The sequence below is a fragment of the Pedobacter jeongneungensis genome (genome assembly GCF_000633455.1).
GTDB lineage: Bacteria > Bacteroidota > Bacteroidia > Sphingobacteriales > Sphingobacteriaceae > Pedobacter > Pedobacter jeongneungensis_A.
In genome coordinates, this window is sequence record NZ_AYMG01000008.1 from 173,015 (window position 1) to 230,685 (window position 57,671).

General features: G+C 38.7%; 55 protein-coding genes, 1 tRNA gene and 1 other RNA gene. 38 read left to right on the plus strand and 19 right to left on the minus strand.

What is annotated here, in order from left to right; translation table 11 throughout:
- Positions 1-27 precede the first annotated feature (27 nt).
- The 11 genes from U859_RS0107260 to U859_RS0107310 all read left to right on the plus strand — a co-directional run bounded on the left by U859_RS0107260 (position 28) and on the right by U859_RS0107310 (position 6,408).
- Entirely contained in the window at positions 28-516 is a 489-nt protein-coding gene (locus tag U859_RS0107260) for a hypothetical protein (protein WP_025142747.1), read from the plus strand.
- Entirely contained in the window at positions 516-674 is a 159-nt protein-coding gene (locus tag U859_RS31955) for a hypothetical protein (RefSeq protein ID WP_162799893.1), read from the plus strand. The genes U859_RS0107260 and U859_RS31955 overlap by 1 nt, the downstream gene beginning before the upstream one ends.
- The gene (locus U859_RS30965; protein WP_025142748.1) at positions 674-1,183 is read left to right on the plus strand and encodes a lysozyme; all 510 of its coding nucleotides are present in this window, start codon (positions 674-676) and stop codon (positions 1,181-1,183) included. Before U859_RS31955 ends, U859_RS30965 begins: the two co-directional genes overlap by 1 nt.
- A 64-nt stretch (positions 1,184-1,247) precedes the next feature.
- Positions 1,248-1,712 (plus strand): glycoside hydrolase family protein, encoded by a 465-nt coding sequence (locus tag U859_RS30970; protein ID WP_025142749.1) that lies wholly within the window; start codon positions 1,248-1,250, stop codon positions 1,710-1,712.
- A gap of 108 nt (positions 1,713-1,820) precedes the next feature.
- Complete coding sequence (locus U859_RS0107280) at positions 1,821-2,246, plus strand: hypothetical protein (protein ID WP_025142750.1); 426 nt, start codon at positions 1,821-1,823, stop codon at positions 2,244-2,246.
- The gene (locus tag U859_RS0107285) at positions 2,246-3,658 is read left to right on the plus strand and encodes a DUF5977 domain-containing protein (protein WP_025142751.1); all 1,413 of its coding nucleotides are present in this window, start codon (positions 2,246-2,248) and stop codon (positions 3,656-3,658) included. The genes U859_RS0107280 and U859_RS0107285 overlap by 1 nt, the downstream gene beginning before the upstream one ends.
- A 2-nt stretch (positions 3,659-3,660) precedes the next feature.
- Positions 3,661-3,954 (plus strand): hypothetical protein, encoded by a 294-nt coding sequence (locus tag U859_RS0107290; protein WP_025142752.1) that lies wholly within the window; start codon positions 3,661-3,663, stop codon positions 3,952-3,954.
- Positions 3,955-3,956: 2 nt separating this feature from the next.
- Positions 3,957-5,657, plus strand: a complete 1,701-nt coding sequence (locus U859_RS0107295; RefSeq protein ID WP_025142753.1) for a hypothetical protein — start codon at positions 3,957-3,959, stop codon at positions 5,655-5,657.
- A 1-nt stretch (position 5,658) separates the two neighbouring features.
- Positions 5,659-5,886 (plus strand): hypothetical protein, encoded by a 228-nt coding sequence (locus tag U859_RS0107300; RefSeq protein ID WP_025142754.1) that lies wholly within the window; start codon positions 5,659-5,661, stop codon positions 5,884-5,886.
- A 17-nt stretch (positions 5,887-5,903) separates the two neighbouring features.
- Positions 5,904-6,161, plus strand: coding sequence for a hypothetical protein (locus U859_RS0107305; RefSeq protein WP_025142755.1), 258 nt, complete (start codon positions 5,904-5,906; stop codon positions 6,159-6,161).
- Positions 6,127-6,408: a hypothetical protein gene (locus U859_RS0107310; RefSeq protein WP_162799894.1), complete on the plus strand. Its 282-nt coding sequence runs from the start codon at positions 6,127-6,129 to the stop codon at positions 6,406-6,408. Before U859_RS0107305 ends, U859_RS0107310 begins: the two co-directional genes overlap by 35 nt.
- A gap of 80 nt (positions 6,409-6,488) precedes the next feature.
- On the opposite strand, the gene U859_RS0107315 is transcribed toward U859_RS0107310, so the two are convergent.
- Positions 6,489-7,835: a tyrosine-type recombinase/integrase gene (locus tag U859_RS0107315; RefSeq protein ID WP_025142757.1), complete on the minus strand. Its 1,347-nt coding sequence runs from the start codon at positions 7,833-7,835 to the stop codon at positions 6,489-6,491.
- 22 nt (positions 7,836-7,857) lie between these two features.
- Positions 7,858-7,931 (minus strand) — tRNA-Ile (locus U859_RS0107320).
- Positions 7,932-8,159: 228 nt separating this feature from the next.
- Here U859_RS0107320 and U859_RS0107325 point away from each other — a divergent pair.
- A complete protein-coding gene (locus tag U859_RS0107325; protein WP_025142758.1) occupies positions 8,160-10,253 on the plus strand; it encodes an HRDC domain-containing protein in 2,094 nt (697 codons plus the stop codon).
- 79 nt (positions 10,254-10,332) lie between these two features.
- A complete protein-coding gene (locus U859_RS0107330) occupies positions 10,333-11,601 on the plus strand; it encodes an Hsp70 family protein (RefSeq protein WP_025142759.1) in 1,269 nt (422 codons plus the stop codon).
- Between the two features lie 296 nt (positions 11,602-11,897).
- Here U859_RS0107330 and U859_RS0107335 read toward each other — a convergent pair whose 3' ends face one another.
- The 5 genes from U859_RS0107335 to U859_RS0107355 all read right to left on the minus strand — a co-directional run bounded on the left by U859_RS0107335 (position 11,898) and on the right by U859_RS0107355 (position 15,563).
- Positions 11,898-12,674: a helix-turn-helix domain-containing protein gene (locus tag U859_RS0107335; RefSeq protein WP_025142760.1), complete on the minus strand. Its 777-nt coding sequence runs from the start codon at positions 12,672-12,674 to the stop codon at positions 11,898-11,900.
- Positions 12,675-12,960: 286 nt separating this feature from the next.
- Positions 12,961-13,158, minus strand: coding sequence for a cold-shock protein (locus U859_RS0107340; RefSeq protein WP_025142761.1), 198 nt, complete (start codon positions 13,156-13,158; stop codon positions 12,961-12,963).
- 4 nt (positions 13,159-13,162) lie between these two features.
- The gene (locus U859_RS0107345; RefSeq protein ID WP_025142762.1) at positions 13,163-13,351 is read right to left on the minus strand and encodes a cold-shock protein; all 189 of its coding nucleotides are present in this window, start codon (positions 13,349-13,351) and stop codon (positions 13,163-13,165) included.
- 191 nt (positions 13,352-13,542) lie between these two features.
- Positions 13,543-14,544, minus strand: coding sequence for an aldo/keto reductase (locus U859_RS0107350; protein WP_240183028.1), 1,002 nt, complete (start codon positions 14,542-14,544; stop codon positions 13,543-13,545).
- A 116-nt stretch (positions 14,545-14,660) separates the two neighbouring features.
- The gene (locus U859_RS0107355; RefSeq protein WP_025142764.1) at positions 14,661-15,563 is read right to left on the minus strand and encodes a helix-turn-helix domain-containing protein; all 903 of its coding nucleotides are present in this window, start codon (positions 15,561-15,563) and stop codon (positions 14,661-14,663) included.
- A 350-nt stretch (positions 15,564-15,913) separates the two neighbouring features.
- Between U859_RS0107355 and U859_RS0107365 the strand changes: the two genes are divergently transcribed.
- The 5 genes from U859_RS0107365 (at position 15,914) to U859_RS0107390 (ending at position 21,567) form a co-directional block, all read left to right on the plus strand.
- Positions 15,914-16,096 carry a hypothetical protein gene (locus U859_RS0107365; RefSeq protein ID WP_025142765.1) on the plus strand — a complete coding sequence of 61 codons (183 nt, stop codon included), beginning with the start codon at positions 15,914-15,916 and terminating at the stop codon, positions 16,094-16,096.
- An 87-nt stretch (positions 16,097-16,183) separates the two neighbouring features.
- On the plus strand, positions 16,184-17,599 hold the full coding sequence (locus tag U859_RS0107370) for a PQQ-dependent sugar dehydrogenase (RefSeq protein WP_025142766.1): 1,416 nt from the start codon (positions 16,184-16,186) through the stop codon (positions 17,597-17,599).
- A gap of 166 nt (positions 17,600-17,765) precedes the next feature.
- Positions 17,766-20,474: a PQQ-dependent sugar dehydrogenase gene (locus U859_RS0107375; RefSeq protein WP_051584666.1), complete on the plus strand. Its 2,709-nt coding sequence runs from the start codon at positions 17,766-17,768 to the stop codon at positions 20,472-20,474.
- A 128-nt stretch (positions 20,475-20,602) separates the two neighbouring features.
- Complete coding sequence (locus U859_RS0107385; RefSeq protein WP_025142767.1) at positions 20,603-21,238, plus strand: HAD family hydrolase; 636 nt, start codon at positions 20,603-20,605, stop codon at positions 21,236-21,238.
- Between the two features lie 8 nt (positions 21,239-21,246).
- Positions 21,247-21,567 carry a DUF962 domain-containing protein gene (locus U859_RS0107390; RefSeq protein ID WP_025142768.1) on the plus strand — a complete coding sequence of 107 codons (321 nt, stop codon included), beginning with the start codon at positions 21,247-21,249 and terminating at the stop codon, positions 21,565-21,567.
- 410 nt (positions 21,568-21,977) lie between these two features.
- Here the strand turns inward: U859_RS0107390 and U859_RS0107395 are convergent, their stop codons facing one another.
- A complete protein-coding gene (locus U859_RS0107395; protein WP_025142769.1) occupies positions 21,978-23,162 on the minus strand; it encodes a proline dehydrogenase family protein in 1,185 nt (394 codons plus the stop codon).
- A gap of 94 nt (positions 23,163-23,256) precedes the next feature.
- On the opposite strand from U859_RS0107395, the gene U859_RS0107400 reads away from it, so the two are divergent.
- The 9 genes from U859_RS0107400 (at position 23,257) to U859_RS0107440 (ending at position 32,359) form a co-directional block, all read left to right on the plus strand.
- Entirely contained in the window at positions 23,257-23,463 is a 207-nt protein-coding gene (locus U859_RS0107400; protein ID WP_025142770.1) for an RNA-binding S4 domain-containing protein, read from the plus strand.
- Positions 23,463-24,521, plus strand: coding sequence for a 3-dehydroquinate synthase (gene aroB, locus U859_RS0107405; protein ID WP_025142771.1), 1,059 nt, complete (start codon positions 23,463-23,465; stop codon positions 24,519-24,521). Before U859_RS0107400 ends, aroB begins: the two co-directional genes overlap by 1 nt.
- Before the next feature lies 1 nt (position 24,522).
- Positions 24,523-25,485 (plus strand): sterol desaturase family protein, encoded by a 963-nt coding sequence (locus U859_RS0107410; RefSeq protein WP_025142772.1) that lies wholly within the window; start codon positions 24,523-24,525, stop codon positions 25,483-25,485.
- A gap of 648 nt (positions 25,486-26,133) precedes the next feature.
- The gene (locus U859_RS0107415) at positions 26,134-26,967 is read left to right on the plus strand and encodes a prephenate dehydratase (protein ID WP_025142773.1); all 834 of its coding nucleotides are present in this window, start codon (positions 26,134-26,136) and stop codon (positions 26,965-26,967) included.
- A gap of 131 nt (positions 26,968-27,098) precedes the next feature.
- On the plus strand, positions 27,099-28,238 hold the full coding sequence (locus tag U859_RS0107420) for a chorismate mutase (RefSeq protein ID WP_025142774.1): 1,140 nt from the start codon (positions 27,099-27,101) through the stop codon (positions 28,236-28,238).
- Between the two features lie 135 nt (positions 28,239-28,373).
- Positions 28,374-29,642, plus strand: coding sequence for a 3-phosphoshikimate 1-carboxyvinyltransferase (gene aroA, locus U859_RS0107425; protein ID WP_025142775.1), 1,269 nt, complete (start codon positions 28,374-28,376; stop codon positions 29,640-29,642).
- 129 nt (positions 29,643-29,771) lie between these two features.
- Positions 29,772-30,869 carry a chorismate synthase gene (gene aroC, locus U859_RS0107430; RefSeq protein WP_025142776.1) on the plus strand — a complete coding sequence of 366 codons (1,098 nt, stop codon included), beginning with the start codon at positions 29,772-29,774 and terminating at the stop codon, positions 30,867-30,869.
- 2 nt (positions 30,870-30,871) lie between these two features.
- Complete coding sequence (locus U859_RS0107435; protein ID WP_025142777.1) at positions 30,872-31,480, plus strand: DUF1684 domain-containing protein; 609 nt, start codon at positions 30,872-30,874, stop codon at positions 31,478-31,480.
- Positions 31,481-31,603: 123 nt separating this feature from the next.
- Positions 31,604-32,359: a LytR/AlgR family response regulator transcription factor gene (locus U859_RS0107440; RefSeq protein WP_025142778.1), complete on the plus strand. Its 756-nt coding sequence runs from the start codon at positions 31,604-31,606 to the stop codon at positions 32,357-32,359.
- Between the two features lies 1 nt (position 32,360).
- Here the strand turns inward: U859_RS0107440 and U859_RS0107445 are convergent, their stop codons facing one another.
- Positions 32,361-34,604, minus strand: a complete 2,244-nt coding sequence (locus U859_RS0107445) for a tetratricopeptide repeat protein (RefSeq protein ID WP_162799895.1) — start codon at positions 34,602-34,604, stop codon at positions 32,361-32,363.
- Positions 34,605-34,943: 339 nt separating this feature from the next.
- Positions 34,944-37,364 (minus strand): thiamine pyrophosphate-dependent enzyme, encoded by a 2,421-nt coding sequence (locus U859_RS0107450; protein WP_025142780.1) that lies wholly within the window; start codon positions 37,362-37,364, stop codon positions 34,944-34,946.
- Between the two features lie 173 nt (positions 37,365-37,537).
- Between U859_RS0107450 and U859_RS0107455 the strand changes: the two genes are divergently transcribed.
- A complete protein-coding gene (locus U859_RS0107455; RefSeq protein WP_025142781.1) occupies positions 37,538-37,930 on the plus strand; it encodes a DUF1573 domain-containing protein in 393 nt (130 codons plus the stop codon).
- Positions 37,931-37,992: 62 nt separating this feature from the next.
- Positions 37,993-39,192, plus strand: a complete 1,200-nt coding sequence (locus U859_RS0107460) for a pyridoxal phosphate-dependent aminotransferase (protein ID WP_025142782.1) — start codon at positions 37,993-37,995, stop codon at positions 39,190-39,192.
- 87 nt (positions 39,193-39,279) lie between these two features.
- Here the strand turns inward: U859_RS0107460 and ssrA are convergent.
- Positions 39,280-39,646, minus strand: a transfer-messenger RNA (tmRNA) gene (gene ssrA, locus U859_RS31460).
- 171 nt (positions 39,647-39,817) lie between these two features.
- On the opposite strand from ssrA, the gene U859_RS0107470 reads away from it, so the two are divergent.
- From U859_RS0107470 to U859_RS0107480, 3 genes are all read left to right on the plus strand, one after another.
- A complete protein-coding gene (locus U859_RS0107470) occupies positions 39,818-40,402 on the plus strand; it encodes a TetR/AcrR family transcriptional regulator (RefSeq protein WP_025142784.1) in 585 nt (194 codons plus the stop codon).
- 167 nt (positions 40,403-40,569) lie between these two features.
- Positions 40,570-42,123, plus strand: a complete 1,554-nt coding sequence (locus U859_RS0107475) for a DHA2 family efflux MFS transporter permease subunit (protein WP_025142785.1) — start codon at positions 40,570-40,572, stop codon at positions 42,121-42,123.
- A gap of 146 nt (positions 42,124-42,269) precedes the next feature.
- A complete protein-coding gene (locus U859_RS0107480) occupies positions 42,270-43,025 on the plus strand; it encodes a hypothetical protein (protein WP_025142786.1) in 756 nt (251 codons plus the stop codon).
- Between the two features lie 158 nt (positions 43,026-43,183).
- On the opposite strand, the gene U859_RS0107485 is transcribed toward U859_RS0107480, so the two are convergent.
- The 3 genes from U859_RS0107485 to U859_RS0107495 form a co-directional block, all read right to left on the minus strand.
- Complete coding sequence (locus tag U859_RS0107485) at positions 43,184-44,593, minus strand: alpha-L-fucosidase (protein WP_025142787.1); 1,410 nt, start codon at positions 44,591-44,593, stop codon at positions 43,184-43,186.
- A 98-nt stretch (positions 44,594-44,691) separates the two neighbouring features.
- On the minus strand, positions 44,692-44,994 hold the full coding sequence (locus U859_RS0107490) for a GNAT family N-acetyltransferase (RefSeq protein ID WP_025142788.1): 303 nt from the start codon (positions 44,992-44,994) through the stop codon (positions 44,692-44,694).
- A 136-nt stretch (positions 44,995-45,130) separates the two neighbouring features.
- On the minus strand, positions 45,131-45,967 hold the full coding sequence (locus U859_RS0107495; protein ID WP_051584667.1) for a ThuA domain-containing protein: 837 nt from the start codon (positions 45,965-45,967) through the stop codon (positions 45,131-45,133).
- Positions 45,968-46,118: 151 nt separating this feature from the next.
- On the opposite strand from U859_RS0107495, the gene U859_RS0107500 reads away from it, so the two are divergent.
- From U859_RS0107500 to U859_RS0107510, 3 genes are all read left to right on the plus strand, one after another.
- A complete protein-coding gene (locus U859_RS0107500) occupies positions 46,119-46,796 on the plus strand; it encodes a phosphatase PAP2 family protein (RefSeq protein ID WP_025142790.1) in 678 nt (225 codons plus the stop codon).
- The gene (locus U859_RS0107505) at positions 46,797-48,332 is read left to right on the plus strand and encodes an ArnT family glycosyltransferase (protein ID WP_025142791.1); all 1,536 of its coding nucleotides are present in this window, start codon (positions 46,797-46,799) and stop codon (positions 48,330-48,332) included.
- A gap of 114 nt (positions 48,333-48,446) precedes the next feature.
- Positions 48,447-49,406 (plus strand): alpha/beta hydrolase, encoded by a 960-nt coding sequence (locus U859_RS0107510; protein WP_025142792.1) that lies wholly within the window; start codon positions 48,447-48,449, stop codon positions 49,404-49,406.
- A 6-nt stretch (positions 49,407-49,412) separates the two neighbouring features.
- Here the strand turns inward: U859_RS0107510 and U859_RS0107515 are convergent, their stop codons facing one another.
- Positions 49,413-49,610, minus strand: coding sequence for a hypothetical protein (locus tag U859_RS0107515; protein ID WP_025142793.1), 198 nt, complete (start codon positions 49,608-49,610; stop codon positions 49,413-49,415).
- A gap of 544 nt (positions 49,611-50,154) precedes the next feature.
- Complete coding sequence (locus tag U859_RS0107520) at positions 50,155-51,039, minus strand: NmrA family NAD(P)-binding protein (protein WP_025142794.1); 885 nt, start codon at positions 51,037-51,039, stop codon at positions 50,155-50,157.
- A 77-nt stretch (positions 51,040-51,116) separates the two neighbouring features.
- On the opposite strand from U859_RS0107520, the gene U859_RS0107525 reads away from it, so the two are divergent.
- The gene (locus U859_RS0107525) at positions 51,117-51,476 is read left to right on the plus strand and encodes a winged helix-turn-helix transcriptional regulator (RefSeq protein ID WP_025142795.1); all 360 of its coding nucleotides are present in this window, start codon (positions 51,117-51,119) and stop codon (positions 51,474-51,476) included.
- Between the two features lies 1 nt (position 51,477).
- Here the strand turns inward: U859_RS0107525 and U859_RS0107530 are convergent, their stop codons facing one another.
- Complete coding sequence (locus tag U859_RS0107530; protein WP_025142796.1) at positions 51,478-52,566, minus strand: metallophosphoesterase; 1,089 nt, start codon at positions 52,564-52,566, stop codon at positions 51,478-51,480.
- A 286-nt stretch (positions 52,567-52,852) separates the two neighbouring features.
- On the opposite strand from U859_RS0107530, the gene U859_RS0107535 reads away from it, so the two are divergent.
- Entirely contained in the window at positions 52,853-53,824 is a 972-nt protein-coding gene (locus U859_RS0107535) for a Gfo/Idh/MocA family protein (RefSeq protein ID WP_025142797.1), read from the plus strand.
- Between the two features lie 142 nt (positions 53,825-53,966).
- On the opposite strand, the gene U859_RS0107540 is transcribed toward U859_RS0107535, so the two are convergent.
- Both U859_RS0107540 and U859_RS0107545 read right to left on the minus strand, forming a co-directional pair.
- On the minus strand, positions 53,967-54,938 hold the full coding sequence (locus tag U859_RS0107540) for a zinc-binding alcohol dehydrogenase family protein (RefSeq protein ID WP_025142798.1): 972 nt from the start codon (positions 54,936-54,938) through the stop codon (positions 53,967-53,969).
- Between the two features lie 61 nt (positions 54,939-54,999).
- The gene (locus U859_RS0107545) at positions 55,000-55,581 is read right to left on the minus strand and encodes a Crp/Fnr family transcriptional regulator (protein ID WP_025142799.1); all 582 of its coding nucleotides are present in this window, start codon (positions 55,579-55,581) and stop codon (positions 55,000-55,002) included.
- Between U859_RS0107545 and U859_RS0107550 the strand changes: the two genes are divergently transcribed.
- The gene (locus tag U859_RS0107550; protein ID WP_316931560.1) at positions 55,570-57,450 is read left to right on the plus strand and encodes an ABC transporter ATP-binding protein; all 1,881 of its coding nucleotides are present in this window, start codon (positions 55,570-55,572) and stop codon (positions 57,448-57,450) included. The two genes, U859_RS0107545 and U859_RS0107550, sit on opposite strands and share 12 nt — an antisense overlap.
- The last annotated feature ends 221 nt before the right edge of the window (positions 57,451-57,671 follow it).

The following is a 57,671-nucleotide window of genomic DNA, read 5'->3' on the forward strand; positions in this document are numbered from 1 at the left end:
ATTCGTTGGTTAAAAAAGTTGCCTAAGATGGAAACCAAAGATACCAGCGGAGCTATTGCACTAAGCCTCCTAATTGTAGGTGCGATTGGTGCAATAGTCTACCTTTTTTTAAGGAAAAAGAAAGGTGGAACTGACGTTGCTGCAGCTGCAAAGACAGCACCGATAAATCAGTCGGTTGCCGCAAAGATTAATGCGGGTTTCAGCACTGATATGAGCAAATCGAGCGATGACCAGATTAAGCAATACGCTACCTGGCTTGATAAGATCGAGGAAATTGTAAATAAGATGAAGGCGGGTAGTATCAAAGCTGCTACACCTGAACTAATCTACAATACCAGAACGATCATGAACCTGGGTGACGATAGCTTAAGAAAAACCGTTCAGCGCTGGGAAAGCATCAGAAACCGCAAGATAAGCACACATGCTGCATTTAACAACCAGGGAAGTTTTTACGATGACAGTGAAACCGTACCAGGGCTATTGAGCAGATTAATTGAACTTAACCTAATCGGATAATGAGCGTAATAAGTGATTTAGTAAACAAGGGCGAACTGCCCAAAGTAACCGTTGAGGTTAAGATCAGTAAAGAAAATATGATCGACCTGGCAGCTATTGCGGTAATTGCCGCATTGGTTGTTCTGTTGATCAGCCGTACACTTTTAAAGAATTTATAATGGTTTCATCAGCAAATATCATTGCCCAGATCAAAAAAGAAGAGGGCTTTATGCCGAAGAAATATAAGGACGGATTTATCAATAAGGTTCAGCAATATTCCATCGGTTATGGTCATCAGATCAGGCCAAACGAAAGTAATCTATTGACAGCAGTTTTGACCGAAGCACAGGCAACCGCAATGCTAATTAAGGATTTAAAATCCTATGAAGCAGCTGTCAACAATAACGCTAAAATACCATTAAATCAGAATCAGTTTGATGCCATGGTAAGCTTTGCATACAATGCCGGTACTGGTGCAGCTTCAAAAGTCCTTAATACCTGGAACACCAGTAAAGGTGATGTTGCAAAAACAATGGCGCATTTAAGCCAGTACCATAAGTGGACGGTAAACGGTGCTTTACAGGTAAACACAACATTAGTAGCGCGCAGGAAACGAGAATCAGCTTTGTTTCAGTCCGGATCTGTTAACGCTATTTCCGGCGATACTTCAGTAAAAAAAAAGGCATAACGGTAATTGTGGTCGTTTTGGCTGCAATTCTGGCAACATACATCATCTACAGAACAGTTAAAAAATGAGACCTTCCGAAAACGCAATACAGGCAATAAAAAACAGGGAAAGATGCAGTTTAGTTTCTTACCGTTTACCTGGTGAAAAACACTATACTATCGGTTGGGGGCATTATTGCGACAGGACGCCGACATTAGACCGAGCAGGTGCCAGAATTTCCCAGGCACAGGCAGACGCCTACCTGGTTCAGGATGTGGAAGAAAAAACTGCCTATTTGAATACCATTTTAAAAACGGAGGTAAACCAAAATTTGTACGATGCGCTGGTATCTACTTTTTACCAGTACAACTCAAAGAATCTTTATTTAAGGGGTATCGTTCAGGCCATAAACTTAGGGGCGTCTGTTTCGAGGGTTGCAAAAATGCTTATGGCGCTGCCATCGAATAAATACAACAAAAAGGCCAGGAAGGTTGATGCACTTTTGGCAACAACCGGCCAGGTGTACCACATTGATAACATCAAAGTATAAAACCAAACAAACATAAACCAAGCAGACTTAAAAATGGGCGTAACCAAGCATTCACCGGTGTATAATAGGGAATCGGTTGCGCCCGGTCTCTTTTAAAAAAACTTAAAAATGGGTTACATAGGCGAAGAAACCATCGGGGTACTACCACCGGCCATACCAGCTGACGAAATATCTGCACCAGAAAATTACGTTCCCGCACAACTGGGGAACAAAGGTATCGTCGGCGTTACCAATACAACTTTTTTGTTAAACACGAATGAATCGACACCGGTGGGCGAAAACAAAGTAATGAAGCTGCACCAGGGAACTTACGCAAACTCTGCCATAGTGGTATTGGAAGCGGCAGACGGCGCAGCTCCAAATGCGATTATAGCGCGTCACTGGCAGGATGGTAGTTTACCTACGCCTACTGACGGTTTACCGATGACACATTTAAGTATTTTCGAAATTGTTGGTACCGAAAATATCCGCCGTTTCAGGATTGTATCAGCCGATAACAAAGCTCACAAAGTTCAGGTTCAATATTTAATGTAATGGAATACAACAAAAAACGAGTTTATCAGATACCGGTCTTTAATACCGGTGGTGGTAACGGTTCACCTGGTGACGGTGTGTTATTGGCCTCTGATCTGGGCGACTGGTTAGACCTGCCGGAAAAAAGCCTAAATATCTTCGATGAGCAGATCAATATTCAGTATAAACTTGATATGATGAGTTATCCGGATAAGGCTATTTTGTTCCTTGCAGGGCAATTTGGCGTTAAGTCGAATTTTGTAGGTTCTGAACTCATTTTGGGTGTATTGCCGCTAAATACGAGACCAAAGCACCAGTTGAAACAAAATTTCACATGCCAGTCAACCGAATGCTATTTGGTAATAGAACTTAACGGCGAAGTAAAATTGCAAGCCGTTTCTGGTGATCTTCCGGTAACTATCGGAGTTTCGGAACCTGATCCGTATTTCATTAACGTTGATTATAATCCAAAAATCGAAGATGACAACGGAACCGTCTTTACTGCAACCAGATCGCAGAACTTTACGCGCAATAATTGCGGTATTGGCTCAATCGGATCATCGGTAACATTCGAAAAAACCTATACATCAACGATCAGCCAGGTTGATGCAAACAATCAGCGCGCAAACGATGCAAATTTTGCAACAGAAGGTCAGGCGTGGGCAAATGATCCTACAAACGGTGCTACCTGTTCTACAGCGCCGTCATTTTCGGCACAAAGGTCGCAAAGCTTTACGCGTAATGATTGCGCTTCCGGCGAAATAGGTTCGTCTGTACCATTTGTAAAAAACTATACCGGCTCTACTCAACAGGCCGCTGATGATGCAGCCGCTAATGATCCTAACTTTGCAAGCGAAGGACAGGCATTTGCAAATAATCCGTCAAACGGTGGAACTTGCAGCGTGCCGGCACAGCGTTACTACGCACAAAGGACACAAAGCTTTATACGTAATAATTGTGCTGCCGGTTCAACCGGATCAGCTATACCGTTTACGAAAAATTATCAGTCAGACATTAGCCAGTCTGATGCAGATAACAAGGCCGCTAATGATCCAGACTTTGCAACCGAAGGACAGGCTTTTGCAAACGATCCTGAAAACGGCGCGACATGTACAGTTAACCTGCCAAAATATTATTTAACCCTAAGCGGTGGTGTCGGCGAAATCCGTCAAATCTCGGTTACTCTAACCGATGAAAATGGTGAAGAGGTAAGTGTAAGTGAAGGACTACAGTTCACCTGGAGCGGTGTGCTTAATCCGTTAACGGGAGATGTTAGCCCGTCAAATATCGGTGCTACGCGAACACTTGCCGCTGAATTAAGTTCGCTAAACCTTTATTCGTATTCTTCCAACACACATTATGTAACTAACCTGGTTATCACGGTTCCTACACCAAATGTAGTCGATGGGCACGATATTATTTCGCAATCATAATTATGAAAAATAGATATTTAAAATTAAGCGATGCCAAAGTTGTATCGTACCAGGTTAACCCGATTGGGGTGAACGAAGTTTCTATTTACATGGAAAATTCGGGTGTAATTAACCAGGTTATTTTATCGGGCGCTCACACCGCTAAACTTAAAACCGGATTGGCAGGCGCTTATCCTGTAGATGATCAGACCTACCCTTTCGCTTACAACGCGGGCGACCGTGTTTTTGTCTCATTCACTTACGATGATTTAATGACAGCATCCGCAAACGTTAAACTTAAATGCACAGATAATTAATTATGGCTACTTTCAATTGGACAGATCAAGCGGGATTGGTAAGAAAATATCCGTTTAATGATGATATTAGGCTAAGTAATTTTAGTACAATAAATCAGGGAACAGCCGTTTCCGGTTTTGCCTTTACAAGTCTTTCGGGTAATGATGAACTAGGGGATGGAAGTCCGAAGCGCCCGTGGAAAAGCATTTCGGGAACTCCAAATATCGCCCATGGATCATGGCTTTGCATTCTGTCATCAGGAACTTACAGAGGTATGATTGCACGACCATCTCATTACTCCTATTACGCTGATGGTGATGTGACGGTAGACAATTCAATAATCGGTGAGGATAATGTTACCGTGCGGATTTTTGGACTGAAATTTATAAACAGTTATAACAACTTTGTTTTAGACCAATGTAGGTTTTGTACGTTGGAAATGAAAAACGGCCAGCTAAATGATTCTAGCTTTTCGAACAATATAGTTTCGTCAACTTCAACAATCAGGGTTAACGGATCAAGCTCCAGACGTGTAAATACTACAGGTCAAAACACTTTCGTTTCCTGCTCAAAAATACAAGTGTACAGTGATCCTGAGAATATATGGAACTCCGCTTATTTTTCAATCTTCTCAAACTGCCACATCGATTTTACTTACGGTGAAATTCCTGACGTTGATTATTCACTTTTTCACAACTGTACTTTTTCGGTCTCCGGTGGTGAGCCTGTGGCAATTGAAAGCCTTACCGATTTTTTGGAATGGGCGCAGTCTGTAAACCCAAAAATAAACCGTGCTGGATGGACACACTGCATGTTTGCTAATCCAAAATTCAATAACCCTGGAATCGGTGATTATAGCCTGGCATTTGACAGTCCGGCTAAAAACCTTTCGTATTTTGGAACTTATATCGGGGCAGTTTCGATAGGTCAATCTTTAAAAGCTTCAACTTTGGAAAGTGAAAGCGGTTTCGACGCGGATACTAACGTCAACCTGACCATAAATGAAAACAGTATCGAACTGACCAATAAGACACAGGATGCGGTTATCGAAACAAAGGTAATACCTAACCTAAATCAAAGGGAGCTGTTGCAGGCACCTTTGTACGGCTTTAACGCGGACAGGAACGGGCAGTATATTGACAGTATCGCCGACCTTGCAACAACTACCGTTGCCGCCGGCATCAACCTAAGCCCGGTAACACCTTACCAGGTAGAAAATGCCGCCATTGTTTATAACGGCAGCACCATTCAGCCAGGGGAAAAATTTACTACAACAGGGGTAACAAGTTTTACAACTGAATCGGACGGGGTTTGCAGGGAAATACTCGAAGCGCCGCAAAGGCATACGATTATGGCGCGGTTCAGTAACGGCGGGAACCAAAAAAATGCTGGGAATCCACTGACTGCCGGTTACTGGTATTACGTTAACGGAACAATAACCTATAACGGTGTAGAACACACAAATAAAACGTTCAAGGCGGTTAACACAGATAGTTTTACCGGAACCGGTACCCTTATTGAAGCAATGACCGATCAGAGTTACCAGCACTATGAACCGCATGTTAAGTTCAGTTCCAACAACGTTGGAGATACAAGGCTGGGCGAAATCATTCGCGGTAATGGTGACCCCGACTATGTTCGTGGTGAAGGAAAAGAATTTCCGATAAACGCAAAATTTATACAGGTAAAATACATGATCCGTGTAAACAACTTAAGGCCATAAAATGGAAGAGGTAACACAGTTTTTCGGTGCTGCCCTGATCTTTGAACAGGACTACTTAGAAAGGTCGTTCCCGATGGAAACTACGAAAATAGAGGGCATGGCACTAATTTATGAGCTTAATGATGCCGAAAAGATCGTTCAGGAAACCACGCAGATTAACGGTATGAGCATCACCTTTAAAGATTTCCCGTTGTATGCTTTCCAGTGGACAGAAACAAGATTTTTATAAACCAAACAAACTAAACAATGAAAAATGACAACTTATCAATCGGTAACCTGGTTGATCGCGCCACTTCCAAAACACCAAGCTTTTGGAAAAGGTTCCAAAAATACGCTGCAATAGCCGGTGTAATCGCAGGAACGGTTTTAACGGGCGGCTTTGCTGTACCGGCAGCTGTTACCACAATTGCAACAATCGTTGCGTCAATGTCCGGTGCCGCAATCACCATTGCTCAGTTAACAAAGGAGGATGCAGCCGATGACAGCGCCGAACCAGCAAAATAAGCTTATCGCCTTTTTACCTTACCTGCTTTCAATCATCACGTATTTTGGCGGTTCTTACATCAATTCATTGAACTATACCGATAAAGTCGATAACCTGATCACCACGGTAAACACTATGAACCAGAAGATGGATAGCAAAACTGAAAAGGATAACGCAATCGATAAACGGGTAAGCAAAATCGAATTTTACCTGTTCGAATATAAAAAGCCGGTCGAACAAACCGTTACTGTAACACAGCAAAACTGATCGAAAGCCACCACATTAGGTGGCTTTTTTGCTGAAGTATAGTTATAAATAACGAGTATGGCCAACAAAGATGGAAATAACTATGGTTGATCGGAATTATCTCGAGAACCGTCATTAAGAACGATGTCGGATCCAAAGGTAGGAAGTGTAAATCTATTGAAATTTTGCATATCCCGACGTTTCATTTCAGAACTCTTTTTTTGATAGATCATCGTAGTTTCGAGTTTAGAATGTTTGAAAATATCCTTACTCAAAACTGTTATATCACCACCATAATAAACGTAGAACGTTCCAAAAGTATCCCTGGCCGAATGGAAAGTAATGTGTTTATTTATTCCGGCCATTGACATTAAAACTTTTAATGTTTTATTTGCGGTTTGCTCAACTACAGGCTTAAAAATAAGCCCTTTTCTACCTTCAACAATTTTTTTTCCTATATCAGGCAAATCGACTTTTAGACTTACCCCGCTATCTTCACCTTTAACCGTATCCAACCTTAACACACCAAACTTAATGTGTTTGCTGTGCAGTATTTGGAGTTCAGAAAATCTATAACCGCCCGAAGTTGCCGCGAAAACATACATTTCCAAAATGTTAAGTTGGGTTTCAGTCAAAAGGTCTTTTTCTTTAAAAAGGCTAATTAACTGGATTAACTCACTTGGTTCTAAACATTCCCTTTCCCCCTCTTTATAGGAGTTCTTGATTTTAATGCCAATGTAAGGGCTTTCGGGAATCAATCCCTCGTTTACGGCTAGAGTGAAAAATTTTCTAAAAGTTTTATGCGTGCCAATTACTGTGTTAAATGCATAACTGGATCGTAAGTAGTTGTCAAATTTGAGAATAAGCCCGCTATTTATATCAGAAATAGCCAATGAACCAGGGTAAAAGCTTTTAAATCTTGCGAATTTCGTTGTATATGTAGTTCTCGAAGGCAATTTTATTTCTCCATCGCTCAACATTTTATCCGCTCTGTTCGCGAGCCAATCATGCATGTTATCCCGGCTTGCATAGTTTGTAAATTCCCATCTAAACTGTTTGTGTGTAATTAATCTATCAGTGAGCCTGTAGCGCATTAAAATATCATTGGCACGGCTTTTCTCCTTTGCAATGGCGAAGTTCATGTCACGTAATTTGTCGGCGTTCAAATCAGAATATTTAAAAGTTTCACTAACTAAATCAAATTCGTCTTTAAACCAATAAATTTCGATTGGTAACATTCTCGGATCACCGTCAATTACTATCTGTAAACCAAATGCATGTTTCCCAGTCTTTTTTTGAATGGTTGGATAAGGTCTGATTTGATAGCTAATTTTTTGAATAACAGATTTCATAGCCTTAAAAGTTTGCAGTAAACTATCAGGAATTGAACTTCTGATGAAAATTAACAGTGATTTTGCAGTAAGAAAACCGCCTTTAAAGCCATTCAAAGGCGGTTTTACTTAAAAATTGTGGGCCCACCTGGGCTCGAACCAGGGACCAAAAGATTATGAGTCTTCTACTCTAACCAGCTGAGCTATAGGCCCGGAAAAAAGGATAATCCTTTTTTGCGAGTGCAATGTTACAAATTTGGATTGAATTTTCGAAAATGTTTTTGGGAATTTTTCATAAAAAGGCATGATATAAACTCATTTTCAACCGCTTAATCTTATTTTTTATTTTCAACAAGTTTCGCCCCTCCGCTCAAAATGTGGATAAAAGGGCTGTTAATCTCCCCTAAAATGAGTTTTGAATAGGTTAATTTTGTAATTGATATGAATACGCCTGACCCGGATAACCAACTTCTTTTAGATTTTTTAGCAACAACCAATCAGCCCGTTTTTTTAACCGGTAAAGCTGGAACAGGTAAAACCACCCTCCTTCGCAAGATCAGGGATACCACCAAAAAGAATTTTGCCATTGTTGCACCTACCGCTGTTGCAGCCATAAATGCAGGTGGCGTAACACTTCATTCTTTTTTTCAGATTCCTTTTGGCCCATTGGTTCCGGTGGTGGATGAAAATGCAGATAATAATTTTAAATATTCAGACGAAAAAACAAGGTTATTGCGCTGTCTTGATCTCTTAATTATTGATGAGATTAGTATGGTTAGGGTTGATATTATTGATTTTATCGACCGCACGCTAAAACGGGTTAAAGGATCGAACCGTCCATTTGGAGGCGTGCAGGTTTTAATGATTGGCGATCTTTATCAGCTCTCTCCTATTTTTCACGATGCCTGGCATATTTTAGGTGCTTATTACTCCAGTCCATACTTTTTTGACAGTTTAATTTTCCGCACCACGCCAATGGTTACTTTTACCCTGGATAAAGTATACCGCCAGTCGGACCCTATATTTCTCGATATCCTGAATGGCATGCGCGAAAACACACTCGATGCTGGCTTACTGGAGAAACTGAATGAGCGTTATGATCCATCATTAGATCAGGAATGGAAAGATGATTACATTACTTTAACCACCCATAATCAATTGGTTAACGAAATTAATCAAGGTTGTTTAGAAAAGTTGGAAGGTGAGATTTTTGATTTCAATGCAGAAATAAATGGCGATTTTCCCAAAGATGCCTATCCTACAGACGAAAAACTACAGTTAAAGCTGGGTGCTCAGGTTATTTTTATCAAAAATGATTCTTCAGGAAAGCGGCAGTATTACAATGGAAAAGCGGCAAAAATAACGGCAATCAATCAGGATTCGATAAAAGTTAGTTTTTCTAATGATGGTAAAGAGATCGAAGTAGAAAAAGAAATCTGGCAAAATGTGAAATACAGCCTGAGTGATGAAGAAAATAAAATAAACGAAACCAGCACGGGTTCTTTTTCTCAATATCCTTTTAAACTCGCCTGGGCCATTACCGTACATAAAAGTCAGGGTTTAACCTTTGATCACGCCATTGTTGATGTAAGTACCGCATTTACCCATGGACAGGCCTACGTGGCCTTAAGCCGCTGCAGAAGTTTAGAAGGATTGATCCTAAAATCTCCAGTAGCCTCCGAAAATATCATCACCGATGCCAAGGTCATCAGTTTTACCAAAACCAGCAATCAGGATCAACCTACCGCTGCCCTGTTAGAACGTTATAGTCAGCAATATGCCTGGGGCCTGATCCACGAATTATTGGATTTTTCGCTTGTGGCAAAAGACTGGGAAAAACTGGGACGGTCTAAACTAATCGATAAAGATGAAAAAAATGCTTTTTTATCCATCTACGAGCAAGGAAATCAGATTCTTCAACATGAAATTTTCAAAGTAGCCAGAAATTTTATAACAAAGGAATTTTCAAAAATAAGCACGACAGAAAATCCAGCTCATGAAACGGCTTTTATGGAGCGTTTGCAAAAGGCTTCTGATTATTTCATTCCAAAACTGGAGCAACTCATTTCCCTAATGGCAAGGATTGTGGCGATCAATTTTTATAATGATACCCATTCTGACAAACTGCTTACGGTATTAAACGAAGTTAAAGATGCGCTTCAAATCAAACTTGCTTTATTTAAAATCTCGTGGAGCCCGTTTTCAATAAAAGATTATATCAATACCTTACACGCTGCAGGCAATAAACAGCCAGAGAAAAAGCCCGTTAAATCGAGCATTAAACCAAAAGAAATTTCCAATCCACAGGTTTATAAAAACCTTGTCGAATGGCGCAAAACCATTGCCATCCAAAGAGGGACGCAGGATTATGCGGTACTTTCTGATCTGGCCTTACTTTCAATCGCCGAAAGAATGCCACGGACAACCGATCAACTGGCAGCGCTTAAAAGCGTAGGGGTTGGTAATGCCAAAGAACTTGGTCAGCAGATTACACGGATTGTAAACGCCCATTTAGGTACAAGTGAGTTATTTTAAAAAAATTTAGTTCAGTACACCTTTTTTTAATACTTTCGCAGCCCCATTTCAATCGCTACATTTCACAATACATCAAGCCATGAGTAAGTTTTTATACGGAATCGATTTTGGAACAACCAATTCGGCGTTATCCATTTATGATGAAGAAAAGAAAGAAATTATAGATACGATTTCAATCCCTTCTTTAATCTATTTCACAGAAGTTAAAAGCATTATTGATGGCGAAAACCACATTGTTGGCGAAAAAGCGATAGATGCCTATTTAAATGATGGCATGAAAGGCCGCTTTATTAAATCCATTAAACAGATCCTTTCCAGAACCACTTTCACCGAAACCCGTATCCACAACAAAAGATATACAGCTTCCGATCTGGTTACGCTGATCCTAAAAGATTTAAAAGAAAAAGCTGATAAAATTATTGGTGAAGACTGCCAAAAAGCCATTATTGGCCGTCCGGTTTTCTTCGATGATGACAATACCATGAAAGATACCCTGGCACAAACCAGGTTAAAAAAAGCAGCAGAAAGTGCTGGCTTTTCCGAAGTTCGCTTTCAGTTTGAACCTATCGGAGCAGCTTTCGCTTATGAAAAAACCATCAAAAAGAAAGAACGTGTGCTGGTTGCCGATTTAGGCGGTGGAACTACAGATTTCACCTACCTTATCCTCGATCCCGATAAGGTTGGCAGCAAGGATAGGAAAAAGGATATGATTGCCTCTGGTGGTATCTATATTGGTGGAGATAGTTTGGATTCGGCTTTTATGTGGGATAAAGGAACGCCATATTTCGGAAAAAACACCATGTACGAGGCTACACCCGGAAAAGTTTTAAATGTTCCCAAATCGCTTTTTGCTAATATCTGTACCTGGGATAAAATGAATTTTTTTAATGGCTTAAAAATTCAGAAAGAGATTGAAGAATATTATTATTATTCTAAAAACGACCCTAAATTTAAAAACCTGATTACCCTGATCGAAAATAATCTGGGTTACTCGCTCTTCAGATCAATTGAAAAAACAAAAATTGAACTTTCAGATCAACCTGTTTCTACATTTGCCTATAACAATATGGAAATAGAGATTGATGAACACATTTCACTCGAACAATATAACTCGATCATTGAAAAGGATATTAATAGAATTGACACTTACCTCGATCAGTTTATGGAAACGTACAAAATTAATCCACAGGACATCGACTGTTTATTTCTAACAGGAGGAACTTCGATGGTTTCGGCTGTACAAAACCTTTTTAAGAACAAATTCCCGCACATTCCATTAAACTCGGGCGATAACTTTAAAAGTGTAGCAAAAGGATTGGCCTACAGTGGTTATCTCTTTGAAAGCTAGAGCACTTCATTACATTTAGAACGACAAAAAATAGTTTCATCCTGCATACAAGGTACTGTAATTAGTTAATTACATCTTTGTAACATAATGAAGATTATTTTCTTATTTATACTAAGATTTTTATAATTTAGCAGATGAAAGATTGGTGCGGCTGATAATAGATACAGTGAGCAAAGCCTTACGCGTTAGGCGCTAAAAGCAATTAATGTTGTGAGGTCCGGAAAGCCTGTTTTCTGGAAGAGGTGAAATCAAATTGATGGCCATTTCTTTGCCAGACGCACCAATTTTCTTTTCTTTTAAACCAGCCTGCTAAATTGGAGTACAGATATCCCCCTGTGCCTTCTAAAACTCGTTAAAAATTTATTAGTCTGTTCAAACCCCAATATTCTTGAAATCTGATCCACAGAAAAATCACTATGCAGCAACAATTCTTCAGCTTCTCTCATAATCCTGTCTTTAATCAGTACCGTTAAACTTTTCCCCAGAACTCGGTCTAAAAATTTATTTAATTTCCCTACGCTCATTCCCATGCCCTCAGCATAAAACTGAATTGCCCTTTCTTCCCGATAATATTGATCTAAAATTGCCCTGAAACGTAAAACCTGTTGCAGTTCATCTAATGTTAATGCAGCCAGATAACCATCCAAACCAGCAGTATAACCAAGAAACAGCGATAAATATTGTGCTAAAAATCTTAAATCCTTTTTAGCATCGATTTCTTTTTTAAGCTGATCCAATAAACTATACGTCTTAATAGATTCCTGAGGGCTTAAATCTCTGTAAGATAAGTTAAGGAAGAGATTTTTAGCTAGTGGATCCAAATGCTGAAGTAAAAATTCGGCATACAGCATACTGCTAAAATTTAACCAGTAACCAGATTTAATCCGCCCTTCGAGCCTAACCAAACCTTCTTCAGGGATAAAAAATATTCTTTTTTCAAGCAATTCATGGTCGCCAGAATTCATACACAAAAAGCCACTTCCTTCCCTTACAATCAACATCCGCATTGGGTATGTTGCCTGTAATGCACGCTCTCTATTAAAAACCCCGCTAACTGGCTCTAATTGTATCATAATAAACCTAAAAGGATAAACATCAGTAAGACTGAAATAGTTCAACCAGGTTACATCTCCATCAATATTTTATAGGAACCCTGGCTATATCAGCGTACAAATATCACAAAAAAGCCTTCCAAAAGATCAGAAGGCACAATTTATTGGATAAATATGAATCATTTTTATCCATTATTAAAATATTTGTGTTACAGTTAAAGCCTTATATCATTCATAACAAATACAATCTCCTCCTATTAAACTTTTTTAAATAACTTAATAACAAAAACGTTTCAAAGTCATTTAATCAGGCTGATAAAACCCTCACCTCAATGGCTTCCACCCCTGATTTCGTAAATTCAATATCAAATTGAACAATATTGTTCGGTTTAATTTCACCCACTATTCCATGTGCAAAAACATTAACTTCCATCCCTCCGTTTGATGGGGTTATCCCACCAAAACCTTCTTCATTATTATAGAATTTCACTGTACCCAGCCTCATATCGCTATTTAATCAATTTCACATTAACTGCATTTGGTCCTTTTTTACCTTGGGCAACCTCAAATTCAACACGGTCGTTCTGGTTTACTTTATCGATCAAACCTGTAACATGTACAAAAATTTCATCTCCATTTTCTGTTACAACAAACCCAAAACCTTTAGATTCATTATAAAATTTTATTGTGCCTTGCATTTTATTTAGATTTTTTAGTTATCAAACATACGAATAACCAAAAATGTTTAGCTATTAAATAGATTTTCGCATTAAATATGTAGATCAAGGCAAAATGTACAACGTTTTAAATTTAAAGTCTAAAACTATACCATCAAACAGAAAAAGCCACAGGTTAAACCCATGGCTTCCAAAATATTCAGATTATGCCTTTAAGCATTTACAAATTGCATTTGGGTGGCATCATACCGCCCACCAGCGGTAGCGCCTGCAGGAATAACAGATTCTAATTTTTCTTTTTCGGCTACGCTTAATGTAATATTGGTGGCAGCAGCATTTTCTTCAATATATTTAATTCTTTTTGTACCAGGAATGGCCAATACACCTTGGGCTAGTACCCAGGCCAATGCCAATTGCGAAGGCGTTACGCCCTTATTTGCAGCAATAAGCTCTATTTCTTTCAACAATGCTATATTTTTATAAAAGTTATCACCCTGAAAACGTGGAATACTCCTGCGGAAATCATCTTCGGCAAAATCATCCGGGCTTTTAATATCACCTGAAATAAAACCTCTTCCCAATGGAGAATAAGCAACAAAACCAATTCCAAGTTCATTCAGAGTATCCAATACACTGCTGGTTTCTGCCTCGCGCTCGAAAAGCGAATATTCACTCTGTACCGCGGTAATGGGATGGATTTTATGCGCCCGTTTAATCGTTTCTGCTGAAACCTCTGATAAGCCGATATACTTTACCTTCCCTGATTTAACCAATTCGGCCATTGCACCCACCGTTTCTTCTATTGGCGTATTGGGATCAACCCGATGCAGGTAATATAAATCAATGTAATCTGTACCAAGATTTTTCAATGAACGGTCTACCGCTTTTTGAATGTAAGCTGGTGTTCCATTAAATCCCCACGTTAATTGTTCGTTATCATCAACTTCATAACCAAATTTTGTAGCAATGGTATATTGATCACGATTACCTTTTATCGCTTTTGCAACTAAACGCTCGTTTAACAGTGGTCCATACAAATCTGCAGTATCTAAAAAATCAATTCCAAGTTCCAATGCTCGATGGATGGTTGCAATTGATTCCTCTTCATTGGCTTTGCCGTAAATATCTCCGCCAGCTATAGTCGTCATACCCATGCAACCCAATCCCTGCACCGGTACCTGTAGTCCTTCACTACCTAAGTTTATTCTTTTCATGCTCATGTCTTAATTTCTATAAGTTTATAAAGCAAAGGTATAACCCGCAAACCTCAGGAGATTATACAAATCAAAGTGTTTATTAAACAAATCAACTTAAAGAAAAAGAAGGAAAGCTAAACAGGCAAAGAATTGTTCCTGACTTTCATCGGGGTATAGCCCGTATGTTTTTTAAAGAAATTATTAAAGTATGAAGCATATTCAAAACCAAGACTGAAAGCAATCTCGGCTACGCTCCAATCGGTATGTAACAAAAGAGATTTGGCTTCAGCAATAATGGCCTCATTAATAATGGTGGTAGTAGATTTACCCGTTACTTCCTGAATGGCAGCGTTTAAATGGTTTACGTGTACAGAAAGCCGTTCGGCATAATCGCCGGCTTTTTTAAGTTTAAGTGGATCTTGAGGAGAATCGACAGGGAACTGTTTTTCTAAAACGGTTAAAAACAGGTTGGTAATTCTTGAAGCTGCATTTGTTGGATTAAAATAAGCTACTGCAGGCTGCATCTTAACGGCTTCATGAATAATTACATTCACATAGTTACGGATCAGCTCATATTTATATACATAATCGCCATCCATTTCAGTCTGCATCCTTACAAAAATGCTTTTAAGATAGTTCAGTTGCTCCTCTTCCAGCAGGTAAACAGGATTTCCATCTGCTTTAAACAAAGTAGAATCCTGTAAGCTTTCCATACGTGCACCTGTATGCAGAAAATCTTCGCTGAAAACGCAGAAATGCCCATCGTACACCATATCCTCTTCCCTGGCATCCCAGGAATAAGGAATTAACGGATTGGTAAAAACCAATGCAGGTTTGCTGATTTCGATATCACGGTTGGCATACAACAGCGTACTACAGCCTTTTGTAATGAGCGAAATTTTATAAAAATCTCTCCTGTTATAAGCTGTCAACTTACATTTATCATCATTCATCCCAGCAACCCTGAACTGAATAGGATCGATATGGATACCAGAAAATGAATTTGTTTTTTTGCCGGATACCGGATTTTGCTGCATGTTCAAAATTAAACAATTCAAAGAGAAAACAACCCTATGAAATTATTTGAAAATTGAACTAGCTCTTTTTACCATTAAAAATTACAAAGAAAACACTAAAACCGCCTAAAAGGAAAACTATTCCAAGAATCATATTTAATTTATCGCCCATTCTGTAATGTACAGATTAAATCCGTAATGACAATATAGTGACACAAAATAGTTACAAAATACAACCATAAGTTGTAAGGATATTGGTTTTTGTTTAAATTGACATCTGAATAAGCTAAAAACAGTTCACTAAAATCTAACCATATATAAAACATATACCAATTGGCAATGTTAAATAAAAGACACTAAACTACCAGAATATGAAACAATTAAGCAAAAATAGCAGTAAAGAAGAGCTTGAAAGCATCAGAAAAGGTGATACGATTAAAGATGATACCGGAAAACAGGGAGAAGTTGCCCAGATCGAAATATTAACCCGCCGCCAGGAAAAACAATATTATTATAAACTTAAAAACGACGGCACCATACTGGTGATTAAATAAGTAAAGCAAATCTCTGTTTATAAACAGCTAAGCATATGAATTTTATGCTATATTTATCTGGTAAAACGATTTATCAATCTTCTACCTATGATAAAGACAAAATACCTTATTTATCTGGCTTTTATAAGCGCCTTTGCTTTCGCAAGCAGTTTTACAGCTAAAAATAATAAGGATGAAACCAATGTATTTTTCAAAATAGATACTTTGGCCAGTAACCTTACCGTACCCTGGCAGATTACCTTCCTGCCAGATCGTACCATGTTGTTTACCGAACGCCCCGGGCAGGTACGCCTTTACCGCAATGGAAAACTTAAAGAAAAGCCAATATTATCGGTAAATGATATTAAAGCTGAAACTAAAACAGGTTTATTGGGCATGGTGATCCACCCTGCCTTTAACAAGAATCATTTTATTTACATTGCCCATAATTATGGAAAAAATAACCGCTTGTGGCTCCGTGTAGTGCGTTATGAATTTAAAAACGACACGCTTATCCACCCTAAAACATTAATAGAACAGATTCCTGCTGCACGAAACCACACTGGATGTCGGTTGATTTTCGGGCCAGACCAAAAATTATACATTTCTACAGGTGATGCCGATCAGCCTATATTGGCCCAGGATTTAAAAACTTACAATGGTAAAATTTTAAGGATAAATGATGATGGAAGTATTCCCGCAGATAATCCTTTTGTTAAAAATGATACGGCCCATAAAGAAATCTGGTCATATGGCCACCGCAATCCTCAAGGCCTAACTTTTGAGCCGGTAAGCAAACAATTTTACGCTACAGAACATGGCCCTACAGGTGGCGATGAGGTTAATATCATTGAAAAAGGAGCAAATTATGGCTGGCCGGTAATCCACCATCAGGAAAGCAAAGCGGGCATGAAAACCCCATTTTTAGAATATACACCTTCAATTGGTCCTTCGGAGGCTACATTTTATAAGGGCAATACTTTTCCTCAATCGAAAAATAATCTACTCATTGCCTGTTTACGCGACGAATCGGTATTGAGGATTGAAATGGATAAAGGAAAAGTGCTTAAACAGGAAGTGTTATTAAAAAAGCAATATGGCAGGATCCGGTCAATAGTGGTTGGCCCTGATGGATACCTTTATATATCAACATCAAATTTCGATATGCCCGAAAGTAAAGGCGAAAGACCTTATGATATGATCCTCAGGCTGCGTCCCTCAACTACAAAAAACAATCAGATAGCCCAAACCATCACTTCAAATAACAAAACGACTACAACTGCTGGTCCTGCTATGATGTTTAAACAGCTCTGCGCATCCTGCCACGGCGATAAGTTACAGGGCAGTGCGACGGTTTATAGCCTTGTTGGTGGTAAATTCAAACATGGCGCAGATAAACAATCGATTATCAACAACATCAGCAATGGAATAATAGATAAAGGAATGCCTGCCTGGAATGGTGCCATCAGCAAAAAGGACATCGAGAGCCTGGCAGATTATATGTTAAGGGTAAAGAATGAGTGAGAAAGTGATAGAATGAATGATGGAGTGAGTGAATTTAAGACTTCAGTAAATCCAACATTCTCTAATTCAATCATTCTCTAATTCAATGATTCGCATAAATTTTGATACAATGGTTCAATTTTTAAAACATTGCGCTATATTTATTGAAAATACCTCAACCAAATAGATGAAAACAACATTTACCTTAGTGTTATCTGCCATTGCGTTTATATTAATTTCGGCGACTACATTCAACAAAAAAACTTACCAGGGCAAGGCTTTCAATTTTTTGAACAAAAATAAAATTGATACACCCGATCAGGACCGCTTCGTTAAGGTTACCCTCGCGCAGGGAGAATTTATGGAACCAACCGAAATGGCCGTTCTTCCAAACCTGGATATTTTAGTGGCACAACGCCGTGGTGAAATATTAATTTATAAAAACCAGACTAAAAAAATTAAAGACGCCGGCAAACTCGATGTTTACTTCAAAACCAGCAATCCTGATGTGAATGCCGAAGAAGGTTTATTGGGTATGGCGGCAGATCCAAAATTTGCAGTAAATAAATACATTTACCTTTTTTACAGTCCATTTGATAAATCAGTAAACCGTTTATCGAGGTTTAAGCTGGTTAACGATCAGATCATAAAAGAATCAGAGAAGATCATTTTGGAATTTTATTCTCAACGCGAAATCTGCTGCCATACCGGTGGTTCGATTGCATTTGGATCAGACAACCTGCTTTATGTTTCTACAGGCGATAACTCTACTCCTTTTGATGCGCCAAAACAACAATACGTGAATAAAGGTTACGCTCCGCTTGATAACAGAAAAGGCTTTGAACAATACGATGCCAGAAGATCAGCTGGAAATACCAATGATTTAAGAGGAAAAATTTTAAGGATCAAAGTGAATGAAGATGGAACGTACAGCATCCCTGATGGCAACCTTTTTCCAAAAAACGATCCGAAGGCCCGACCAGAAATTTACGTAATGGGCAACAGAAATCCTTACCGCATTTCAGTAGATCAAAAATCCAATTTTTTATATTGGGGCGAAGTAGGTCCTGATGCATCTAATGATGATGCTTTAAGAGGCCCTAGAGGTTATGATGAGGTTAACCAGGCTAAAAAGGCGGGTAATTTTGGTTGGCCGCTTTTTATTGGCAATAACTATCCTTACAAAGCTTATGATTTTACCAACGGCGCAAATGGCAATGCTTTTGATCCTAAGGTGCCAATTAACAATTCGCCCAATAATACTGGTTTGCAGCAGCTTCCTCCGGCACAACCGGCCTTTATCTGGTATCCTTATGGCGAGTCGGCAGAATTTCCACAAGTAGGTGCAGGAGGACGTACGGCAATGGCCGGACCAGTATATTACGCGAGTGCTAACTCGCCCTACCCTGCTTATTACAACGGAAAACTGATAATTTATGAATGGGTACGCGGTTGGGTAAAAGCCGTAACCATGAACGATAAAGGCGATTACCAGAGCATGGAACCTTTTTTATCAAAAGTTTCGCTGGCTGCACCAATCGATATGGAGTTAGGTCCTGATGGAAAATTGTATATTTTAGAGTATGGCAAAGGCTGGTTCAGTAAAAATCCTGATGCTGCCATCTCAAGGATTGATTATTTAAAAGGAAACCGTCCGCCAACAGTTGAAAAACTGAACATTGTAAAAACAAGCGGATTGCTTCCTTATAAAATGACCGCTAATGTTATCGCTAAAGATCCTGATGGTGATGCTTTAACTTATATTTGGAGTTTAGGAAAAGGCATAATCAAAACCACAACTACCCCAACCTTACAATATACTTTTGCTAAAGCAGGCGAATACCCGGTAAGCGTTACCGTAATGGATAAAAGCAAAGCCTCTGCAAAGAGCGCTGTTATACCTGTTTTTGCAGGAAACGAGCATCCTAATGTAACAATCGATTTAGCCGGAAATAAGAGTTTTTATTTCCCGAACAAACCTGTTGATTATAAAGTTCTGGTAAGCGATAAAGGTTCTAAAGTAAATAACAGCCGCATCTACATCTCAAATACGTATACAGAAGGAACAGATTTGGCCGGAGCACAATTGGGTCATCAGCAGGCTGCACAAACCATGATTGGTAAGGCATTAATGCTAAAATCTGATTGCAGCACTTGTCATAAAGAATCTGCCGTTTCCATTGGCCCTGCATTTGATAAAGTGGCAGCCAAATATAAAAATGACCCCAAAGCGGTTGATTACCTGGCTTCGAAAGTAATTGGCGGTAGCCAGGGTGTTTGGGGAGAAGTACCTATGCCGGCACACACCGCAATGAAAGAAGCAGAAGTGAAGAAAATTACCGAATGGATCATGACTTTGGGCAATAAAGAAGCAGTTAAAGCATCACTACCCACTTCTGGTAAAATCGTTCCACCTATGGCAAAAGATAAAAAGAAATCGGTTTTAACATTAAAAGCAACTTATACAGATGCAGGTGCTGCCGGTTTGAAGCCATTAACAACTACTAACCTGGTTAACTTAAAAAGCAGTGTAATTGATGCAGATGACATTAAAGATTTTCGAGGCTTTGAACGAAAAGACGTTTTTGGAGGTGAAAAACTGATTTTAAGCAAAGATAATGGCTGGATAGCCATAAAAGATGTTGATTTGAACGGTATTTCTGGCTTCGAATTTTCATTCTTAAATCTTGATCCGGGTGCTGACGGGGAAATAGAAATCAGATTGGATGATAGTAAAGGTATTATAATCGGAAAATCTACTTTCAGAAAAAGTGTTCCAATTAATATGCTTTCAGATGGAAAATTCCATTCGATCTATTTTGTTTTCAAAGAATTAAAAACCGGCGACAAAAAGAATAGACCGATTATTCAATCTATAACAGTAGAACCTAAATAGTTTAATCGAAAAAACTTAGCCCGAAACCTATAACAACAGGTTTCGGGCTTTTTATTGTAAAAATTAATGATTTAATACCCTTCATTAATCCTGCTATAATATCTTTGCAGCAAACTTTAAGGATTTCCATGCAAAACATTAAAAACATTATTTTCGACTACGGAAATGTCATATTTGATATCGATTTCAGAATAGCCCAGGCATCTTTTCAAAAATTGAGTATTACCGATATAGAAAGTTTCTTTGCGCACAAAGGACATAACCAAATATTTGATGATTTTGAAACAGGTGCCATTTCTCCAGCTGATTTTAGGGCGGGAATCAGGAAAGCAGCCAATAAACCTGAATTAACCGATCAACAGATTGATGATGCATGGAACAGCTTATTAATTGGTACTATTCAGGAAAACCATGATTTATTGCTTCAGGTGAAAGAAAAATACCGTACCTTTTTGTTGAGCAATAACAACGAAATTCATTATGATTGGATTATCAATTATTTGAAAACTACTTTCGAAATCAATAACTATGATGCTTATTTTGAAAAAGCTTATTTCTCACAGCACATGAAATTGCGCAAACCCAATACCAATATTTTTGAGCAGGTATTAAAAGAAAACAACTTAGATCCATCCGAAACCTTATTCATCGACGATAGCCCGCAACACATAGAAGGGGCTAAAAAAGTAGGCCTGAATACTTTATTAATGACAGAAAAACCTGCTCATTTAGCTTCGTTTTTAAAAGCAAATGGAATTTTGTAAATTAGGGTATGACAGAGAAAAAGTTTAAATCGCTCAAAGAGTTCTACCCTTTTTACCTTTCAGAACACAGCAACACCACCTCCCGAATCCTGCATTTTATTGGAACTGGCTTAGTTGTACTTGCTTTTTTTACCGGTTTTCTTTTCCATAACTGGCACTTCTTTCTGGCCATGCCCATATTAGGCTATGGTTTTGCATGGGTAGGCCATTTCTTCTTCGAAAAAAACAAACCCGCTACTTTTCAGTATCCGGGTTATAGCCTGGCAAGTGATTTTATCTTGTTTTATGATCTGTTAACCGGAAAACAAGGTTTTATAGTGAAGAAATAGTTTTCGCATAAGTCTAAGAAAACCACCGTTGAACCTAAACTCGATCCGATAGCTATCGGATGGAGCGGCATCCTTTTTGGCTGTCACCCTGAGGGAAGTCGAAGGGCAGCTAAAAAGATACAGCGCAAAGCGAGGCTGCACATCCATAAGAACTACTGCACGCTCATTTTCAAAAAAATAATAACTGGTCCCAGTAGGTTGGTCGTCATCCGATAGCTATCGGATCCCGCGCAGGCGGGAATCTTAAAGCTGATTGTATTAAGATTCCCAATCAACCCGATAGCTATCGGGTTGGGAATGACGATTTCTCGCAGCCTATCAAGCTCTAAAATTCCACCGTCATTCATATTGATTTTTATGAAATAAGTTGAACCTCGAAATGACGACTTTATTATTAAAAGAAAACTGAACTACAGTTTTCTTCTTTTCAATTCTCTTTCAATCAATCCCAATTCACGGCCTGTTTGTCCGGCAACTGAAGTATTTTCTTGTGCTCTTCTGAATAAATAAGGCATTACCGCTTTAATCGGCCCATAAGGCACATACTTGGCCACATTATAATCAGAATCGGCAAGGTTAAAGCTTAAATTATCGCTCATACCTAACAATTGTGCAAAATATACATGAGGGTGATTATGAGTAATATTTTTTTCTTCCAAAAGATAGGTCAATAAACGGCTGCTATCTTCATTGTGCGTTCCGGCAACAATGGCAATCTCTTCAATATGATCTACGCAATAACGTAATGATTCGTTATAATCACGGTCAGAAGCTTCTTTATCAGGTTGAATCGGCGAAGGATAACCCATTTCTGCAGCGCGTTTACGTTCTTTTTCCATGTAGGCACCACGTACCATTTTTACGCCCAAAATAAAACCATCGGCTTTGGCAATTAAATGGTCTGCCTTCATATCAGCCAGTTTATCATGACGGTACATCTGGTAAGTATTGTACACAATAATACGTTCACGGTTAAATTTACGCATCATATCTAAAGCCAATTCATCAATGGTATTCTGGATCCAGGTTTCTTCCGCGTCGATCATAATGGGCACACCTTTATCAAAAGCTGTTTTACAGATCATTTCGCAACGCAGTTTTACCTTTTCGTACTCTGCCTGTTCGGTAGTTGTTAAAGTTTCTTTGGCATCCAGTTTCTGCAACAGTGCAAAACGGCCGATACCTGTTATTTTAAAAACGGTGATCGGAATTTTGGCATCGCCATCTGCGCGCACAATCGTACGGATAATTTCGGCACAGGTTTCATCAAAAACCTGCTCTTCTTCTTCCCCTTCAACCGAATAATCCAGAATGGTGCCCACGCCACCTTTATCCAGTTGCTCAATGGCTTTATTACACTCTGCAATGGTTTCGCCACCACAAAACTGCTGAAAAATAGTGGCTTTAATTGCTCCCTGTATAGGCAAACCGATATTTAGGAAAAAGTTTGTAATGGCCGGACCAACTTTTGTGAGAAAATTACTACCAATCATTTTAAAAAGCCAATATGCTTTTTTCAGTTCCTGGTTAGTTTTTTGGCGAAAAGCAATTTCCGTATTGTCGAAATTAGGTTGTTTATTGGGAACTAAATCCATTTTTTATCTATATATAAGTCAGATTGGTGCAAAATTATAAAAAGCATTGGTTGTTAAAACTAAAAACCTCTAAATAATCGTATTTTTGCATAAAATGATACAATTCAAATTAGAAGGCGAATTTATTCCGCTAATCCAGCTGCTTAAAGCAACAGGTTTAGTTGGCACCGGCGGTGATGCACAGGCTGCTGTGATGGACGGTTTGGTAAAATGCAACGGCGAAGTAGAATTCCGCAAACGCTACAAAGTTAGAGTAGGCGATATCATCACTTTTGAACAAGATAAAATCGAAGTAATTTAATGGAAACCTTAACGAGCGCAGGCCATTCGCTTTATTTCGAAAGCAATTTAGACGCCTTAAAAACACTTTTAGAAAGCAACAAATACAGTAAAGTTTTTGTACTTACTGATGAACATACCAGTGAAATCTGTTTACCTCTTTTTCAATCGCTTTTAGATGATTTCTCTGAATTTGACCTGATCGAGACTTCTGCAGGCGAAGAAAACAAAAATATCGATTTTTGCATCGGCATCTGGAAAACCCTTTTGGATTTTGAAGCCGACCGCAAAAGTTTGATGATCAATTTAGGTGGTGGCGTAATTACCGATATGGGTGGTTTTATTGCTTCTACCTATAAAAGAGGAATCGATTTTATCAATGTGCCTACTACCCTATTATCGCAGGTTGATGCCTCGGTAGGTGGTAAAACCGGAATCGATATCGATAACGTTAAAAATATGGTAGGTACTTTTACCTTACCACAAATGGTTTTTATCGAAACCGCATTTTTAAAAACATTGCCACAGCGCGAACTTTTATCAGGCTTTGCCGAAATGATCAAACATGGTTTGATTTATGATAAGCCTTATTACGAAAAGCTAAAGGCAAGCAACTACCTAACGCCTTCTGCCGAAGATATTTACCGTTCTGTAGAAATTAAAAACGAGGTGGTAACCATCGATCCGCATGAAAAAAACCTGCGCAAGATTTTAAACTTTGGTCATACCATTGGGCATGCTGTTGAGGGATACTCTTTGGCAAACGACGAAAATCCGTTAACGCATGGTGAAGCAATTGCCATCGGTTTTATTTGTGAAGCAGCATTATCGATTAAAAACAGTACGTTAACAAAAGACGAACTGAATGACATCAGTGGCTATATTTTATCATTATATCCGAAATACCACATCAAAAAAGAAAGTTTCGATACCCTTTTGGAATTGATGCAAAGTGATAAAAAGAATGAAGACGGGAACATCCTCTTCTCACTTTTAGAAAAAACTGGCAAATGCACGTTTAACTGCCGTGTAAGCACTGCCGATATTTTAAGCAGTTTGGATTATTATAACAGTTTATAAAATGAATTTTACCGGAAGTGATATTTCTGTAATCGGGCTTTTTGGTTTTGTAATCGTTTTAACCCTTGTTGAAATGTATTTCAGTTATCAGCACGACAAAAAACTATATACCAAACGCGATACCTGGACGAATATTTACCTGATGACGGCGGCAGTTGTAATCAACCTGGCCACCAAAACGGGTACCTTTTTCTTATTGGCTTATTGCTACCAGTTCCGTTTGTTCCAGATTCCTAATGTTTGGGTGTATTGGTTAATATTAATTTTAGCACAGGATTTTCTGTACTGGTTTCTACATACCGTTGGCCATTACGTACGCTTTTTCTGGGCGATGCACGTCACGCACCACTCATCAGAGCATTTTAACCTCACAACGGGTTTCCGTTCTACCGTTTTCGAACCGATGTACCGCGTGTTTTTTTACCTGCCTCTGGCATTTATGGGTTTTACTGCTGTTGATATCCTTTTTGCCTATCTGGTTACCCAGATTTATGGAAATTTAGTCCATACACAGTATAATATTAAGTTCCCTAAGTGGTACGAATATATCTTCGTTACCCCATCGCACCACCGGGTGCACCACGCCAGTAACGTACGATATTTAGATAAAAACATGGGTATGGTTTTAATCCTATGGGATAGGTGGTTTGGCACTTTCCAGGAAGAATTGCCTGATGATGTAGTGAAATACGGCTTAACTACACAGCCGAAAGATACCGGCCCGGTAAATATTATTTTCCATGAATTTATTGCGTTAACAGCCGATGTTAAAAAAGCGCCGACCTTTATGGATAAGGTAAAATATGTTTTCAATCCGCCGGGATGGAGCCATGATGGAAGCACTAAAGTTGCTAAAATTATGCAGCAGGAATTGCGTGAAGAGGAAAAGAGAAAATACGAAGACCTGCAACAGGAAAAAGTAAAAGGACTTAACGATCGGGGAGAGTTAAGTTCTACAGGATAAAAAAATAATTTATTCACTAAAGGTCTGTGCATCCACAGACCTTTTTTGTTACATATCTTAACTGTTTTCAGTTTTAGCCACAGATGTACACGGATTAACACAGATGATGTTTTCGCATTCGAAAATCTGTCATTCTGAGCGCAGAGAAGAATCAATGACTGTAACGAACAGGTGTTCCATCGTCTACATATACTTCGTTACTTTCCTATTTAATAGCATTCCATTAGTACAGTCGTCATTCCCGCGCAGGCGGGAATCTTAATATTTTTGCATTAATATTACCAATTAAGTAGGGAGAACGATCTCACGAAGCTGATCACCCTTCTTCTATACTTCTAGCCTTTAACCATATTAAAATCCGTTTTTATACCATTTTAAACCATAAAAAGACCAATCCATAAACCAGTCCGTTTTTAACAAAATTAAATTTTATTAAAAATATTTTCAATTTCCTATTGACAAATTAAATTTTGTTACTACATTTGGCTCAACAAAAAAAAGAAATGCAAATTACAAACACATATTACTTTGGTTACTTTTACTATTTTAGTAAGAGCCGGGGCTAATATGCAAAAAGATATATAACAATATTAAAATGTATAAGAAAGTCCCGGCAAACAGCCGGGACTTTTTTGTTTTAACGCAAAAATGGAAACGACAAAACGAGTAGCAATTCAGGGTATTAAAGCATCTTTCCACGAAGAAGCTGCATACAAATTCTTTGGTAAAGAAATTGAGACTGTAGAGTGCAATTCTTTTAAAGAAACCTGCGACAAACTGGAGAAAAACGATGCAGACTTTGTGGTAATGGCCATCGAAAACTCTATCGCTGGCAGTTTATTACCAAATTACACACTCATCCGCGATTACGGTTTTTCAGTTGTGGGCGAAGTTTACCTGCCGATTCAGTTACACTTAATGGCATTGCCAGGTGTAAAGTTTGAAGACATTAAAGTGGTTACCTCACACCCTATTGCTATCCGTCAATGCATTGATTTCTTTTACGATTACCCACATATTAAAATTGTGGAGAGCAATGATACTGCGGCCTGCGCCAAACGTATACAGGAAGAGAAATTAACCGATACCATGGCCATTGCAAACAGTTTAGCCGCAGAACTTTATGGCTTAAATATTTTAGAGCGCCGCGTAGAATCTAACAAGAAAAATTATACCCGTTTTCTGATCCTTAAAAAAGATAAAACCGATGAAGGAAAGAAAATAAATAAAGCATCAATCTGTTTTCAGGTTGGACACAAAGCAGGCTCATTAGCAACTGTATTAAATGTATTTGCTGAACAGGATGTAAGCTTAACAAAAATACAATCTATGCCGGTGTTAGGTAAAAGAAATGAGTATTACTTTTATGTCGACCTGGAATGGCCAAGTACCGAAAAATATGATAAAGCCATCAGAAAGGCATTAAAATATACATCGAACTTTAACATATTAGGAGAATATCAAAAGAACGATAAAGTATAAAAAAGTCGGAAGTCCGAAGTCAGGAGTCCGAAGATAAATAGTAAAACATTCAAACTTGTAATAATAAAATAATTAAAATATAACTCCGGACTTCCGACTGCGGACTAAGGACTTTAAACAAACCCATCATCATGAAACTTAATTTAAACATTCAACCTTTAAACACCTGGTTAAACGTTAACAACGAGCCTTTAATTATTTCAGGTCCTTGTAGTGCAGAAACTGAAGAACAATTATTAACTACTGCCCATTTATTGGCTGCTACTGGTAAAGTATCGGTATTAAGAGCTGGTATCTGGAAACCACGTACCCGTCCGGGAGAATTCGAAGGCATCGGAAGTATTGGTTTAGAGTGGTTAAAACGTGCTAAAGCAGAAACAGGTTTACCAACTGCAGTAGAGGTTGCAAATGCAAAACACGTTGAAGAGGCTTTGGCAGCTGGTGTAGATATCCTTTGGATCGGTGCACGTTCTACCGTAAACCCTTTCACCGTTCAGGAAATTGCTGATGCTTTAAAAGGCCATGATGTTCCTGTATTGATCAAAAACCCGGTAAACCCTGATTTACAGTTATGGATCGGTGCTATTGAGCGTATAAATGGTGCAGGTATCACTAAAATCGGTGCTATCCACCGTGGTTTTTCATCGTTCGAGAAAAGTTCTTTCCGTAACGAACCAATGTGGGAGCTTGCGATCCAGTTGAAAACACTTTGCCCGGAATTACCAATCATTAACGATCCAAGTCACATCTGTGGTAACCGTGAGTTAATCCCTTACATCTCTCAAAAAGCATTGGATTTAGACATGCAAGGTTTAATGATTGAATCGCACGTAGATCCTTCAGTAGCATGGACTGATGCTAAACAACAAGTTACACCAGCTGCTTTAGCAGAATTAGTTGACCGTTTAACTGTACGTGAGCCAGAAGCACCAAACGAAGCTTTCGCAGATAAATTAGCTGATTTACGTAAATCAATCGATAAAATTGATGATATCTTATTACAAAAATTAGGTGAGCGTATGGCTATCGTAGAGAAAATCGGTGAATTTAAACGCGATAACCAGGTAACTATTTTACAGGTTAACCGTTGGGATGCCATCATTAAAAAAGGTCATGCTTTTGCAAAAGCTTTAAAATTAGACCTAAACTTTACGGAGAAATTCTTAGAATTGATGCACGGTGAATCGATCCGTAAACAAACTGAAATTATGAACGCTGGCAAATCTGAACAAGGTATTGCTGCAGAACAACATACTGAAGTTAAAGCGTAAGAAAGGTAGAAGGCTGGAAGGTTTAAGGTGTAGGGTAAAACCTAGCTTTAAAAGAAATCCTCTACATATAACATTATTGATGTGGTGTCAGATGTTTCCATCTGACACTTACATTTAAGAATAAAACAGAATAAAATGTCGAAAAATGCCTTAGTTTCTTTTAAAGGAACCAAGAATATTAATACGGAAATCCAATTAACAGGCTCTAAAAGCGAATGCAACAGGGCCTTAATTATTAGTGCCTTAAGCAAAAAACTGGTTAAAGTCGTAAACCTTTCTAATGCTGCTGATACGGTAACATTAAATGGTATCCTTAATAATCTTGAAGAAGAATTAGAAGTAGAAATTGAAGAATCAAAAACAGTAGACGTAGGACCGGCAGGCACTGCAATGCGTTTCTTATCGGCTTATCTTTCTGCCAAAAACGGTAATTTTCTGTTAACCGGAACCGAGCGGATGAAACAACGGCCTATCGGGATTTTAGCAGAAGCTTTAAAAACAATCGGAGCTGATATTTCGTATGCCGAAACTGAAGGTTTCCCTCCATTGAATATTGTTGGGCCTTTAGATCAGAAAACTGCCCAGGTAAAGATTAAAGGCGATATCAGCAGTCAATATATTTCCGCATTATTGATGATCGCTCCTATCCTGCCACAAGGTTTAACTTTAGAAATTGAGGGTGAGCTTACTTCTAAACCTTATGTAGATATGACTTTAGATATGCTAGCAGAAGTTGGCATTGAGCATAGCTGGAACGGAAATTTCATTTCGATTAAACCTCAGGCTTTTAAACCTGGAACTTTGGTAGTTGAGCCCGATTGGAGCGCAGCATCTTATTGGTACAGCATTGCAGCCTTAGCCGATGAAGCTGAAATAGCTTTACCTGCCTTAAAAGAAAAAAGCCTGCAAGGTGACAGTCAGATCAAAAATATCATGAAAATTTTTGGTATCGCTACCAGTAAAACTGATAAAGGTATTGCTATTAGCAATTTAGGACTTACTCTGGATACCAAAGAAATTTTAGATTTAAAAACTTGTCCTGATTTAGCGCAAACCATTGTAGTTATTGCTGCTGCTTTGGGCAAAAACATGTCTTTTACAGGTTTGGAGACCTTGAAGATCAAGGAAACAGACCGAATTGCAGCCCTTCAGAATGAATTGGCTAAAATAGGCGTTACATTGACCGAAAAAAACTTGATTTATACCTTAAATACAGATAACCTTCACTTTCCGGATAAAATTACCATTGCAACCTACGAGGACCACCGTATGGCGATGGCTTTTGCGCCACTTGCACTATTGATTAACGAAGTTGAAATTGAAGAAATGCAGGTAGTAGAAAAATCTTATCCTTTTTACTGGGAAGATTTGAAAAAAGCTGGATTTGAGGTGAGAGAGATTTGAGACACGAGATTTGAGACACTAGATTTGAGACACTAGAAAAAATTAAAACTATAATAATCTAACCAGATTTTGAGACGATTTGAGCAGAAATTCTCAAATCCAGTATCTCAAATCTAACATCTAAATAATATGGCAGGCAACTCATTCGGACAACTATTTCGCATCACTACATTTGGCGAATCTCATGGCGTAGCCATTGGGGTAATTATTGATGGCTGTCCGGCGCAATTGGATATAGATATGGATTTCATTCAGTCAGAACTTGACAAGCGCAAACCCGGTCAATCCAAAATTACCACACAAAGAAAAGAAAGTGATACCGTTCAGATTTTGTCGGGTATCTTCGAAGGAAAAAGTACAGGTACTCCTATTGCGCTTTTAATCCCGAATGAGGATCAACGTTCAAAAGATTACGGACATAACGTTGATGTTTACCGCCCGAGCCATGCCGATTACGTGTACGATGCAAAATACGGCATTCGTGATCACCGTGGAGGTGGCCGTTCTTCTGCCCGCGAAACTGCTGCCCGTGTAGCTGCAGGTGCCATTGCAAAACTGTTTTTAAAACAACAGGGTATCGAAATTTTCGCACATGTAACTTCTGTAGGTACCATCGAAGCACCTAATTTAGAAAGCAACGATTTATCCGCTTTACTAGAGATCAGGGAAGAAAACATTGTACGTTGCGCCGATCCGGCAACGGCACACGAAATGATCGAATTTATCGATTCAGTAAGAAAAGACGGTGATACCGTTGGTGGTAAAATCGGTTGTGTGATAAAAGGTTGTCCGGCTGGTTTAGGCGAACCCGTTTTCGATAAATTACATGCCGATTTAGGTAAAGCCATGCTAAGCATCAACGCCGTACATGGTTTCGAATATGGTTCTGGTTTTGCCGGAAGCGAATTACGAGGATCGCAGCATAACGACATTCCGCAGCCAAAAGCTGCAGATTCTAAAGTTTTTAAAACCACCACCAATTATGCAGGCGGTATTTTAGGAGGCATTTCTAACGGAATGGACATTACTTTTAAAGTAGCTTTTAAGCCTGTAGCCACCATTATGCACAACCAGCAAACCATTAATGCCGCTGGTGAAGCGTCAGAAATTAAAGGAAAAGGCAGGCATGATCCATGTGTGGTACCAAGAGCGGTGGTAATTGTTGAAGCCATGGCCGCACTCGTTTTAGCTGATCAGTTTTTGAGGAATAAAGCAAGCGTAATTTAAAGATGAAACTTATTACCATTCTACTTTTGTTGATCAGCATGAATACCTTTGCTCAAAGTTATGCTGATCAGATTGCCAAACACCGTGAGGCTTATAAAGAAGATTTTATAAAAGACAATCGTTCGCCATTAAAGAAAAGCGACCTGCAAAATCTTCATTTTTATGAGGCTGACAGTGCCTATAAAGTATCGGCAGAAGTAGAATTGTTAAAAAATGAAAAGGTGTTCAAAATGCCCACTTTTAATGGCAGCAGCAGCGATTATTACCGCTACGCACATATAAACTTCAGTTTAAATGGAAAAGCGATCCAAATGACGCTGTACAGGAGTGTTTCTTTATCAACCAACCCAATCTATAAAGACCACCTCTTTTTGCCTTTTACAGATGAAACCAATAATAAGGAAACTTATGGAGGTGGTCGTTATATCGATCTGGATGCAAAAGAAATCAACAATAAACATATAGAAATCGATTTTAATAAAGCCTATAATCCATATTGTGCGTATAGCGATGGTTACCGTTGTCCGGTGCCGCCAGAAGAAAATGACCTGCAGTTAGCCATTAAAGCCGGCGAAAAATTATACACAGGTGAAAAGAAACATCAGAAATAAACGTTAAGACTACATTTAACAAAAAAGTGTTGACCTAATTGTGTTTTAATTCTCATTTTAGCGTAATTTACAAAACATTAATTTTAGATCCCTGTTGTTGACAACATAATCCCATATCCCTAAATGACCTACACCTGTATAATTGTTGATGATAATGAAATTGAAAGAGATGCAATTGAAATGCACCTTAAAAAAATCCCATCATTAAATATTCTGGCAGTTTGCAGTAGTGGTATTGAAGCTTCGCAGATTTTAAGCACAACACCTGTTGATATTGTTTTTTCTGATATCGATATGCCCGAGCTTTCTGGAATGGACCTGTTAAAAAGCCTTAAACAACAGCCATTATTTATATTCGTTACCTCTTTTACAGAATATGCTGCAGAAAGTTTCAACCTTGATGCGCTCGATTTTATTGTTAAACCGGCAACTTTCGAAAGGATTTTAAAGGCCACCAATAAGGCTATAGAATACCTGGAGCTGAAAAAATTAGTTGGAAAAACATCTCAGCATGTAGATAAATCTACGAATAGTGATGGGGATGATCATTTCTTTTTCAGGGAAACCAAAGGGATCACGAAATTAAAATACGATGATGTGATCTATATTGAAAGCATGGGAGATTTTTCTAAACTCTTTACCAGCACCGATAAACATATTGTACTGGTTAGCCTTAAAAACCTGGAGAAACAACTGCCTTCTAAAATATTCTCGCGGGTACACAAACAATACATCATCAATATCAACCATATTGCTACCCTAACCAATCATGAAGTTCATTTAGAACACGATTTTATTGTTCCAATAAGTGTATCCAATAGACAGGAATTGTTAGAAAAAGCAATTGACAAAAAAATCCTTTCCCGGTTTTTGAAATAACTTATTTTTTCAACGTAATGATAAAGCAACTGCCACCTGTTTGGTTATTGCTAGCACTGATATTTCCATCCATCAAACCCACAAAAGTTCTGCAAAGCAGTAAACCTAAACCTGTACCCTTTTCTTTATTGGTACCCAGGGTGCTTACACCAGCGCCAAGATAACCAGGTTTGTTAAAATGACTTAACTGAACTGGATTTAACCCGACACCTGTATCAGAAATTCTAATTTCCTGTTGATTACCCAGATCAACCGAACTGATTTCTACTGAACCTCCACCAGGTGTAAATTTAATAGCATTACTCACTAAATTACGGATTACCAGGCTAAGCATATTCTCATCTGCCTTGCAAAAGGTTTGAATAGGAATTAAATTCTTAATGCTGATCTTCTTTTGATCTGCACTATCCTGTAAGGAATGGATTACTTCACCTGTCAGATATTGAATATCCAACGATTCAAGGTATGGATTAAAACCCTGCATCTGGCTTGCCGCCCAGTTCAGCAGGTTTTCCATCATGGTTGAAGTATATGTAAGGTTATTTTTTAACGATGCCGCGTACCGGTTTAATTTTTCCTGCTCAATATTACCGCCCTCCAGCAGTTGCATAAACGAGATCAGTGAATTTACAGGTGTACGCATATCATGACTCACTACACTAAAAATACGGTCTTTAACCTTACTCAGCTGCTCTAATTCCCTTTTTTGGTTGTTAATGATCTTATTTAGCCTTGTTGTTTTTCTCTGGCTCAAAAAGATAACCACGGCAATAATCAAAATCAAAAATGAAGCAATGCTCAGAAATATCTTTATACGTTCATCAAATTTAATCTGCTGATTTTGTTTACTGATCTGTTTGTCTTTTACACTAGCTGTAAGTTGCGCCTGATATTTAGCCTTTGCAAATTTACCCTCCTGGGCCAAACGCTGAATATCAAGATCTGCCTTGGCTTTTTGAAAAGTCAACAGATCTAATGCTTTTTCCTTGTCGCTCAAAGCCAGCTGCTGTTTTTTTAAAGTAAGTTCTTGCTGCTGTCTTTTTAATTCACCTTCAGTAAGTTTCTGTTTTAGTAGATAATCACGCTCTTTTACGTTAAAATCGACCTGCATTTGCCTCCTGGTAATTTCCTTTTCCTTATCCTCGTTAAAAATTTTATCCCTGGCAGCAATATACTGCCTGTAATAAGCTAACGATTTATTATACTCCTTTTGCTTTTCATAAACAGTGCTTAGCCCTAAATTAGCATCCTTCTCTATATCCAAAAACCTGTTTTCTTCTGCTATTTTTAAACTCTTACCCAGTAAGGAGATGGCATTTTCAAAATCATTTTCTTTCTGATAAAAATTACCCAAAGCATATAAAGTAGAAGCATAAGCTTCTTTATCATCTCCTGTTTTACTTAATTCGAGCGATTTCTGATAAGATTTCATTGCGGCGTCTTTTTGCCCGGTTGAACTGTAAAGATCGGCCAGATCTCGCCTTACGGTAGCAATAATTCCTTTATCATCAATGGATTCTGCTACTTTTAATGATTTATTATAATATTCCAATGCCAATTTAACCTTCTGATTAGGAAGTACATTCATTTCCATCAGTTCACGATCTGATGCTTCAAAATAGTTAGTGCCAATTAATTCATAAACAACTGCAACACCCCTTACATTTTCGCCTTCTTTGGCAAACACTTTCAGGGCCATTTTCATATATACCAATGCCTGACTTTGATTACCCAATCTCTGATAAATGGTAGAAATATTGGTATAGCAACTGGCCATATCAGTTTCGTTACCCATTTTTTCGTATATCGCAATGGCTTTTTGATTAACCTCTAAAGATTTTGCATAATCTGGAATGCTGCCATATAATGCCCCAAGATTGAGATAAGTACCGGCTTCCATATCGAGGTTACCAATTGAAGAAAATTCGGTTACCGCCACCAAATAATTTTCTTCTGCTTTTTGATAATCAGACCGGCCATGGTACATCATTCCCCTGCGGTAATAGGCTATTGCAGAAAATTTTTTAAGGTTTTTATCATGAGAAAGCTGAATGGTTTTATCGAGGTATTCTTCCGCCTTTTCAACGTTACGCATTTTCATATATTGACGGTAAACTTCTGTCAATATTTTGATTTTGGTGGAGTCTGTCCTTTGGTTCTTTTGATTAACTGTTAAAAGGCTATCGAGTTTTTTTTGAGATGCATTTACCTGTGCAAACCCATTAATGTAGAAAAATAATAGCATTAAAAATGCAATACCTATTTTAAAAAAATAAGCGTAGGAATTCCTTTGTTTATCAATGCAATGCATTACCCGCCAATAAAAATTAACCATTAATATTATTAGCGTATATGCACGAAAATCCTCGAAAATTACAGTGTTTCACTATTGGGATGATATAAAACATACTGAAATAAAAAAAATTGTTTGGCTTATAAAAGTATATAAAAATTCTATTACCAGGTAACCAAATTTTTACCATTTTACTCAAAAAACAAAATTCTTCACCCCAATTCCGAGTATAAACACAAAAACAAATGATTATCAGTAATTTATCCGATAAATCAACGGATTTAAATACTGCTAAAAAAGTGCAGGATATTTCGTGGGATTGGCATCGTGCATCATCTGGTAAATGGCTTCAATTACATCATCAACAGATGGTTTACTGAAATAATCGCCATCAGAACCAAATGGTGGACGGTGGGCTTTAGCCGACAATGTTTTTGGCTGTCCATCCAGGTGGAAATAACCTTTTTGCTCTTCCAGTACTTTTTGCAGGATATAAGCTGACGCACCTCCGGGTACATCTTCATCTACTACCAGTAATTTATTGGTTTTTGAAAGAGAATTCACACAAACATGGTTGATATCGAAAGGTAACAGCGTTTGAGGATCTATAATTTCGACAGAAATACCTAAAAGAGCCAATTCTTCTGCTGCTTCCTGAACAATTCTTAATGAAGAACCGTAAGAAACCACCGTAATATCCGTTCCTTCTTCCAAAACCTCGGCTTTTCCTAAAGAAACTGTAAAATCGCCAACATTTATGGGTAATTTTTCTTTTAAACGGTAACCGTTTAAACATTCAATTACTACGGCAGGTTCATCAGCCCTAAAAAGCGTGTTGTACATTCCTGCGGCTTGTGTCATGTTCCTCGGTACACAAAGGTGCATCCCCCTTAAAGAACCTAAAAGCATACTGATCGGAGAACCTGAATGCCATATGCCCTCCAAACGGTGACCACGTGTACGGACAATAACCGGTGCTTTTTGGATGCCTTTAGTACGATAAGCCAGTGAGGCCAAATCGTCGCTTAACACATTCAATGCAAATATCAGATAATCAAGATATTGAATTTCGGCGATTGGCTTTAAACCACGCATGGCCAAACCAATTCCTTGCCCCATAATGGTCATTTCCCTGATTCCGGTATCAGTAATCCTCAATTCTCCATATTTTGCCTGTAAACCAGCAAAACCTTGATTTACATCACCAATATTTCCTAAATCTTCTCCAAAAGCAACTAAACGTTGATCGCGGGCAAAATTTTCGTTAAAACAAGCATTCAGCACTTCCCTGCCATCAACCATTTTAGAAAGCTCGTCGTATTCTGCATCGACAACGGCAATTTTAGCCGGACTTTCCTTACCATCAGTATGAAGTTTAGAATTGTAACGGTCGTAATTATGTCCTTCCTGTTCTTTGTACCAGGCTAAGAGTTCATTACGCTCTGCAGAACTATTATTGGCCGACATGCGTATAGCTTTACGAACCGCTACAAAAACTTCTCTACGCTGTGCATCCGCAACTGAAGCCAGGTTTGCTGCAATTTTAGCCAGTTCAGGTTGATGTTTGGCTACACCGCTAATCAGGTCTATTGCTTGCTTTTGTTCGGGTTTAATACTATCTAAAAACTCATTCCAGGCTTCTTTTTGAGCGTTGCGTACAAAAATCTTTGCTTCTTTTTCAATCTCTGCAATTTCTTCTTCTGTGGCAACGGCCGAATCGAGCATCCAGGCACGCATTTTCACAATACAATCATGTTCTGTCTCCCAGGTAAGGCGATCTTTAGATTTATACCTTTCGTGAGAACCTGAAGTTGAATGCCCCTGTGGCTGAGTAAGTTCGGTAACATGAATTAATACAGGTACGTGCTCATCCCTGCAAACATTGATGGCTTTTTCGTACACTTCACACAAAGCGGGATAATCCCATCCTTTTACTTTATAAATCTCATATCCTGGTTTTTCAGGCTCACGCTGAAAGCCTTTTAAAACTTCCGAAATATCTTCTTTGGTAGTTTGGTATTTTGCCGGAACGGAGATTCCGTAAGCATCATCCCAGATGGAGATGGCCATTGGGATCTGCAGCACACCTGCCGCATTAATAGCTTCGAAAAACACACCTTCCGAGGTTGAAGCATTGCCAATGGTACCAAAAGCAACCTCATTCCCATTAACAGAAAAATGTTTTAAATAATCGAGCTCCCTATTTTCCCTGAATAATTTAGAGGCATAGGCTAAACCAACCAAACGGGCCATCTGCCCTCCTGTTGGTGAAATATCTGATGAACAGTTTTTAATCTGTGTTAAATCATTCCAGCTGCCGTCTTCGTTAACCGATTTTGTAGCAAAATGGCAATTCATCTGCCTGCCACCTGAAAACGGATCGGCTCCATTGGTTGGGTTTGCGTACAACTGTGCAAAAAATTCTTTTATAGTAGAAATGCCTGTTGCAAAGGCAAAAGTTTGATCACGGTAGTAACCTGATCGCCAATCGCCGTTTTTAAAAGCTTTCGCCATGGCAATCTGAGGTACTTCTTTACCATCGCCAAAAATGCCAAATTTAGCCTTCCCCGTTAATACTTCCCTACGGCCTAAAACACTGGCCTGCCTGCTCTCAAAAGCTATTTTATAGTCGCTTTTAACAATAGATTTGAAATCGTTAAAACTCAGTTCGGAAGCATTAATAGCGTTGGTCATCAATTTTTCATTCGGCATAGTAATCAAAGATTGGTTGCGGCAAATATATACAAAATTAAAAGTTTGCCTTTAACCTCGATTGTAAAATTATATATGGAATTGGAAAATAATATTTGGAATAGTTTTTGTTTTACATTGAAAACATTAAATTTGTTTTAGATATTTTAAAAAATAAATCACACCCAAATAACATGAAAAAGATCTTAGTATTATTCGCTTTTGTTTTAGGTTTTGGTATTGCTGCAAATGCACAGGCTAAACCTGCTGAGTTTAAATTCGAAACTGAAACACATGATTTCGGTAAAATTGTTTTAAACAAACCAGTAACTTACGATTTCAAATACACAAACGTTGGCGAAGAGCCTTTAATTATTACAAAAGCTGAAGCAAGCTGTGGATGTACTGTACCAAAATATACTTCTACCCCATTGAAAAAAGGTGAAACTGGCGTAATTTCAGTAACTTTTAACGCTGCTGCTGGTCCATCTACTTTTTCTAAAGCAGTTACCATCACTTCAAACGCTAAAACGCCGATTAAGGTGCTTTATATTAAAGGTGAAACTGTAGCTGCCGCTTCAAAGTAATTTTTTAACCGATAATATTTAAAAAGTCCCGATTTTCATCGGGACTTTTTTATTTTTGTACCATGCCAAAAATTTCACAAAAAGGTGTGCAGATGCCTGCATCGCCGATCAGAAAATTAACCCCCTTTGCAGATCAAGCTAAAAAAGATGGTAAAAAAGTGTATCACCTAAATATTGGTCAGCCTGATATAGAAACACCTGAAGGAATGTTAAACGCCATCAAAAACATTGATTTTAATGTTTGGGCATATACCCCATCAGAAGGAACATTAGCCTATCGCTTAAAACTTACTGAATATTATAACAAACTGGGATATAACATTACGCCAGAAAATATATTGGTAACCGTTGGTGGCTCTGAAGCGATTACCATTGCCATGCAAACCTGCGTGAACGAAGGTGATGAAATCATCATTCCTGAGCCTTTTTATGCAAATTACAATGGTTTTGCCTGTATGAGTAATGTGGTGGTAAAACCTATCCTTTCTTATATCGAAAATGGTTTTGCACTGCCGCCGATTGCAGAATTCGAAAAACTGATTACCGAAAAAACCAAGGCGATTATTATCTGTAACCCGAATAATCCAACCGGTTATTTATATTCGAGAGAAGAATTAGAGGCATTAAAAACACTTTGTGTAAAATACGACCTGTTCTTATTCTCGGATGAAGCTTACCGTGAATTCTGCTACGATGGCAGGGAATTTATTTCGCCAATGCACTTAGATGGTTTAGACGAAAATGTGGTGATTATGGATACGGTTTCTAAACGTTACAGCGCCTGCGGTGCACGTTTAGGCTGTTTAATCACCAAAAACAAGGAAGTGATTGCTTCGGGATTAAAATTTGCACAGGCGAGGTTAAGTCCTGGTATGGTAGAGCAGATTGCCGGTGCAGCTGCTGTAGATACACCAGATAGTTATTTCGAAAAAGTAAATACGGAATATACTTTACGCCGTGATACTTTGGTTGGAAGATTGAATAAAATTGATGGCGTTTTCTGCCCAAACCCGGGTGGTGCGTTTTACGTAGTTGCAAAATTCCCGATAGATGATGCTGATAAATTCTGTCAGTGGATTTTGGAAGAATTTAGCCACGAAAACCAAACGGTGATGATGGCGCCTGCAACAGGCTTCTACTCTACTGCCGGTTCGGGTAAAAATGAAGTACGTATGGCTTACGTTTTAAATACAGCCGATTTAAATGCAGCAATGGATTGTTTGGAAGTAGCCTTGCAGCAATATCCTGGAAGAACGGAATAAATGATGGAAGATGTGAGGGGGAAAATGTGAGAGGGATGATCTGAACTATAAATAAAAAACCTGCAAATTATTCATTTGCAGGTTTTTTTGTGGAGCCGAAGGGAGTCGAACCCTTGTCCAGTTGTGAGATAAATTATACCTTCTACATGCTTATTTTTCAATTGATTTTCGGGAAATAAACGGGCTGAAAACCGACCTTGTTTATAACCTTAGATACTTTATCTCACTTTAAGTCGCATCTACTTAAAGCCAGCTTTGTTGTTTCGATGCCCCGGATTCTAACCCAACAATGCAGCAGTTAGAGGGACAAAAGCTAAGCTAGTTCTAAACTAGGCAGCTAAGGCGTAAGTATTTTCGCCAACTAAAATGTGATCGTTCACTTTAAGTGCTCTCCGAACAACGCACTGCATGCTAACATAACCTTCGCCACCCCGTCAAATCCAAGAACGGCCCCAGGTTTTAGTTTCGGTTTACAATTAATTAATTGCAAAACCGGACTGCAAATATACAAATTTACTTTGAAAATGGTTATTTTCTGAATTAATAGATACGATTTGTAAGTCCCATGTAAATAGAAAAATATAAAGTTTATAATTTGCGACCGATTGTTCATATTTGTCCCGTTATGAAAAAAGCCGAACGTACCAAACAATTCATTATTGAAAAATCTGCACCAATTTTCAATACAAAAGGTATTGCAGGCACTTCTATGAATGATATTATGGAAGCGACACAATTGGCAAAAGGTGGCGTTTACAGACATTTTCCCAGCAAAGAAGCTTTAAGTCTTGAGGTTTTTAATTACCTAAGCAACCTTATGCATGATGGCGCTACAGGGGTTGTAAGGGAAATACCAACGGCTAAGGGCAAACTTTATGGCTTACTTGATTTCTACGATAACCGCATTTTATCTAAATGGGGCGGTTGTGCCATCCTAAATTTTGGGGCGGAGGCCGACGATACCAACCCGGTGATGAAGGAAAAAGTAAGGGCAGCAATTTACCGGTTTAAAAGCCGCATCAGCAAAATCATTATCGATGGGCAGGAAAACGGCGAGTTTTCTAAAGATTTCGACGCAGAACACTACGCCATTAAAGTTTTCACCATGTACGAAGGTGCTGTGCTCATCAGTAAAATAGAAAATAACCCTGAATACCTGCATAACATTATAGCCATGCTGAAAAAAGAAATCGATCCTTACATCCTCTAAAATTTTTTATCGATAAAGAGACCAAACGTTCACTTTCACAAAGTATATATGAATCTACAAAATACCCTACACCTCATCACAATAATATCATTAAAACAAACCTATCCTTAATCCACTATTTTTTTATTCAAAAAGAGACCGATCGTTCACTTTTATTATAACGCTAAATGAACAATTTAAAACGAACCCTATTAATTATTACGGTATTGATGGCCGCCGTAATGGAACTCATTGATACCACCATTGTAAATGTAGCCCTTTCGCATATGAGCGGAAATCTTGGAGCCACATTAGAAGACACCACCTGGGTGGTAACGGCTTATGCCATTGCCAATGTGATCATTATTCCAATGACGAGTTTTTTAACCGCTATGTTTGGCCGTAGAAATTATTACATCGGCTCTATTATCATATTCGTTTTTTGCTCTATTATGTGTGGGGGCGCACCGGATATTTGGACATTGGTTGCCTTTAGGTTTTTACAGGGATTGGGCGGTGGGGCCTTGCTTTCGGTTTCGCAGGCTGTAATATTTGAACTTTTTCCTAAAGAAAAACAGGGTGTGGCCAGTGCTATTTTTGGAATAGGTGTATTTATTGGTCCAACTATAGGGCCTACAATGGGTGGTTTGATTATTGATAATTATAACTGGCCACTTATTTTCTACATTAACATCCCTATCGGCATTGCTGCGGCTGTTTCATGTTATTTTCTGCTCACAGAGCCACTCATCAAGCCAAAAATAAATAAGGTAGACTGGTTGGGTATCATCCTGCTCGCGGTTGGTATCGGCTCTTTACAAACTGTGCTGGAGCGTGGCCAAACTGAAGATTGGTTTGCCACCGGATACATCATTGTACTAACCGTTACCGCTGTAATAGCCTTAACAGCGTTTATCCTCTGGGAATTACATGTGGCTCATCCTGTTGTTAACTTACGGGTATTTAAAAGCAGGTCGTTATCCATAGCAGCGATTTTAACCTTTATTACAGGTATAGGCATGTTTACTTCTGTTTTTATTACGCCTGTTCTGGCTCAGCGCCTACTTGGCTTTACGCCTACCGAAACAGGGCTCATGCTATTGCCTAGTGCCGTGATCGCCATATTTGCGCTGATTGCTTCGGGAAAGTTAATGGCTAAAGGGGTATCGCCGATTTTAATTGTTGTTTTAGGCTTTATCTGTTTTATTTATTTCAACTGGAGCATGGCTGGAATTAATTTTGGTATTTCGGCCCATGCCATCAGCATCAACCTGATTTTTCGTGCTACAGCTATGGCTTTTTTAACAGTACCGCTTACCATGCTGGCGGTATCTTCGTTACCGCCAGCAGATATTCCGCAGGGCGCATCCCTCAACAATATGATGAGGCAATTGGGCGGTGCATTCGGCATATCGGCAGTAAATACCTATTATGCACAACGACTGGCTGTGCACCGTACAGATCTGTTAAGCCACATTAATCTCTACAATCCACAAGCGGTTGAGCGTTTAAATTCTTTAACGGCTTATTTTCAGCAGAAAGGAATTAATGCAATGGATGCCCGCATGAAAGGGATCGCCGTAATTGAACATTCCATTAGCACGCAATCTTCCATGCTCAGCTATATTGATTGTTATTATTTCGTTGGGTTACTTTTTGTGGTTACTCTGCCACTTTTATTTTTCGTAAGCAAGAGGCCAAAAAATCCGGCAATTGGTAAAATGGTTATTTCGGATCATTGATGAAGTCAATTGAAATTGAGATTTGGAGTCGGTTAGTTAGTCTGAAGTTTTTAGTCGTTTTAAACAATAAACTAACGAATCAACAATTTGATTTTCTCCATTTCATTGTATAAATTGAACCGGAATATAATCCTCCATCAATCATTATGAAAAGATATTTTTTTATTATTCTTTTGGCACTCTCTTTTTCTGCACAGGCACAACCCAATCTTAATCATTATAAGTACATTATCGTACCAGAGAAATTCAGTTTTCTTAAGCAAGCCAATCAATATAACCTGAATAACCTTACCAAAGCCTTATTTGATGATTTGGGCTTCACTACCTATTTTGATAATGCGGATTTACCGACAGAAATTGCAGGTGACAGGTGCAAAGCTTTAACAGCTGATATAGAAGAAAAAAACAGCATGTTTGTAACCAATCTTACAGTTGTGCTGAAAGACTGTAAGGGAACAGTGGTATTAAAAAGTAAAGAAGGTAAAAGCAGGGAGAAAGAATACAAAACTTCCTTCAATCTGGCCTTAAGGGATGCCTTTGCTTCTTTAAGTGATTTTCGCTATACAGCAGGTAACACTCCGGAAGCTTCTATACCAACGCCTACTGCACCCGTAAAAGAAGTTAAAACTGAACCAACGCCTGCCCCTGCTGCCCAGCAGATAGCTACCGAAGCAAAACAGACAGATGGGGTGCTATATGCACAGGCTACAGCCAATGGTTATCAACTGGTTGATGCAACACCTAAAATTGTGATAAATTTGTTTAAAACTTCTGTGGAAGATTTTTTTATTGCCAGTAATGGAAATACCAATGGTGTGGTTTTAAAAAAGAACGGCAATTGGTTTTTTGAATATTACAAAAACAATGTATTGGTTTCGGATAAGCTATCGATTAAGTTTTGAACCTAAAGGGTTAATTGTTTAAATTGGTTAACCGGTTAATTGAGGCAAAACACCTGTTATCTATTTAAGCATAATGGCACGGAGTGTACAAATTGATATTGTATGCTCCGTGCCATTGACTTTAGAATAATGACTGAGGACTGAAGACTGGACTAAAACTATCTTCTTTCATTAAACACCTGAAACTCTGCAATTGAAGGGGTTTCTTTGGCATGGGCAATTCGAATGCGGACTTTACTGGCCCAAACGCGATCGAAGCGGTGAATTTTAATGCGGTCTTCATTTTTCCCTTCAAAGGCATTTTTCCATTCTACTCCGTTCCAATATTCGAGTGCATAAGTATCAATATTTGCTTTTTGTTCTGCCACAACAATAGTATTAATGGCTTTTTCGTTTTTGAAATCAACTTCATACCATGGTTTTTCAACGGCACTGTTCGATTCCCAGGAAGTTCTATAGCTATCATCATTGGCAAAATCCATAATATTCATGTCATTGCTCCAGCTCGAATTGGTGGCCTGATTCTTTGCCAGGTTAGTCGAAATAATCGGTAAACCTAATGGTGGGAGTGCTTTGGTTGGCCCTTCATTTTTCCATAACCGCCCAACTTCTTTTAAGGCTGCTATGGCGTTGTCGTCAATCAATCCATCGCGGTTTGGTGCCACATTGAGGATGAAATTACAACTTGCATCATTTAAAGGTTTAATTAAATCGTTCACAATTTCCTGTGGTTTCCTTACTGGTACGGTAGGAAAATCAGTTTTCCAAAACCAGGAAGTATTAATAGGCAAACAGGCCAAAGTTGGCATCAACTTACTTTCTTTTGGCATGCGCTGGCCCGCTCCCATTTCGTATGTTTTTATGTCTGTATAGTAAAGCCCTTCTGATGGATATTTTGCCCCATTTAAATCCATCACCAAACAATCAGGCTGCAAGCTTTTAATCAGGGTATAAATATCTTCAAAAGGAACATCGTCATAAGAAATTCTCGACCATGGTGCATCCCAGCCATCAATAATCAAAGCTTCAATTTTGCCATATTTGGTTAACAGTTCGGTGAGTTGCTGTTTCACCATGTCGATATGTTTGGGCGTAATCTGGTTCGGCCTCAATTTATGGTGAGTATCCAAAATGGAATAATACAGCATCACTTTTAATCCGTTGGCACGAAAGGCATCAGTAAACTTTTTTACCACATCTTTCCCATAAGGACTATTCATTATGTTATAATCGGTACTTTTAGTATCCCAGATGCAAAAACCGCTGTGGTGTTTAGTAGTTAAACAGCCATAGCTCATATTGGCCGACTTTGCTGCTTTAGCCCATTGATTGGCATCAAGTTTTTTAGGGTTGAATAATTTAGGTGAAGCTTCCGGATCGGGCCAATCGGCATTGGCATAAGTTGGGATGTTATAATGAATAAACATGCCGAAACGCAGGTCGACAAATTGCTGCTGGAGTACGTTTAACTTTTTGGCCGCATCGCTGGTATTTTGCGCCATTGCTCCGAACGAAATCAACAAAATAAAGGCTAGTAAAACGTTTTTCTTAATGGATAATAGTTTCATTTAGTGATTTGGTAGATTTAATTAAAGGTTTTTATAAATTATAAAGCGATATCATTCAGGCCAGCAAAATGCCGCCTGTTCATGAATAAATGTTTATCTTATTCTTCTTTTACTTTATTCCAAATGTCCTGGTAAAGTTCTTCGTGTCTTTTAAACTGTAAATGCACATAAGGACAGAGCGGAATAACTTTAAGGTTATTTTTACGAACATAACCTACCATTGCATCAAGCAATAGTTTTGCGTAACCCATCCCCTCTTTTTTAGGCGAAACTTCGGTATGGTAAACGGTTAAGTCTTTTCCCTGAATGTCAAATACCATTTCGCCAACTTTTCCATCTTCATCGTACAGATCGAAAGAACTTGGTTCATTTTCCTGAATATTAATTTTAACTTCTGCCATAAGGTTGGGTGATTTTACGGCAATTTAGTAAGAATTAAGTTTTTTGTATAATAAGCTGATATTATTATCGTAACAAAAGAGTGGCTTCAATAAATAGTGATCGAAAAGGCTAAAAAAACTTAAATTTCTTTGCTTGTTAACGTTTTTTACCCGTTCCCAACCATAAAAGCGCATTAATTAATAATTTATCCTGGTTGGGATTGCCAAATGAAGAAGAAAGTGATTTATTGGTATTATCATACCGATGTTCATAATCCATATCATTGTGCCCCATATTTACATAAACCATTTTAAACTTTTTATTGCTCCAAACCACAGGATAAAAACCATTGTGCCAGATTTCACTTTGTTTAGGCCCTGTACCGAGCGGAAAACTGGTGGAATCGATTGATAAGAGGATATCGATATCAGGATTATTGCGCAGGTCGTTTTTCCATCGGTACCATTCATTCGGCTGTGCTTTAAAAGTTTCAGGCAGTGTTGCCGTAACCGGATGTTTGGCTTCAACTTGTAAAATAGCACTGGTAGGTCTCCAGGTATTGCTTCCATATTCTCCCGACCCCAGAAATGTATTGTGGTACCAATCCCAGTTTTGGGGTATGGCTGAATTGTTCAAGCTAAATGCTGCAAAGTGGAAACCCATCCATCCTCCCCCTTTTTCCATGTATTTTTGGAAGGCCAGGCGTTGCTCCGGCTTTTCGGGCCGGGTATCTAAAAACAGTACAACCCGATAATTGGCGAGAAATTTTTCATTCAAATTTTCCCAGTTCGAAGTAGAATCATATTCAAAATTATATTCTTTAGCCATTTTGGGGAACCAAACATTGGCTTCGTGTACAAAACTGATATGAGCCAGATCGCTCTTAGCGGTATAAAAAGCAATTACTTTAAATTTCTTCTTTTGCTGGGCCATGAGGCTATTGATACAACAAAAACCAATAAACAACAAGCCAAGGAGAAACGTTTTTTTCATGATGATATCTTTAACTAAAAATAGGTAAAACTACCCATCTTTAGCAATTTTTTAAAACGTTTTAAATAAGATTATCAGGTGACAAAAACATGACAAATCCTTAACCTTGAGGTGATGTTCAGGCTGTAGCTTTATGATGTAATATGAGAAAATGTTAAAACGCCTGAGAAAACTTCCCTGCTATTTTTTAATCCTATCATCAGTTATTTTAGCTGCCCTGATTTTTAATTTTTGTTTTTCTAAAACAGAGGGGTTTCTTCTTTTCAACCAATTTCACCCGGATTGGCTGGATGTTTTCTTTAAATATGTCACAAATCTCGGAGATGGTTTAGTAAGTATTGTTGCTGCAGTGATTTTATTGCTACTGCGTAAAAAGAAAAAAGCAATGACCTTAACCCTTGCCTATATTTATTCGGGACTAATGATTCAAATTGCAAAAAGAATATTCCATGCGCCACGCCCGAAATACTATTTTGAACAAATGATGTTTCAATATGGTCACTTTGTTGACGGCGTAAGGATGCATGATCAGAATTCATTTCCTTCGGGCCATACGGCTTCGGCCTTTGCAATGGCCACTGTTTTGGTATTGGTTTTTAAGAAAAGGAAAATCTCATTGTTTTGCCTCTTCATGGCCATATTAATCGGTTATTCGCGCATATATCTCGCCCAGCATTTCCTGATCGATGTAATATTTGGAGCCATTGCAGGGATCTGCTGTGCACTAATCAGTTATCACCAGGTGTACGACCTCAAACTTTTCAGATCGGCCAAAGTAAACAAACGATACAAGAAGCTTAAAATCGCCGCTCGGGTCAATTCCATTTAAGTGAAAGATATTCCAACTAAACTTTGGCTTTTTATTATAGCAGTTAGCTTACTGAAGGTTGTTATTGCCTCCTCTATAGCTTTGGGTAATGATGAAGTATACTATTGGACCTACGCGCTAAATTTAGAATGGAATTATTTCGATCATCCTCCATTTGTTGCCTGGCTTATTAGAATAACCACAGCCAACCTTCAGATTCATAACGAATTAGCAGTTCGGTTTGGAGCAATTGCTTCATCAGCAATTTGTACGCTAATTGTTTTTAAAACAGGCAAATTATTGCTTAACAACCGTGTTGGCTGGTATGCGGTGCTGCTGTACACCTCATCTTTTTATTGCAGCATCATTGCCGGCACTTTTATTTTACCCGATAGTCCGCAAATGGTTTTCTGGCTTTGGAGCATCTATTTGCTGATTAAAATTACCAGATCGATTACTGAAAGTCTGCCTACATTAAACCTTTGGTGTTTGTTCGGCTTTGCAACTGGTTTATGCATCATGTGTAAGGTTCATGGCTTTTTTATCTGGTTTGCCGTGCTGTTGCTGGCGTTATTGACCAACAGGAAGTTCTTTTTGCAAAAGGGCCTGTATATTGCCATGTTCATCAGTTTGATTATGTTCTCTCCGGTCATCATCTGGAATGTGCAACATCATTTTATTACTTATACTTATCATAGCGACCGGGTGAACCTATTCCATGCAGGAATAAATCCTTTGGCCTTTGCGAGGGAAATTGTTGGTGAGATCTTTTACAATAATCCTGTTGTATTTTTTATGGCCTGGGCGGCAGTATTTGGGCTTTTCAGACAAAAAAAGCATCAATTTAAAAGTGAAATAAATGTATTATTATTTTGTGCATTGCCTCTTATTGGCACCTTGATTTTCCTCTCTGTTTTTAGGGACACCTTGCCGCATTGGTCTGGTCCGGCTTATACCTGCTTAATATTTCTATCCGCATTGCAGCTCGAATCTTTTCCCGCACCTAAAGCAAAATTTATCATAATCGCCTCATTTGGGTTTTTCTTAATTGTAATAGCCACAGCTTTGCCTTTGATCAATTTTTATAAAGGTACGTTCTCTCCAATTAAGGATACCATGCATTTTGGCAAAGGCGATCCTACACTGGATTTATATGGCTGGAAAGAAACCGGAAAAATAGTCGACTCGGTTTACAGAAGTGATAAATCGTCGGAAAAAGAGGATACAGGTCATACGATGATCATTACCAAGTGGTTTCCGGCTGCGCATTTAGATTTTTATGTGGGTACTCAAAAAGGATTAAATACTTATGGAATTGGAGAAATATTTGATCTCCACCAATATTACTGGTCGAACCGGTTTAAGCAAAAATTAGCTGCCGGAGAAAATGCCTATTACATTATTCCATCCAATCTTTATGATGAAAAAGACCTTGATTTTGTTAAAAAGCAGTTTAAAGATTGTAGTGCTGCACTTATACTACCCGTTTTAAGAAATGGATCGGTCTGTAAAAACATCCTTATTTTTAAACTGAAAGGCTATAAAAGGCTCTATTAACATCATTTTTGCCTGCTAAAAGCAATCTTTTAACTAAAAATTGCGGTTAAATTGAAAATGCAATAAATTAGCTAAGATCTAAAACGTTTTGATATCGAAATCCTTAAAAAATAGATGATGCCCAATTACAAAGTATATCCGTTAAGCATTTTTTCCCTTGTTTTTTTATTCTGCTCCCTGTCTTCTTTCGGACAAATTGCATTAAAGGATAAGAAATACCATGTAGACACAAAAATATTTTCGCAGACGGATTCCGTGCCACTGAAAATGGATATTTATTATCAGGGTGGAATAACCGAAACAAAACCGACATTACTTTTCGTGTTTGGCGGTGGTTTTGTATTGGGCCGCAGAGACAGCAAACTTTACGAACCTTACTTTAATACCTTAATTGAACATGGTTTTAAGGTGGTATCGGTTGATTATAGATTAGGGCTCAAGGGTAAGAAATTCCCCACTCCTTTTAATACATCTAATTTAAGGTCAGCCATTGATACCGCAACTGCAGATGTTTACAAGGCAACAGATTATATGATCAAAAATGCAAAAACGTTAGGGATTGATACAGGTATGATCATCATCTCGGGATCGAGTGCTGGCGCTATTACCGCGCTCCATGCCGATTATAATAAAAGGAATAACACGCTTCTGGCGGCTGGGCTTCCGGCTACTTTCCAATATAAAGGAGTAATTTCTTTTGCGGGGGCAATTTTAAGTTATCAAGGTGCACCAAAATATGCTATCGCACCTGCGCCAACCATGTTTTTCCATGGAACGGCAGATAAACTGGTGCCTTACAACAAAGTAAGATTGTTTAACCGCGGCTTTTTTGGATCGAAATACCTGGCGCACCGGTTTAGAAAGAACAATTATCCTTATTACTTTCAATATGTACAGAATATGGGGCATGAGATTGCAGGATCGCCTATGGCCGAAAACCTCCCGGATATATTATGGTTTATTGAAAACTATATTGTTAAACACAAACGTTATTTTATGGAGGTAGATTTTAAAGATGCCGACAAGAAACGCACTTTTAATATATCTGCTGCAAAGAAGATTGCTGGAAATTAGGTGTTCCTAGTTTTCCTGTCCCCCACTCTGTTCGCTCAGTATGCGTTCGATTTCCAGCATCATCTGCTCAGCCAATCTTTGCTTGGCCATTGATTTGGACAGATAAGCTTCTGCAAAAGTAGCATCGAGTTCGTCCATAATAAAGGCGTATTTGGCCTTAAGTTCTATGAGATCGATTTGAAGCTTCTTCGGAAGGTTTTGCATGTTGCAAAGCTAAAAAAAGCAACACGTAATTTCTGATATGCTTCGTCATTTTTCGCTTTTTTAAAAAAATATTGCAGAATTGGTAAATCGTTAAAACAATCTCCCCGTCGCTTCGTTTATATGATAATTCCGGCGTGGTTTCCGGAATTCATTTGTTTGGTTAGTTGATTAGGGATCAATCTCAAATTGAATCCCTTTTCTTTTTTACATGAAGATAACGCTAAGCCTTTTTGGCCACGGAAAATTCAGATTAACGCGGAAAAGAGTACTAATGCGGATATATAATAGACACGTCATCTCGACCATAGCGGAGAGATCTACCTCGAAAGATCTTCCAAAACAACCTAACATCTGTTAAATTTCATAGGAGCTTATATGCTCTTAAATATCTTATATGGTCAAAAAACAATTACTAAAATCCTCATAAATGTAATCATAAGCAGAATGGAGAAATATTCAAACATAACTTGTTCAAAGATTTCTCCATTTCGCTGCGCTTCATCCGATAGCTATCGGATCGATATGACGACTTTAGTTATTAATCTTAGCCATTATAAACCGTAGCAAATTGCTTTGCGAAATCTTCCAGTTTAATTTTACCAATGGGTATTGCTTTTTTCGCGTTGTAATCTTCCCACAATACTTCAGTTCTAATTGCAGTGCCCATCTCGACATAATTTCTGGCCATTTCGGGTGATAAACCTGCACCGACCATTCCTTCGTAGGCCTGCGTATCTTCGAATTCAATCCAGGGCAGGTCTGCTTTACCAATTGCGGTACCCAAAGCCAGTGCTACTTCACTCAATTTGCGTTTATCACTGGCGATATATAAAATACTTCTTCCTGTAAAACCTTCCTGTATTTTCTCTGCAGCAACCGCAGCAATATCTTTTGGATCAACTAAAACGATCGATTGATCTGCACCATAGTTTGATCCGATAATGCCTGCATGTTTAATCAGATCGATATTTGCATAAAAGTTGATGTAAAAAAACGCAGGACGAAGAATAAGCAGATCGAGGTTTGTTAATTGATCAAACTGCTGCTCAACATCATGCAAACCTGCAATTGGCCCGGTACCTTTATCTAAATGTGCACCAATGCTGCTCAATAAAACCACCTTTTTTACACCGGCAGCTTTTATTGCATTTGCATAATGCCCGCCAATACTTTTAATGTAGCCACGAATATCGGTTGCACCGAAATCGGTTGGAACCATCAGGTAAACTAAATCCGCACCTGTAAAAGTATTTACTAAAAAATTTTCGTCAGATACTGAACCGATAGCCGCCTGTGCACCAAGTTGAGTGATTTCTGCTGCCTTATCGCTATTACTACTTAATACGGTTACTTCTTGTCCTTGTGCAATTAATGTTGTTGCTAATGGTCTGCTAATGTTCCCTAAAGAACCTGTTATTATTATTTTCATGATTGTTGTGTTTTTATTTAAGACAAAGGTATATTTGCACTTACTTTTATACAAGTACTTACCCCAAAGTATGTATCATGACAACCATTAAAGAAAATTCGACTTTAAACGCAAACAGGAAAAATAACCGGGCAAGCTGCCCGGTAAGTTTTGTGATGAGCAAAATTGGCGGACATTGGAAACCAATTATACTCTACCACCTGCTAAGTGGAACGAAAAGGTATAATGAATTGAAAAAACTTATTCCAGCCATTACGGAAAAAATGCTGATACAGCATTTAAAGCAGATGCAGCAAGATAACCTGGTGATCCGAGAGGCGCAAAATGTAGTGCCTCCTTTTGTAACTTATCGTTTAAGTAATGAAGGCGAGCAATTAAGACCCGTACTTGATGCCATGGTTGTTTGGGCTTTTGCACAAGACTTTAAAATAGATTAAACTATTCAATAGCTATCGGAGTATCCTTAATTTCAAGTAGCTGTTGTTTGCCTTTGTCATCAACCACGAATGTTTTATTATTCATAAAAAGAACTGCTTTTCGGTCACCGCTGTGTTCGTTCACATCAACCCCAATTACCTTTCCGCTGTAATATCCTGCGATATTTTCTTTGGTAATGGTATGGCCAACCACAATCTGTTTACAGGCAAACTTCGCCAATGTAGAATCGACAGTAGCTGGACTGGTGCGGTCTTTCCCAAAGTAGCCCCTGTACCAAAATGGTCCGGCACTCCCCATTAATAAGCGTCCCTCTTCCGGTAATTTTTTAGTAGCAATACCATAGTAACTTCTACATTGATCATTAATGGATTGTAAGGAAAAATCTGAAGCATTAATTTTAGGCGAAATGCCCGCATGCAAAAAAATCTTATCACCAATTTTTTCAATTGCATTTTTACTTCTCAACCATTTTCCAATTTCGGTATCAGCGTCTATCAGTTTTCCATATTCAAGGTTCATGAGTTTAGCCGAAGCAGCGTATTTGGGCGAATGATAGCGTAAATCGCCTGCCATATTCATGATATCATGATTACCAAGCACTACGTGCACGAAGCCCCCCTTTTTAGCAGCATCTTCTTCCAGTTTATACAACAGCCATAAGTAAGGCATTACTTCTTTGCCACGGTCAAAAAGATCGCCACAAATTACGAGCTGCCCTTTGCCAAATGTCCAGTTATATTTTTCATCAATTACCCCGTTACCGATCATTAAAGCCCGGAAAGCTTCAAACTCCCCCTCAATATCAGAAAGAACGAACATTTTATTTACACCTGCATAACTAGCGGGTGGCACAACAATCTTTTTATGAAGTTTAAAGCTAAAATTCCAATCAGCATTTTTAGCAAAACGTACGGCTATCGGCGCATCTTCTTTTAAAGAATCCACATGCAGCACATTATCTAAAATATAACGGTTAATGATTTGCTTGCCTGAATGCCAGATATAAGGTCCGTCTTGATCAACCTGTCCAAAAGTGCGCATAGAAATCATCAGGAATAGGGCAAAAATGACCTTTTTATATATTTTCATCTTTTGGTTAGTTTATTTTAAGAATTTCAGGTCCACAAATCTAAAAAAAGCCTGTTGTAATTTCTAACCGCATTTTAACTGGCTCCATAAAATATTTGATATAATTTAACTCCTTCCAAAACAATGTAGCTGTACTTGCGTTTATATCCTAATTCCGGCGTGGTTTCCGGAATTCATTTGTTTGGTTAGTTGATAAGGGATCAATCTCAATTGAGTCCCTTTTCTTTTTTTATAGCGGCTTTCAGTCAATATTTTCTAAATTCAGGCTTTTAAATTCAATAGTATAATGGAAGAAATCAGATGGGGTATTATCGGCTGTGGCGATGTTACGGAGGTAAAAAGCGGACCAGCGTTTAATAAAGTAGCCAACTCTAAACTTGTCGCTGTAATGCGCCGTGATGCTGCCAAAGCTGAAGATTATGCAAAAAGGCATGGGGTAACAAAATGGTATGATGATGCTGCTCAACTGATTAACGATCCGAAAGTAAACGCCATTTATATCGCTACACCTCCCCTACAACATGAAGCTTATACCATTGAAGCTTTAAAAGCTGGTAAACCGGTGTATGTAGAAAAACCGATGACTTTGGATGCTGCTTCAGCAGAGCGTATGACCGAAGCTGCGAACCAGCTCAATGTAAAACTTTGCGTGGCCCATTACCGCCGCGCTCAACCCATGTTCTTAAAAGTTAAGGAATTGCTGGCTGAAAATACGATCGGCGATATCCGGTTAGTACGGTTAAAAATGCTCCAGCCACCAAACCCGGTATTGATTGCCAAAACAGATGATAACTGGCGCATCAACCCTGCCATTTCTGGTGGTGGTTTGTTCCATGATTTGGCACCACACCAATTAGATTTAATGACCTATTACTTTGGCCCGGTTAAAAATGCTTCTGGAATTGCCACCAAACAACAAGAGGATACCGAAGTTGATGACCTGGTTGCGGGCAATATCCTTTTTGAAAATGGAGTTGTTTTTAGTGGCACATGGTGTTTCTCAGTTGCTACGGAAGATCAGGCGGATAACTGTGTAATATATGGTTCAAAAGGCAATATTACTTTTCCTATGTTCGGCAATAAAATCAAGGTTACCAGTGATGAATCGAAAGAATTTGTATTCGAACCTTTGCAACATGTGCAACAGCCTATGATTAAAAAAGTAGTTGATTACTTTTTGGATAGAGGACCAAATCCATGTAGTGGCGAAGATGCGTTGATTACGATGAAATTAATGGATGATTTTACGGGGAAATAAGCTAAAAAGGAAGCAATCTTTAATGCTTGAGCGCTTTGATATAAAGATTGCTTCATCCAATGAAAAATTGGCTTCGCAATGACGACCCTGCTAGGCTTGTTACATTCTTAAAAATCCATGGTCATTGTATATCACTTTGCCTCTAAACGATTACCACTAACCGTTTGCCATCAGCAACTTCAAGATTCCAAAGACTGGCAATATCCATAAGTTTTACCGCTATGGTTTCTACTTTCAATTTACCATCTGCCGCAAGCTGAAACATTTCTGGTAATATTTCAGAGAATAGCTGCCCCACCTGTTGTTTGCTCCAACTGCCCAACCCTGAACCGGTAAGCTGAAGATCTACACTTCTCAAATTGGCCGCTGATAACTGGATCAGATCACCAGCCATACTGCCTACAGAAACGAACCTGACTTTATTGGTAAACGAGCCCTGTCCCATTAAACTGGATAATAACACCTCTGCTGTACGACCCCATAGGTAATCGATCATCACATCTATTGGTTTTTCCTGTTGGCTTTGTTTCACGCTGTCTAAAAATTGCACATCATCTCCGGTAATCGGAATAATCTTGTCTGCACCAAGTGTTAACAAATTTTGGAGCGATTGTACATTTCTACCAGTTGCAATTACCTTTGAGGCACCATAATGTTTCGCAATTTGCACCGCTACAATTCCGGTAAAGCCAGTTGCACCATTAATCAACACCACATCTCCAGGCTGTATTACCGCTTTAAATTTCAATGCCATGGCCGAACCGATTACCGCATTGGCCAATCCCGCTGCTGTTGCATCACTTAATCCTTCTGGCAATTTCACTATTCTGTTCTTATCTATGGTTGCTTTTTCGGCAAGCATTCCACTTACTCCCATACCGTAAACCCTCGTTCCATCTTCGAGTAAACACACGCCATCACCGCCAATTACCCGGCTTGTTGCTTTTGGTGCATCGCTTGAATAATGCGTACCTGCTGCTGTGCCTTTATCAAAATGTTTTATTGCGACGGCTTTTACGCTCACAAGCACCTCCTGGTCGTTTTGTACTACTGGTTCTTCAAAATCTACATATTGGGGCAATTCCCCTTTTTGATACATTACTGCTGCTTTCATCTTTTTTGTATTTTGTTGATACAAAGTTAGATTTGGCAGTAGTACCATACGATAACATTTGTTACCGATTACTTTTTTTGAGCAGGGCGCTTTTTATCCTGCTGAGGTGTACCCGGGTTATGCCCAAATAGGAAGCAATATAATGTTGTGGAACGCGCTGAACAATGTGTGGCCTTTCTGCCAAAAGTTTTTGATAACGCTCTTCTGGCGTATCTCTGATAAAGGAAACAAACTCGTTCATGTAATGCATCTGCCTTTCGGCCAGAATGTTTAAAATCACATCCAAAAATCCGGGCACCTCACGCAGCTCAGCCATTAAGGCATTTACTTTGGTTTTATGTAAGAGATAGATAACAGAAGGTTCTATCGTTTCGATGGTAAAAAGACTGGGGGTGTTCTTTAAAAAACTTTCCAGTGAAGTAAGCCCTTCCTTTTCGAAGAAAAACTGTACGGTTTTATCATCGCCCTGTTTATTCAGTGAAGCGCGGACACATCCTTTTTCAACAAAATAATAATGCCGGGATATTTTACCCTCTTCCAGTAAAATGGTTTTCGCAGGAACTTCAATCCGCTCCTGAAATTCAAGATACTTGTCCCAGTAAGGGTTTAACTGTGGAAATTTATCTTTAAAATGGAAAAGCATCAGTTCGGGTATTCTTACAAACTTAATTTATTATCAAGAAAAAAGGTAACACAAAACAATCTTATCGAAACTATTATTGGCCCTTCACGTTTATTAATGGCCAACCTTACCTGTGATCCTGCTGAAATGAAAATATTGTTAAAATACCTCAAACCACATCAAAAACTCATTATCCTCTCACTCTTATTGGCTGCAGTAGCACAGCTTTTAAGTCTGCTTGATCCGATCATTTTTGGTAAGATTATCGATAATTATTCCACCAATAAACACCATTTAAGTGAAAAACAACTGATTAGAGAAGTTTTATATTGGTTGCTTATCGCGCTTGCCATTGCGCTGGTAGCAAGGCTTTGCCGTTCGGTACAGGAATTTACTACGCGTAAAGCCGTAGCCCGTTTTGGTATGAATATTTTTAACGATGGATTAAAACAAACCCTACGCCTCTCTTTCCAGGAATTTGAAGAAAGCCGCAGCGGAACAACCTTATCGGTGCTTCAAAAAGTAAAAACCGATGCAGAACGTTTTATCAATGCCTTTATCAATATTCTTTTTTCATCCCTTGTGGGTATCGGCTTTTTATTGTGGTACAGTTTGAACAAAAACTGGCTTTTGGTACCTGTATTTTTTATCGGTGTTTTGGTTCTAGGCTCATTAACAGGCTTACTTTCTAAAAAAATCAAAGCCATTCAGCGGTCTATCAACCGACAGGCCGATAAACAGGCGGGCGTAATTACAGAAAGTTTGCGCAACATCGAACTGGTAAAAAGTTTGGGCTTAACTTTCGCCGAAATAAGAAGGTTAAATGTACAGACGCTGAAAATTTTCGATCTCGAAATGTTAAAAGCAAGAAAAGTAAGCATGTTATCTTTTCTGCAGGGCAATTTGCTCAATTTATTAAAGCAATCGGTATTGTTCATCCTACTCTGGTTGATTTTTAGGAAAATATTAAGCACAGGAGAACTGATTGCCATGCAGTTTATCTCAACCGCCATTTTTACGCCTTTGCAAGATCTGGGCAATATGATTATTTTATATCGGGAGGCAGATGCATCACTTAAAACTTTCGATAATCTGATGCAAAAACCGATTGAAACGCGTCCAGAAAACGCGGTAGAACTTGATGCACTGAACCGATTGGAATTTAAAAATGTGATTTTCAGACATAAAACAGCCGGTTATAATGCCATTGATGATATCTCTTTCGAAATCCAAAATGGAGAAACGGTTGCATTTGTTGGTCCTTCGGGTTCAGGTAAATCTACTTTAGTGAAACTTCTGGTGGGCCTTTACCTTCCTGTTGATGGCGAAATTTTGTTCAACGAAACCAGCTCTAAACGAATCAGGTACAATCCTTTACGCCGACAAATTGGTTTTGTTACGCAGGATACGCAACTTTATGCAGGATCGATCAGGGATAATATGCGTTTTGTAAACCCTACCGCAAGTGAAGCGGATATTGTGGAAGCACTGCGCAAAGCATCAGCCACAGCACTTATTGCCAAAGCTGCTCTGGGAATCGATACCGTATTGGGAGAAAATGGCATGAAATTATCTGGAGGAGAAAAACAACGGATCTCGATCGCCAGGGCATTATTAAGAAAACCAAGGTTATTGATTTTTGATGAAGCCACTTCCGCGCTCGATTCGCTTACTGAAGAAGAAATATCGGCAACCATCCGCGAAATCTCTGATAGAAGGGAGCAGATGACCATCCTGATTGCCCACCGTTTATCAACCATTATGCATGCTGATAAAATCTATGTGCTCGAAAAGGGAAAGGTATCCGAGACGGGAAGCCATCACGAACTGCTCGAGAAGAAAGGTCTTTATTATTCCATGTGGCGGCAACAGATTGGGGAACGCAGGTAAATAAATTGATTCCCGTGTTACGCTTTTACGCTTTCCCGAAAGTTCTGGATAACGCTTCACCCGGGGCTAAATGGCTAAACCAGCATTTCATTTTGGGGTTTGCAAGGTGCCAAACGCAGTTCATAAACCTGATTGTCGGGGAAAGCTTCCGATCCTTCATCGGAACTTGTACCAAAAGCAGGGCTGCCGACAGCCAAGAACAACTGCCCTTTCATTTCCAA

Excerpts from the sequence above, each read along its gene's own strand:
- U859_RS30965 (WP_025142748.1), top strand. The coding sequence starts at position 674 with ATGGTTTCATCAGCAAATATCATTGCCCAGATCAAAAAAGAAGAGGGC.
- U859_RS0107345 (WP_025142762.1), bottom strand. The coding sequence starts at position 13,351 with ATGCAAGGCACAATAAAATTTTATAATGAATCTAAAGGTTTTGGGTTT.
- U859_RS0107435 (WP_025142777.1), top strand. The coding sequence starts at position 30,872 with ATGAAACTTATTACCATTCTACTTTTGTTGATCAGCATGAATACCTTT.
- U859_RS0107400 (WP_025142770.1), top strand. The coding sequence starts at position 23,257 with ATGATACAATTCAAATTAGAAGGCGAATTTATTCCGCTAATCCAGCTG.
- U859_RS0107420 (WP_025142774.1), top strand. The coding sequence starts at position 27,099 with ATGAAACTTAATTTAAACATTCAACCTTTAAACACCTGGTTAAACGTT.
- U859_RS0107495 (WP_051584667.1), bottom strand. The coding sequence starts at position 45,967 with ATGAAAAAAACGTTTCTCCTTGGCTTGTTGTTTATTGGTTTTTGTTGT.
- U859_RS0107545 (WP_025142799.1), bottom strand. The coding sequence starts at position 55,581 with ATGCTTTTCCATTTTAAAGATAAATTTCCACAGTTAAACCCTTACTGG.
- U859_RS0107340 (WP_025142761.1), bottom strand. The coding sequence starts at position 13,158 with ATGAGGCTGGGTACAGTGAAATTCTATAATAATGAAGAAGGTTTTGGT.
- U859_RS0107335 (WP_025142760.1), bottom strand. The coding sequence starts at position 12,674 with ATGATACAATTAGAGCCAGTTAGCGGGGTTTTTAATAGAGAGCGTGCA.
- U859_RS0107530 (WP_025142796.1), bottom strand. The coding sequence starts at position 52,566 with ATGAAAATATATAAAAAGGTCATTTTTGCCCTATTCCTGATGATTTCT.
- aroB (WP_025142771.1), top strand. The coding sequence starts at position 23,463 with ATGGAAACCTTAACGAGCGCAGGCCATTCGCTTTATTTCGAAAGCAAT.
- U859_RS0107415 (WP_025142773.1), top strand. The coding sequence starts at position 26,134 with ATGGAAACGACAAAACGAGTAGCAATTCAGGGTATTAAAGCATCTTTC.
- U859_RS0107285 (WP_025142751.1), top strand. The coding sequence starts at position 2,246 with ATGGAATACAACAAAAAACGAGTTTATCAGATACCGGTCTTTAATACC.
- U859_RS0107375 (WP_051584666.1), top strand. The coding sequence starts at position 17,766 with ATGAAAACAACATTTACCTTAGTGTTATCTGCCATTGCGTTTATATTA.
- U859_RS0107515 (WP_025142793.1), bottom strand. The coding sequence starts at position 49,610 with ATGCAAAACCTTCCGAAGAAGCTTCAAATCGATCTCATAGAACTTAAG.
- U859_RS0107500 (WP_025142790.1), top strand. The coding sequence starts at position 46,119 with ATGTTAAAACGCCTGAGAAAACTTCCCTGCTATTTTTTAATCCTATCA.
- U859_RS0107365 (WP_025142765.1), top strand. The coding sequence starts at position 15,914 with ATGAAACAATTAAGCAAAAATAGCAGTAAAGAAGAGCTTGAAAGCATC.
- U859_RS0107550 (WP_316931560.1), top strand. The coding sequence starts at position 55,570 with ATGGAAAAGCATCAGTTCGGGTATTCTTACAAACTTAATTTATTATCA.
- U859_RS0107445 (WP_162799895.1), bottom strand. The coding sequence starts at position 34,604 with ATGCTATTATTTTTCTACATTAATGGGTTTGCACAGGTAAATGCATCT.
- U859_RS0107410 (WP_025142772.1), top strand. The coding sequence starts at position 24,523 with ATGAATTTTACCGGAAGTGATATTTCTGTAATCGGGCTTTTTGGTTTT.
- U859_RS0107290 (WP_025142752.1), top strand. The coding sequence starts at position 3,661 with ATGAAAAATAGATATTTAAAATTAAGCGATGCCAAAGTTGTATCGTAC.
- U859_RS0107325 (WP_025142758.1), top strand. The coding sequence starts at position 8,160 with ATGAATACGCCTGACCCGGATAACCAACTTCTTTTAGATTTTTTAGCA.
- U859_RS0107460 (WP_025142782.1), top strand. The coding sequence starts at position 37,993 with ATGCCAAAAATTTCACAAAAAGGTGTGCAGATGCCTGCATCGCCGATC.
- U859_RS0107395 (WP_025142769.1), bottom strand. The coding sequence starts at position 23,162 with ATGGATTTAGTTCCCAATAAACAACCTAATTTCGACAATACGGAAATT.
- U859_RS0107510 (WP_025142792.1), top strand. The coding sequence starts at position 48,447 with ATGATGCCCAATTACAAAGTATATCCGTTAAGCATTTTTTCCCTTGTT.
- U859_RS0107330 (WP_025142759.1), top strand. The coding sequence starts at position 10,333 with ATGAGTAAGTTTTTATACGGAATCGATTTTGGAACAACCAATTCGGCG.
- U859_RS0107310 (WP_162799894.1), top strand. The coding sequence starts at position 6,127 with ATGCAGCCGATGACAGCGCCGAACCAGCAAAATAAGCTTATCGCCTTT.
- U859_RS0107385 (WP_025142767.1), top strand. The coding sequence starts at position 20,603 with ATGCAAAACATTAAAAACATTATTTTCGACTACGGAAATGTCATATTT.
- U859_RS30970 (WP_025142749.1), top strand. The coding sequence starts at position 1,248 with ATGAGACCTTCCGAAAACGCAATACAGGCAATAAAAAACAGGGAAAGA.
- aroA (WP_025142775.1), top strand. The coding sequence starts at position 28,374 with ATGTCGAAAAATGCCTTAGTTTCTTTTAAAGGAACCAAGAATATTAAT.
- U859_RS0107450 (WP_025142780.1), bottom strand. The coding sequence starts at position 37,364 with ATGCCGAATGAAAAATTGATGACCAACGCTATTAATGCTTCCGAACTG.
- U859_RS0107455 (WP_025142781.1), top strand. The coding sequence starts at position 37,538 with ATGAAAAAGATCTTAGTATTATTCGCTTTTGTTTTAGGTTTTGGTATT.
- U859_RS0107470 (WP_025142784.1), top strand. The coding sequence starts at position 39,818 with ATGAAAAAAGCCGAACGTACCAAACAATTCATTATTGAAAAATCTGCA.
- U859_RS0107280 (WP_025142750.1), top strand. The coding sequence starts at position 1,821 with ATGGGTTACATAGGCGAAGAAACCATCGGGGTACTACCACCGGCCATA.
- U859_RS0107300 (WP_025142754.1), top strand. The coding sequence starts at position 5,659 with ATGGAAGAGGTAACACAGTTTTTCGGTGCTGCCCTGATCTTTGAACAG.
- U859_RS0107475 (WP_025142785.1), top strand. The coding sequence starts at position 40,570 with ATGAACAATTTAAAACGAACCCTATTAATTATTACGGTATTGATGGCC.
- U859_RS0107525 (WP_025142795.1), top strand. The coding sequence starts at position 51,117 with ATGACAACCATTAAAGAAAATTCGACTTTAAACGCAAACAGGAAAAAT.
- U859_RS0107480 (WP_025142786.1), top strand. The coding sequence starts at position 42,270 with ATGAAAAGATATTTTTTTATTATTCTTTTGGCACTCTCTTTTTCTGCA.
- U859_RS0107440 (WP_025142778.1), top strand. The coding sequence starts at position 31,604 with ATGACCTACACCTGTATAATTGTTGATGATAATGAAATTGAAAGAGAT.
- aroC (WP_025142776.1), top strand. The coding sequence starts at position 29,772 with ATGGCAGGCAACTCATTCGGACAACTATTTCGCATCACTACATTTGGC.
- U859_RS0107540 (WP_025142798.1), bottom strand. The coding sequence starts at position 54,938 with ATGAAAGCAGCAGTAATGTATCAAAAAGGGGAATTGCCCCAATATGTA.
- U859_RS31955 (WP_162799893.1), top strand. The coding sequence starts at position 516 with ATGAGCGTAATAAGTGATTTAGTAAACAAGGGCGAACTGCCCAAAGTA.
- U859_RS0107390 (WP_025142768.1), top strand. The coding sequence starts at position 21,247 with ATGACAGAGAAAAAGTTTAAATCGCTCAAAGAGTTCTACCCTTTTTAC.
- U859_RS0107520 (WP_025142794.1), bottom strand. The coding sequence starts at position 51,039 with ATGAAAATAATAATAACAGGTTCTTTAGGGAACATTAGCAGACCATTA.
- U859_RS0107370 (WP_025142766.1), top strand. The coding sequence starts at position 16,184 with ATGATAAAGACAAAATACCTTATTTATCTGGCTTTTATAAGCGCCTTT.
- U859_RS0107485 (WP_025142787.1), bottom strand. The coding sequence starts at position 44,593 with ATGAAACTATTATCCATTAAGAAAAACGTTTTACTAGCCTTTATTTTG.
- U859_RS0107305 (WP_025142755.1), top strand. The coding sequence starts at position 5,904 with ATGAAAAATGACAACTTATCAATCGGTAACCTGGTTGATCGCGCCACT.
- U859_RS0107350 (WP_240183028.1), bottom strand. The coding sequence starts at position 14,544 with ATGAAAAGAATAAACTTAGGTAGTGAAGGACTACAGGTACCGGTGCAG.
- U859_RS0107535 (WP_025142797.1), top strand. The coding sequence starts at position 52,853 with ATGGAAGAAATCAGATGGGGTATTATCGGCTGTGGCGATGTTACGGAG.
- U859_RS0107260 (WP_025142747.1), top strand. The coding sequence starts at position 28 with ATGGAAACCAAAGATACCAGCGGAGCTATTGCACTAAGCCTCCTAATT.
- U859_RS0107355 (WP_025142764.1), bottom strand. The coding sequence starts at position 15,563 with ATGCAGCAAAATCCGGTATCCGGCAAAAAAACAAATTCATTTTCTGGT.
- U859_RS0107295 (WP_025142753.1), top strand. The coding sequence starts at position 3,957 with ATGGCTACTTTCAATTGGACAGATCAAGCGGGATTGGTAAGAAAATAT.
- U859_RS0107490 (WP_025142788.1), bottom strand. The coding sequence starts at position 44,994 with ATGGCAGAAGTTAAAATTAATATTCAGGAAAATGAACCAAGTTCTTTC.